The sequence below is a fragment of the Uliginosibacterium sp. sgz301328 genome (genome assembly GCF_041807905.1).
In the GTDB taxonomy this organism is placed as follows: Bacteria; Pseudomonadota; Gammaproteobacteria; order Burkholderiales; family Rhodocyclaceae; genus JBGVSA01.
On record NZ_JBGVSA010000006.1, the window covers coordinates 1 to 56,577 of the forward strand.

Annotated in this window: 53 protein-coding genes (1 of these 53 only partly in view); 33 read left to right on the forward strand and 20 right to left on the reverse strand. The window is 63.8% G+C overall.

The genetic code is table 11. The features are described from left to right. Both ACDA63_RS05925 and ACDA63_RS05930 read left to right on the forward strand, forming a co-directional pair. On the forward strand, window positions 1-621 hold a 621-nt coding region (locus ACDA63_RS05925), incomplete at its 5' end, for an OmpA family protein (protein WP_373662288.1). Beyond that, complete coding sequence (locus ACDA63_RS05930) at window positions 618-1,241, forward strand: LuxR C-terminal-related transcriptional regulator (RefSeq protein WP_373662289.1); 624 nt, start codon at window positions 618-620, stop codon at window positions 1,239-1,241. The genes ACDA63_RS05925 and ACDA63_RS05930, both read left to right, overlap by 4 nt. A 10-nt stretch (window positions 1,242-1,251) precedes the next feature. Here the strand turns inward: ACDA63_RS05930 and ACDA63_RS05935 are convergent, their stop codons facing one another. Genes ACDA63_RS05935 through ACDA63_RS05945 form a run of 3 tightly spaced genes read right to left on the reverse strand, consistent with a single transcriptional unit; the run spans window position 1,252 to window position 3,623 of the window. Continuing rightward, window positions 1,252-1,872 (reverse strand): DUF4125 family protein, encoded by a 621-nt coding sequence (locus ACDA63_RS05935; RefSeq protein WP_373662290.1) that lies wholly within the window; start codon window positions 1,870-1,872, stop codon window positions 1,252-1,254. After that, on the reverse strand, window positions 1,869-2,765 hold the full coding sequence (locus ACDA63_RS05940; protein ID WP_373662291.1) for a DUF4037 domain-containing protein: 897 nt from the start codon (window positions 2,763-2,765) through the stop codon (window positions 1,869-1,871). Before ACDA63_RS05940 ends, ACDA63_RS05935 begins: the two co-directional genes overlap by 4 nt. Before the next feature lie 3 nt (window positions 2,766-2,768). After that, window positions 2,769-3,623 carry a tetratricopeptide repeat protein gene (locus tag ACDA63_RS05945; protein WP_373662292.1) on the reverse strand — a complete coding sequence of 285 codons (855 nt, stop codon included), beginning with the start codon at window positions 3,621-3,623 and terminating at the stop codon, window positions 2,769-2,771. Between the two features lie 388 nt (window positions 3,624-4,011). Between ACDA63_RS05945 and ACDA63_RS05950 the strand changes: the two genes are divergently transcribed. From ACDA63_RS05950 to ACDA63_RS05960, 3 genes are all read left to right on the forward strand, one after another. Next, the gene (locus tag ACDA63_RS05950) at window positions 4,012-5,301 is read left to right on the forward strand and encodes an ATP-binding protein (RefSeq protein WP_373662293.1); all 1,290 of its coding nucleotides are present in this window, start codon (window positions 4,012-4,014) and stop codon (window positions 5,299-5,301) included. A 531-nt stretch (window positions 5,302-5,832) separates the two neighbouring features. Then, the gene (locus ACDA63_RS05955; protein WP_373662294.1) at window positions 5,833-7,227 is read left to right on the forward strand and encodes a DUF3300 domain-containing protein; all 1,395 of its coding nucleotides are present in this window, start codon (window positions 5,833-5,835) and stop codon (window positions 7,225-7,227) included. Window positions 7,228-7,268: 41 nt separating this feature from the next. Next, entirely contained in the window at window positions 7,269-8,207 is a 939-nt protein-coding gene (locus ACDA63_RS05960; RefSeq protein WP_373662295.1) for a DUF2950 domain-containing protein, read from the forward strand. A 49-nt stretch (window positions 8,208-8,256) separates the two neighbouring features. Here ACDA63_RS05960 and ACDA63_RS05965 read toward each other — a convergent pair whose 3' ends face one another. Together ACDA63_RS05965 and ACDA63_RS05970 are read right to left on the reverse strand one after the other, a co-directional pair. Beyond that, a complete protein-coding gene (locus ACDA63_RS05965) occupies window positions 8,257-8,916 on the reverse strand; it encodes a hypothetical protein (protein WP_373662296.1) in 660 nt (219 codons plus the stop codon). Between the two features lie 8 nt (window positions 8,917-8,924). Next, window positions 8,925-9,914 carry a 5'/3'-nucleotidase SurE gene (locus ACDA63_RS05970; protein ID WP_373662297.1) on the reverse strand — a complete coding sequence of 330 codons (990 nt, stop codon included), beginning with the start codon at window positions 9,912-9,914 and terminating at the stop codon, window positions 8,925-8,927. Between the two features lie 121 nt (window positions 9,915-10,035). Here ACDA63_RS05970 and ACDA63_RS05975 point away from each other — a divergent pair, with 121 nt between their 5' ends. Continuing rightward, window positions 10,036-10,644 carry a TetR/AcrR family transcriptional regulator gene (locus ACDA63_RS05975; RefSeq protein ID WP_373662298.1) on the forward strand — a complete coding sequence of 203 codons (609 nt, stop codon included), beginning with the start codon at window positions 10,036-10,038 and terminating at the stop codon, window positions 10,642-10,644. A gap of 41 nt (window positions 10,645-10,685) precedes the next feature. After that, the gene (locus ACDA63_RS05980; RefSeq protein ID WP_373662299.1) at window positions 10,686-11,477 is read left to right on the forward strand and encodes a phosphodiesterase; all 792 of its coding nucleotides are present in this window, start codon (window positions 10,686-10,688) and stop codon (window positions 11,475-11,477) included. Window positions 11,478-11,537: 60 nt separating this feature from the next. Here the strand turns inward: ACDA63_RS05980 and ACDA63_RS05985 are convergent, their stop codons facing one another. Beyond that, window positions 11,538-11,966, reverse strand: coding sequence for a molybdopterin-binding protein (locus ACDA63_RS05985; RefSeq protein WP_373662300.1), 429 nt, complete (start codon window positions 11,964-11,966; stop codon window positions 11,538-11,540). 172 nt (window positions 11,967-12,138) lie between these two features. Here ACDA63_RS05985 and ACDA63_RS05990 point away from each other — a divergent pair, with 172 nt between their 5' ends. Genes ACDA63_RS05990 through modC form a run of 4 tightly spaced genes read left to right on the forward strand, consistent with a single transcriptional unit; the run spans window position 12,139 to window position 15,491 of the window. Then, window positions 12,139-12,948 carry a TOBE domain-containing protein gene (locus tag ACDA63_RS05990; protein WP_373662301.1) on the forward strand — a complete coding sequence of 270 codons (810 nt, stop codon included), beginning with the start codon at window positions 12,139-12,141 and terminating at the stop codon, window positions 12,946-12,948. Window positions 12,949-12,977: 29 nt separating this feature from the next. After that, window positions 12,978-13,721, forward strand: coding sequence for a molybdate ABC transporter substrate-binding protein (gene modA / locus ACDA63_RS05995; RefSeq protein WP_373662302.1), 744 nt, complete (start codon window positions 12,978-12,980; stop codon window positions 13,719-13,721). A gap of 13 nt (window positions 13,722-13,734) precedes the next feature. After that, window positions 13,735-14,415: a molybdate ABC transporter permease subunit gene (gene modB / locus ACDA63_RS06000; RefSeq protein WP_373662303.1), complete on the forward strand. Its 681-nt coding sequence runs from the start codon at window positions 13,735-13,737 to the stop codon at window positions 14,413-14,415. Then, on the forward strand, window positions 14,412-15,491 hold the full coding sequence (modC, locus tag ACDA63_RS06005) for a molybdenum ABC transporter ATP-binding protein (RefSeq protein ID WP_373662304.1): 1,080 nt from the start codon (window positions 14,412-14,414) through the stop codon (window positions 15,489-15,491). Before modB ends, modC begins: the two co-directional genes overlap by 4 nt. Window positions 15,492-15,689: 198 nt before the next feature. On the opposite strand, the gene ACDA63_RS06010 is transcribed toward modC, so the two are convergent. The 3 genes from ACDA63_RS06010 to ACDA63_RS06020 all read right to left on the reverse strand — a co-directional run bounded on the left by ACDA63_RS06010 (window position 15,690) and on the right by ACDA63_RS06020 (window position 21,496). Then, window positions 15,690-16,460, reverse strand: coding sequence for an XDD4 family exosortase-dependent surface protein (locus ACDA63_RS06010; protein ID WP_373662305.1), 771 nt, complete (start codon window positions 16,458-16,460; stop codon window positions 15,690-15,692). Between the two features lie 279 nt (window positions 16,461-16,739). Beyond that, a complete protein-coding gene (locus tag ACDA63_RS06015; protein ID WP_373662306.1) occupies window positions 16,740-19,613 on the reverse strand; it encodes an adenosylcobalamin-dependent ribonucleoside-diphosphate reductase in 2,874 nt (957 codons plus the stop codon). A gap of 305 nt (window positions 19,614-19,918) precedes the next feature. Further along, the gene (locus ACDA63_RS06020; RefSeq protein WP_373662307.1) at window positions 19,919-21,496 is read right to left on the reverse strand and encodes a hypothetical protein; all 1,578 of its coding nucleotides are present in this window, start codon (window positions 21,494-21,496) and stop codon (window positions 19,919-19,921) included. A 239-nt stretch (window positions 21,497-21,735) separates the two neighbouring features. Here ACDA63_RS06020 and fumC point away from each other — a divergent pair, with 239 nt between their 5' ends. Genes fumC through ACDA63_RS06035 form a run of 3 tightly spaced genes read left to right on the forward strand, consistent with a single transcriptional unit; the run spans window position 21,736 to window position 24,043 of the window. Then, window positions 21,736-23,130, forward strand: a complete 1,395-nt coding sequence (fumC, locus tag ACDA63_RS06025; protein WP_373662308.1) for a class II fumarate hydratase — start codon at window positions 21,736-21,738, stop codon at window positions 23,128-23,130. 29 nt (window positions 23,131-23,159) lie between these two features. Further along, window positions 23,160-23,654, forward strand: coding sequence for a DUF1579 domain-containing protein (locus ACDA63_RS06030; RefSeq protein ID WP_373662309.1), 495 nt, complete (start codon window positions 23,160-23,162; stop codon window positions 23,652-23,654). Beyond that, on the forward strand, window positions 23,651-24,043 hold the full coding sequence (locus tag ACDA63_RS06035; protein ID WP_373662310.1) for a DUF488 domain-containing protein: 393 nt from the start codon (window positions 23,651-23,653) through the stop codon (window positions 24,041-24,043). Before ACDA63_RS06030 ends, ACDA63_RS06035 begins: the two co-directional genes overlap by 4 nt. 267 nt (window positions 24,044-24,310) lie before the next feature. Here ACDA63_RS06035 and msbA read toward each other — a convergent pair whose 3' ends face one another. Beyond that, window positions 24,311-26,083, reverse strand: coding sequence for a lipid A export permease/ATP-binding protein MsbA (gene msbA, locus ACDA63_RS06040; protein WP_373662311.1), 1,773 nt, complete (start codon window positions 26,081-26,083; stop codon window positions 24,311-24,313). A 25-nt stretch (window positions 26,084-26,108) separates the two neighbouring features. After that, complete coding sequence (locus ACDA63_RS06045) at window positions 26,109-26,774, reverse strand: tyrosine protein phosphatase (protein ID WP_373662312.1); 666 nt, start codon at window positions 26,772-26,774, stop codon at window positions 26,109-26,111. Between the two features lie 100 nt (window positions 26,775-26,874). Here ACDA63_RS06045 and ACDA63_RS06050 point away from each other — a divergent pair, with 100 nt between their 5' ends. After that, window positions 26,875-28,836 (forward strand): ATP-dependent DNA helicase, encoded by a 1,962-nt coding sequence (locus ACDA63_RS06050; RefSeq protein WP_373662313.1) that lies wholly within the window; start codon window positions 26,875-26,877, stop codon window positions 28,834-28,836. An 18-nt stretch (window positions 28,837-28,854) separates the two neighbouring features. On the opposite strand, the gene ACDA63_RS06055 is transcribed toward ACDA63_RS06050, so the two are convergent. Together ACDA63_RS06055 and ACDA63_RS06060 are read right to left on the reverse strand one after the other, a co-directional pair. Then, complete coding sequence (locus ACDA63_RS06055; protein ID WP_373662314.1) at window positions 28,855-29,661, reverse strand: class I SAM-dependent methyltransferase; 807 nt, start codon at window positions 29,659-29,661, stop codon at window positions 28,855-28,857. A 104-nt stretch (window positions 29,662-29,765) separates the two neighbouring features. Next, complete coding sequence (locus ACDA63_RS06060; RefSeq protein WP_373662315.1) at window positions 29,766-30,266, reverse strand: DUF1877 family protein; 501 nt, start codon at window positions 30,264-30,266, stop codon at window positions 29,766-29,768. Between the two features lie 210 nt (window positions 30,267-30,476). On the opposite strand from ACDA63_RS06060, the gene ACDA63_RS06065 reads away from it, so the two are divergent. The 4 genes from ACDA63_RS06065 to ACDA63_RS06080 all read left to right on the forward strand — a co-directional run bounded on the left by ACDA63_RS06065 (window position 30,477) and on the right by ACDA63_RS06080 (window position 33,978). Continuing rightward, a complete protein-coding gene (locus ACDA63_RS06065; RefSeq protein WP_373662316.1) occupies window positions 30,477-31,001 on the forward strand; it encodes a hypothetical protein in 525 nt (174 codons plus the stop codon). A 277-nt stretch (window positions 31,002-31,278) separates the two neighbouring features. Next, window positions 31,279-31,968 (forward strand): bifunctional 4-hydroxy-2-oxoglutarate aldolase/2-dehydro-3-deoxy-phosphogluconate aldolase, encoded by a 690-nt coding sequence (locus ACDA63_RS06070; RefSeq protein WP_373662317.1) that lies wholly within the window; start codon window positions 31,279-31,281, stop codon window positions 31,966-31,968. A gap of 12 nt (window positions 31,969-31,980) precedes the next feature. Next, window positions 31,981-33,081, forward strand: coding sequence for a sugar kinase (locus ACDA63_RS06075; protein ID WP_373662318.1), 1,101 nt, complete (start codon window positions 31,981-31,983; stop codon window positions 33,079-33,081). Window positions 33,082-33,273: 192 nt separating this feature from the next. Beyond that, window positions 33,274-33,978 (forward strand): SGNH/GDSL hydrolase family protein, encoded by a 705-nt coding sequence (locus tag ACDA63_RS06080; protein ID WP_373662319.1) that lies wholly within the window; start codon window positions 33,274-33,276, stop codon window positions 33,976-33,978. Here the strand turns inward: ACDA63_RS06080 and opgC are convergent. Together opgC and ACDA63_RS06090 are read right to left on the reverse strand one after the other, a co-directional pair. Further along, window positions 33,956-35,104 (reverse strand): OpgC domain-containing protein, encoded by a 1,149-nt coding sequence (gene opgC / locus ACDA63_RS06085; protein WP_373662320.1) that lies wholly within the window; start codon window positions 35,102-35,104, stop codon window positions 33,956-33,958. The genes ACDA63_RS06080 and opgC overlap by 23 nt on opposite strands. 87 nt (window positions 35,105-35,191) lie before the next feature. Next, entirely contained in the window at window positions 35,192-36,190 is a 999-nt protein-coding gene (locus ACDA63_RS06090) for a 2-hydroxyacid dehydrogenase (protein WP_373662321.1), read from the reverse strand. Window positions 36,191-36,383: 193 nt separating this feature from the next. Between ACDA63_RS06090 and ACDA63_RS06095 the strand changes: the two genes are divergently transcribed. From ACDA63_RS06095 to ACDA63_RS06120, 6 genes are read left to right on the forward strand one after another with little or no spacing between them, the layout of a single operon-like run. Continuing rightward, window positions 36,384-36,890, forward strand: a complete 507-nt coding sequence (locus tag ACDA63_RS06095) for a Tfp pilus assembly protein FimT/FimU (RefSeq protein WP_373662322.1) — start codon at window positions 36,384-36,386, stop codon at window positions 36,888-36,890. Further along, a complete protein-coding gene (gene pilV / locus ACDA63_RS06100; protein ID WP_373662323.1) occupies window positions 36,862-37,269 on the forward strand; it encodes a type IV pilus modification protein PilV in 408 nt (135 codons plus the stop codon). Before ACDA63_RS06095 ends, pilV begins: the two co-directional genes overlap by 29 nt. Beyond that, window positions 37,253-38,278 (forward strand): PilW family protein, encoded by a 1,026-nt coding sequence (locus ACDA63_RS06105; RefSeq protein WP_373662324.1) that lies wholly within the window; start codon window positions 37,253-37,255, stop codon window positions 38,276-38,278. The genes pilV and ACDA63_RS06105 overlap by 17 nt, the downstream gene beginning before the upstream one ends. After that, on the forward strand, window positions 38,275-38,808 hold the full coding sequence (locus tag ACDA63_RS06110; protein ID WP_373662325.1) for a PilX N-terminal domain-containing pilus assembly protein: 534 nt from the start codon (window positions 38,275-38,277) through the stop codon (window positions 38,806-38,808). Before ACDA63_RS06105 ends, ACDA63_RS06110 begins: the two co-directional genes overlap by 4 nt. Before the next feature lie 7 nt (window positions 38,809-38,815). Further along, window positions 38,816-41,317 carry a hypothetical protein gene (locus ACDA63_RS06115; protein WP_373662326.1) on the forward strand — a complete coding sequence of 834 codons (2,502 nt, stop codon included), beginning with the start codon at window positions 38,816-38,818 and terminating at the stop codon, window positions 41,315-41,317. Between the two features lie 13 nt (window positions 41,318-41,330). Then, window positions 41,331-41,738, forward strand: a complete 408-nt coding sequence (locus tag ACDA63_RS06120) for a type IV pilin protein (RefSeq protein WP_373662327.1) — start codon at window positions 41,331-41,333, stop codon at window positions 41,736-41,738. Window positions 41,739-41,815: 77 nt separating this feature from the next. Here ACDA63_RS06120 and ACDA63_RS06125 read toward each other — a convergent pair whose 3' ends face one another. Then, the gene (locus tag ACDA63_RS06125; protein WP_373662459.1) at window positions 41,816-42,652 is read right to left on the reverse strand and encodes a 23S rRNA (adenine(2030)-N(6))-methyltransferase RlmJ; all 837 of its coding nucleotides are present in this window, start codon (window positions 42,650-42,652) and stop codon (window positions 41,816-41,818) included. Window positions 42,653-42,776: 124 nt separating this feature from the next. On the opposite strand from ACDA63_RS06125, the gene ACDA63_RS06130 reads away from it, so the two are divergent. Continuing rightward, complete coding sequence (locus ACDA63_RS06130; RefSeq protein ID WP_373662328.1) at window positions 42,777-44,486, forward strand: ClcB-like voltage-gated chloride channel protein; 1,710 nt, start codon at window positions 42,777-42,779, stop codon at window positions 44,484-44,486. Window positions 44,487-44,522: 36 nt separating this feature from the next. Here the strand turns inward: ACDA63_RS06130 and ACDA63_RS06135 are convergent, their stop codons facing one another. From ACDA63_RS06135 to ACDA63_RS06145, 3 genes are all read right to left on the reverse strand, one after another. Further along, window positions 44,523-45,875, reverse strand: coding sequence for a DUF3999 family protein (locus ACDA63_RS06135; protein ID WP_373662329.1), 1,353 nt, complete (start codon window positions 45,873-45,875; stop codon window positions 44,523-44,525). Window positions 45,876-45,892: 17 nt separating this feature from the next. Further along, entirely contained in the window at window positions 45,893-48,601 is a 2,709-nt protein-coding gene (locus ACDA63_RS06140; RefSeq protein ID WP_373662330.1) for a DUF2339 domain-containing protein, read from the reverse strand. 130 nt (window positions 48,602-48,731) lie between these two features. After that, window positions 48,732-49,760 (reverse strand): Ldh family oxidoreductase, encoded by a 1,029-nt coding sequence (locus ACDA63_RS06145; protein WP_373662331.1) that lies wholly within the window; start codon window positions 49,758-49,760, stop codon window positions 48,732-48,734. A 151-nt stretch (window positions 49,761-49,911) separates the two neighbouring features. Here ACDA63_RS06145 and ACDA63_RS06150 point away from each other — a divergent pair, with 151 nt between their 5' ends. After that, complete coding sequence (locus ACDA63_RS06150; RefSeq protein ID WP_373662332.1) at window positions 49,912-50,106, forward strand: hypothetical protein; 195 nt, start codon at window positions 49,912-49,914, stop codon at window positions 50,104-50,106. A gap of 142 nt (window positions 50,107-50,248) precedes the next feature. Here ACDA63_RS06150 and ACDA63_RS06155 read toward each other — a convergent pair whose 3' ends face one another. Next, window positions 50,249-50,425 (reverse strand): hypothetical protein, encoded by a 177-nt coding sequence (locus ACDA63_RS06155; RefSeq protein WP_373662333.1) that lies wholly within the window; start codon window positions 50,423-50,425, stop codon window positions 50,249-50,251. A 250-nt stretch (window positions 50,426-50,675) separates the two neighbouring features. On the opposite strand from ACDA63_RS06155, the gene ACDA63_RS06160 reads away from it, so the two are divergent. The 6 genes from ACDA63_RS06160 to ACDA63_RS06185 form a co-directional block, all read left to right on the forward strand. Continuing rightward, the gene (locus tag ACDA63_RS06160) at window positions 50,676-51,422 is read left to right on the forward strand and encodes a GntR family transcriptional regulator (protein ID WP_373662334.1); all 747 of its coding nucleotides are present in this window, start codon (window positions 50,676-50,678) and stop codon (window positions 51,420-51,422) included. 102 nt (window positions 51,423-51,524) lie between these two features. After that, window positions 51,525-53,126: an ABC transporter substrate-binding protein gene (locus tag ACDA63_RS06165; protein WP_373662335.1), complete on the forward strand. Its 1,602-nt coding sequence runs from the start codon at window positions 51,525-51,527 to the stop codon at window positions 53,124-53,126. 86 nt (window positions 53,127-53,212) lie between these two features. Next, window positions 53,213-54,277, forward strand: a complete 1,065-nt coding sequence (locus tag ACDA63_RS06170; RefSeq protein WP_373662336.1) for an ABC transporter permease — start codon at window positions 53,213-53,215, stop codon at window positions 54,275-54,277. A 147-nt stretch (window positions 54,278-54,424) separates the two neighbouring features. Next, window positions 54,425-55,348: an ABC transporter permease gene (locus tag ACDA63_RS06175; protein ID WP_373662337.1), complete on the forward strand. Its 924-nt coding sequence runs from the start codon at window positions 54,425-54,427 to the stop codon at window positions 55,346-55,348. Window positions 55,349-55,379: 31 nt separating this feature from the next. Then, window positions 55,380-56,249 (forward strand): ABC transporter ATP-binding protein, encoded by an 870-nt coding sequence (locus ACDA63_RS06180; protein ID WP_373662338.1) that lies wholly within the window; start codon window positions 55,380-55,382, stop codon window positions 56,247-56,249. A gap of 4 nt (window positions 56,250-56,253) precedes the next feature. Then, window positions 56,254-56,577, forward strand: the start of a protein-coding gene (locus ACDA63_RS06185; protein WP_373662339.1) for an ABC transporter ATP-binding protein. Its footprint extends 495 nt past the window's final position; only the first 324 of its 819 coding nucleotides appear in the window; it begins with the start codon at window positions 56,254-56,256; its stop codon lies beyond the right edge, outside the window.

Genomic DNA, 56,577 nt, shown 5'->3' on the forward strand with positions numbered 1-56,577 from the left:
GCGAACCTCGACAGGATGAAGGCCGACCCGCGCTTCCAGAACTGCCCACCGGCACAGAAGCGCATCGCCTGCCAGGAAGTGAACCTCATGTGGGCGGGGCACAACGCCTGGGCGCGCGCATTCGAGACCGCGCAGAAGAAAGTGGCCGGCGTCGAAGGGCAGATGGCGCTCGCGCAAGCCGATCTGGAAAGCTGCAAGTCGCCCGACAAACCCGTCCCGCCCCCGCCGCCGCAAGTGCTGCCGCCGGTGATCAACCTCGGGGCGGATGCGCTCTTCAAGTTCGACAAGAGCGGCGCGGCCGACATGTTGCCGGAAGGGCGCGCCAAGCTCGACGCACTGGCCGACACCTTGCAGAAGGTGAAGACCGTCAAGGCGCTGAGCATCGTCGGCCACACCGACCGGCTGGGCACGGACGCCTACAACGCAGCTCTGTCGCAACGCCGCGCGGACACCGTGATGGCCTACCTGAAGGCGCACGGCGTGACGCAGCCGATGCGCGCACAAGGCGTGGGCAGTGGCGCGCCGCTGGTGCAATGCCCCGGGCCGGCGAGCAATGCCGTCAAGGCGTGCCTGCAACCGAACCGGCGCGTGGAGATCCGCGTGGAGCAAACCCGAGAATGACAGCCTCTACCATGCAACGCGTCGCGATCCTGGGAGCTTATCCGGTCGTCAATCTCGGCGTCGCTTCGCTGATTGCGAGTTTGCCGGGCTTCTGCGTTGCGGCGGCCGGAAGCTGGGCGCCGGATGCCGTTGCGTCGATGATGGCGCTGTCTCCCGACATCGTCCTGCTTCATCTGGATGCCGAAGGCATCTTCGTCCGGGGTGCGGTCTGCAGGTTGTTCCAGCGAGACTTTACGAGTGCGAACGTCATTGCCATCTCGGCGTCCTCGCGCGATCCGGCGCTCGGCCGTATCTGCGGCGGGGCGATAAGCGGTGTCGTGGAAGAAGATGCGTTGACCGAGAGCTTGCCGCTGCTGTTGCGGGCGGTTGCCGACGGCTACATATGCTGGCGGGTGGGCTCGCCGATACGCAGCCGTCATCTCGATTGCCTGACGGCGCGCGAGTACGAAATTTTTAAGGCCATCGCGTCCGGCGCACGTGGCAAGGAGCTTGCGCGCCGCCTGGCGATCAGTCACAAGACGGTGAGTACGCACAAGGGCCGGATTCTCGCCAAGCTGGGCCTGCAGAACGAGCTCGATATCGCCCGGCTGTCGCGCTCGCTGGATGCGCCTTCGTCGTAGATTCAGCCGATCAGCCCGCCCGTGATTCTTCGGCCAAGCGGTGTTCGGCGTCGGCCAGATCGCGATAGCCATAGAGCTGGGCAGTCTGGGTCATGCTGGCGGCGGTGAGGTTGCGGCCATTGCGGGCGTAGCCTTCGACCAAAGTCTGATAGCAGCGCAGCGTGTCTTCGGAATAGGTGCCCAGTTCGCCACGCAGGTAGGTCTCGAACGAGGTTTCGTAGGGCGTGTCTTCGGCGGTGTGGATGAGCCGCGCCTGATTCGACATGTGCGGGTATTGGCGCGCGAATTCCTCGCGCCATGCCAACTGGGTGCGGATGATGGCTTCGATGGTGTCGCGTTGCCATGCGCTCAGCGGCGGCAGCGTGTGGGCGAAGGCCGCATAGGCCTCCGGCGCGGTGGAGGCCATCATGCGCGCGTATTTCTCTTGCACCAGATTGCGGCCTACCCGATGTGCTTCGGTGAGGTCGGCCAGATAGCTGTCGAGCGTCATCGGGTCCCAGCACAGGAACTGGCTCTTGCGCATGATCTGGAAGGTGCCGAAGTCGTCCTGGCAGTTGGCGCGGCCGCCTTCGTTCTGCAATACGGTCATGAATCGCCACTCAAGGGCGACGATGTCGTCGACGATGCTCATGGGGTTTTCTCCTCTGGGGTGCGGCCAAGAATGGTGTCGACGTGGGCTTCGAGGAAGGCGTCTCCGCGTCGCGCAAAACCGAGCGAGACGAGTTCGGCCAGCGCCGTGGCGCAGATATCTTCGATCGGTGCGGATGCGTCCGTCGGCGCGGTGCGGGCGAGCTGATCGAGCTTTGCGTGCATGCCGTTCAGGCGCGGTAATCCGCGCAGGCCGCGATGCAGCCACTTGTAGAAAGGCGGGTAGCGCCGGTTGGCGGCATAGGTCAGGCGACAGGCATGCTGGATGAATTCCGCCTGGGCCAGCAGCGCGGTGACATGTTCGTTGCGCGCCAGCGCGCGCGGCAGGTTGTACTGGCCGCTCTGCGCCATCCTGGCGGCGGCGGTGGCCAGCCGGATGCGCCGCACGGATTCGGGGTAATACGCTTGCAGGCGATCGCGGATCGCCGAAAATTCGCCGAGCGGGTCTGCGAAGACTTCGCCGTTGACGGCGGCCGCCAGGCGCTCTTCGGGAATCTGGAGCCAGTCGGCGTCGCTGATCGGCAACTGCGGCGCGCCGAGGAATTCCGTGTAGAAGCCGGAAATCGAAAAAACGCCGACGCGCTTGCCGCTGCGTTCGTTCGTCACGCGCGCGGGTATATCGGCATGCGTTGCCGGTAGCGCGTCGTAGGCGGCCTGCAGCGGCTCGCCGATCCGGGCGTGGTCCTCATCGGTGAGCCACAGGCAGAAGCCGGCACCGAAATCATGATCGCGCGACAGTTCGTCGTCGAAGCCAAAGCACTCCGAGCCGTATCCGACGAGCCCTGCCGCGATGCGATGGCGCCACGGCGCAAAGGGGGCCAGCAGCGTGTCGCGCCAGGTGTCGTAGTAGCTGCGGGCGAGTTCGAGTCCCTGCATGGTTCAGTGCTTGAAAGAAGCCTGTATGCGCACGGCTTCGTCCTTGAGGTTGGCGCTGCGCGCGGCGTCGATGTCTTCGAGTACCACGGCCAGGCTCTCCAGCGTCACGGCGTAGTACATGTTCTTGCCGTAGTGCGCTTCGATGGCGGCGAGCGCTCTTTCGTAGTAGCCGATCGCGTGCTGCATGTCTTGCTGGCGGAAGGCGATTTCGCCCAGGGCGGCCAGCGCTGCGCCGTAGTGCGGGTTGATGTGCGACTGGCTTTCGAACAGACGCACGGCTTCGAGCAGGTCTTCGCGCGCGTCGGCCAGCCGGCCGCCCTTGATCTTGGAGTGCGCAAGATTGGTGTAGGTGACGGCCACGTCCGCTTCGCCGCCGGGAATCGTCTTGACCAGCGGCAGCGCGCGCTGCAGGTAATTGGTGGCACGCGCGTGGTCGCCCAGCTCCTGGTAGGCGATGCTCATGTTGTTGTAGAGGCTGGCGACGAGATAGGGGTCTTCGACCTTGTTGGCGGTGTAGATCGACATGACTTGGTCGTAGGCGTCGATGGCGCGCGAGGTCTGTCCGTCGGCGCGGTAGGCGGTGGCCGCGTTGAGCAGGGTGGTGGCGTAAGGCACGGAGCCCTGGTAGCCGAGCGTTTCGAGCAGGTTGAGGGCCCGCTGTGCCACGGCGACGGCTTCGGTGGTGCGGCTCATGCCGCGGTAGAAGCCCATCAGTTCGTTCAGGATCGTCAGCGTGGCTGGGTGGTCTTGCGCGGCGGTGGCCCGGTTCAGGTGGTTGAGCAGGAAGGGCTCGACCATGTCGACCTGGTTGTTGCGAAAGTAGCCGTCCAGCGTTTGCAGGAGTTCCTGTACGTTCATCGCGATTGTCCTTTTGTGTCGGGCGGCCGGCATCGTCGGCATGGCGCGATGCACTGCGTCGAGGTGTGGAGTGTGCGCGCCGCGTGCAGTGCAACCTTGTGAGCGCAACGTCCGCGGCGGCCGATGTGGCGTGGTGCTGCCAGAAATCGACGCAGAATTTTCTCATATCGCGCAAGGGGATGAGTCGAGTTAGCGCATAAGTCGATGGGGTTTTGCCTGCGTTTGCCCGCGATTCGTAGCGATTGCGAGTCGCCATATTCCCTCAAGAACGTCTTGACGTGATGGGTGGGCGTCCGCACAGTGCGTCTCGTACAAAGTGGTTTCACGACTGTTGGCAGTCACGGACGGGCGGCTCCAGGGGCGCTTGGTCGATCGATCGAAGGTGCCCATGGACGCTCAGTCCGATACCGATTTCCAGCCCGGCGAGGTTGCGCTCGACGATGTCATTGCGACCTCGATTCTGCGCACGCGCCCCATTCGCGCCCCGGACTATGCCGTTGAAAACGCAGCGTTGACGGCTCTGGCCGACACCCTGGCCGAGTCTCCTTCGCAAGTCGCCCAATGCCTGGTCGATAAGGCACGCGAACTCACCGGCGCGCATTCGGCCGGCTTGAGCCTGCTGGAGAACGACACCGCCGCGCCGCACTTTCGCTGGATCGCCATTGCCGGCGAGTACGCCCGCTATCTCAATGGCACCTTGCCGCGCAACTTCAGTCCTTGTGGCACTGTCCTCGATCGCGGCGAAGCGCTGCTGATGCGCTCGCCCGAGCGGCATTTCCCCTATGTCGGCCGTCTGCATGCGCCGGTGCGGGAGGTCCTGCTGGCGCCGTTCAGGCGCGGAGGGAGCCTGGCCGGGACGGTATGGGTGGTGAGTCATGTCGATGGCAAGGGTTTCGACATGGAAGACTTGCGCGTGCTCACGAGTCTTTCGCGCTTTGCCGCCGCAGCGGTGCAGACTGCGATGCTCATCGATGACCTGCGCGATGCCGACCGCCGCAAGGACGAATTCCTCGCCACGCTGGCGCATGAACTGCGCAATCCACTGATGCCCTTGCGGCTGGCGTCGCAGGTCCTGCGCCACATCGAACCGGGCGATCACGCGCGCATGTATTCGTCGCTGGACATCATCGATCGGCAGAACGCGTTGTTGTCTGCGCTGGTGAGCGACCTGATGGATGCCGCCAGCATCCGCAGCGGCAAATTGAGTCTGCATTGCCAGCCGGTCACCGTGCAGGAAGTCTTCGCGCGGGCCCTGGAGACATCGCAGCCGCAGATCGAAGCGCGCCGCCATCGACTGGAGGTGCAGATACCCGATCAACTCATCGTACTCAACGGCGACATCGTCCGGCTGACGCAGGCACTGAGCAATCTGCTCAACAACGCGGCACGCTACACGCCCGTCGGTGGCTGCATCACGCTGGCGGTCGCGGCGGAAGCCGACGGCGTGTCGATCACCGTGACCGACAATGGCGAAGGCATCACGCCCGAAGCCATGGCGACGATCTTCAACATGTTCGCGCAGGCGCCCGGCGCGGAAAAAAGACCGCACGGCGGCCTCGGCATCGGGCTCGCCCTGGTGCGGCGCATCGCCGAACTTCATGGCGGGCGCCTCGAGGCGTTCAGCGAAGGACCGGGGCAGGGCAGCACTTTCACCTTCTGGCTGCCGCGCGCCGACTGAAGCGCTGCGCGTCAGCGACACACCCGCGCGGGTCCCACGCCGTGCATGAGGAGCTTGTGCGTTTCGAGGCCCACCGCGTGCGGCTCGTCCGGTCTCATCCCTGCCGCGGGTCATCGGGAAGGTGGGTCAGGCAGATCAGGGGCGCAGTGGTGGTCGACGTATTCCTGGCGGCTTGTGGCTCGGCAGAAGACAACGCCAAGGGGATGCGAAATTCATCACGGAAGCGATTTTCCCCGATGCGGGCGTCATGGTTGCGGCCCCGAGGCGTCCATGCCGTGCGAGTGGATGACGCATTGCACGAACAATTGGTTTTGCATGCGATCACGCGGCAACGCGAGCCCGTCCGTGCCCTTTGGGCGGTGAGTCTTCGGGTGGAATCCCGGCTTTTCTGTTCCTAGAATGACAGCGCTGCCCCGGCGATTGCGGGCAGGTCCGGTGCGCCTGATCGAATGCGCCATGCGAAGATCAGCCACTCAGGTTGGCCTCAATACCGCTTCTCTGAACGCTCGCGCGACACAAGGAGGATTGGGCATGCCCTCGTGGCCTTCACGGCTTCTTTCGATCGTGGTCTCGGGCGCGGTGGCGCTGACCGGCGCCAATCCGCTGCTTTCCATTGCGCAGACGCAGGGGGCCGCGTCGTCGGCCGCTGGCAATGCGGCCCAGCCTTCGGGCAAAGTCTTTTCGCAGCAGGAACTCGATGAACTGCTCGCGCCCATCGCGCTGCATCCGGACGCGCTGCTTGCCCAGATTCTGATGGCGGCGACCTATCCGCTGGACGTGGTCGAAGCCGCCCGATGGCGCAAGGCGAACCCCAAGGTCGAAGACAAGGCGCTCGAGGATGCCATGGCCAAGCAGCCGTGGGACCCGAGTGTCAAATCGCTGACAGCATTCCCGACCGTGCTCGACATGATGAGCGAAAAGCTCGACTGGACGCAGAAGCTGGGCGACGCCTTCCTCGGCCAGCAGAAGCAGGTCATGGATACCGTGCAGCGCCTGCGCACCAAGGCGCAGGCGGCCGGCTCGCTCACCAGCAGCAAGGAGCAGACGGTGTCGACCGCCAACGAAGGCGGCACGACGGTCATCAAGATCGAGCAGGCCAACCCCGAGGTGGTGTACGTGCCCACCTACAACCCGGCGGTGGTGTACGGCACGTGGCCGTATCCGGCGCCGCCCCCCTACTATTACTACCCGCCAGGCTACGTGGCCGGCACGGCGTTCTTCTCGTTCGCCGTCGGCGTTGCGGTGGGCGGGTGGCTGTGGGGCGGCTGCAACTGGGGGCGCGGCGATGTGAATATCAACGTCAATCGCTACAACCAGGTCAATCACTTCGACCGCAACAACGTCAACAACATCCAGAACGGCGACTGGAAGCACAACACCGATCGGCGCCGGGGCGTGCCGTACGAGAACTCCGGTGCACAGCAGCGCTTTGGCAATTCGCAGACCCGCGACGCGCGCTCGAGAGACGAATTCCGGGGCCGCGCGGAATCGGGCCGGCAGGAACTCGGGCAGAACTTTGATCGCGGAGGCGCCGGCGACCGCGGCGGTGTTGGAGACCGCGGCGGTGTTGGAGACCGTGGCGGCGTCGGAGATCGCGGCGGTGTTGGAGATCGCGGCGGTGTCGGAGATCGCGGCGGTGTCGGAGATCGTGGCGGTGTCGGAGACCGAGGTGGCGTCGGAGACCGGGGTGGCGTCGGAGATCGAGGGGGCGTCGGAGACCGGGGCGGTGCTGGCAATCGTGCCACGACCTCCGATCTGAGCAGCCGCGCCGACCGCGGTGGCGGGGCGCGGGCCTCGCAGGCCGACCGTGGCTCTGCCTTCGGTGGCGTCAGTTCAGGCGCCCGGGCCCACGATTTCAGCAGTCGTGGCAGCGCCAGCCGTGGCGGCATGCGTGCCGGTGGTGGCGGCGGCGGACGCCGTCGCTGAGTGTGGGCGACATATCAAACGCATATCGAATGGATGAACCCATGACCCTCGATACTCTGTCCCGAAGCATTCGCCTTACGCGCGCGCTGTTGTGGGCCGCCTGCATCGCGCTCGCGCTGCCAGTTTCCGCCGCCAGCAACATGGGGCGCGCTTTTCCCACGCCCGAAGCCGCCGCCGAGGCCCTGGTCTCCAGCGTAAAGGCGGCGGACGTGAAAGCCGTGGTGGCCATTCTCGGCGCCGATTCGCGCAATTGGGTGCTCACCGGGGACGGCCCGACGGACCGTCGTCAGTGGGGGAACTTCGTGACTGCCTACGACGTGCAGCACACCATCCGCAAGGAAGACGAGAAGCGCGCCACGCTCATCGTCGGCAAAGAACAGTATCCGTTTTCGTTCCCCATCCTGCTCACTCCGGGCGGATGGCGCTTCGATGGCGCCGAGGGCAAGGAAGAACTCATCAATCGGCGTGTCGGCATGAACGAGTTGTCGACGATCGAAGTGTTGCGTGCCATCGTCGATGCGCAACGCGAATACGCGTTGATGAAGCGCGGCGACAACATGCGCGGCTATGCCACACGCTTTGCCAGCACGCCCGGCAAGCGCGACGGCCTCTATTGGCCCGCCGCGGAGGGCCAGCCGCCAAGCCCGCTCGGTCCGCTGGTGGCCGACGCGCAGGCCGAGGGCTATACCGCGCGCCACCAGGGACAGCCGTATCACGGGTATCGCTTCAGGATGCTCGGCGCCCAGGGGCCGCTCGCCATCGGTGGCGCAGAAAAATACGTGACGGGGAGCGATGTCGGCGGCTTTGCCGTCATCGCCTATCCGGCGCAGTACGGGCTGTCCGGCGTGAAGACGTTCATGGTGAACCAGGAAGGGGTCGTGCTCGAACGCGATCTCGGCGCCAAGACCGCCAGCATCGCCAGTCGCATGACCGTGTTCAATCCGGAACCGGGCTGGATGCCCGTCATCGACAAACGCTAGGGAATGCAGGCGACGGGCGCTGCCGCGCCCGTCCTCCATGGGCCTCTGCCTACTCGGCGTAAGCCCACAGTTCCGACAGCTTGCTGCCGTCGTCCAGCACCAGCCGCAGAACCGCCGGCGCATAGTCCGCGTCGCCGATGATCAGGCCGTCCAGGCTGGCCGGCAGTGCGCAGCCGCTGGTGCTCAGCGACAGCTTGCGGGCACCCTGTACGACTTCGGTGCCGATCGTGCCGCCGATGCGGCAGGCGCCGGTGCCGATGGCAGCGATCCTGCCATCCGCCGTAAGCGCAAAGGCCGCAGCCTTGCCATCCACCGACGCCACGTAGCTCCCCGCGAGCGCCGCCAGCTCCATCGTCTTGTTCGCAACCGCGCTGCTGCGCAGAAAGCTGACGCTGGTGTCGCTGGATGCTGCCGGCGTGCGCGACCACTTGCCATCGGTCGTGCGGCGATATATGGCCGTCGCGAGCGCGTTGGCGTCATCGACGATCAGCGTGCGCGAACCATCCGCCGCGCTGTAGTACTGGCCGAGGACCGGCGCGGATTCTTCACCCATGACGACGGCGTAGGTGCCCGGCGACAGGTCGGCGACCGATACCGACGGCGCAGAGGACGATTGCGCATTGCTCGCATCGCTGTCGTTGCCGTTGTCGTCGCAGGCAGCCAGTGCGAGGCACAGCATTGCGCTCGCGGCCAGAGAGGTCTTGTTCATGGCGAGCCTCACTTGATGAGGTCACGCAGACGCAGGCGCAGCCATGCCTGGCCTTGCGGCTTGTGTTCGAAGCCGATCTGCATGGCGGTCACCGAAATCCTGGTTTGCGAGACGACCGCTTCGTTATCAGCCTGGGTGGCATCCGGCGTGGCGGTAGCGTTGCTCATCGAGACGCCCGGGTAGGGGTAGCTGCCCAGACCGTAGGCCTTGGCGATGGGGTCGGTCGACAGATCAGCGACGAACTTCATCTGGTAGAGGTCGTAGGTGCCAAAGCGCGTGAAGGCCCACGACGGATTGCTCAGATCCTTGGGGAAGTTCACGTTCAGCGCTACGCCTGCCGGCAGCAGGGCGCTCGAACCGGCCTTGGCGCGCAGCGCGTCGAGCAGGGTCAGCGTGAGCCTGGCGACGGTGACGGACGCCGCATTCGCCAGACCGGTGTTGTCGGCGGTGGTGGCGTCGGCGCTCAGGGCGATCGAGGGCAGGCCGCGTGCGGCGGCGAACTGGGCGTTGCTGACGGTGCCCGAGCCATTGACGATGCTGCCTACGTTCTGGCCTTCGTTCGGGCCCGACAGGACCAGGTCGGGCGCCTTGTTCCAGCGCTTGATGGCGACCACGTCCAGACCGTACATGGTGGCCATGACCGGCGTGCCGTTCACGTAGTAATAGTCACCGTTGGTGAAGCCCGATCGGGTCATCGCCCCGGCGCCCGGGTCGCCGGCCGAAGCCGCGCCGTTCAGGCAGCCGCCGGTCTTGCTGTCGGCGTTGGACGTCGACAATGGGGTGAGCGGGGTGAAGTACTTGACCGCAGCCCCCATACCGCTCTGGCCGGTGCAGGGCACCGACACGATGACGTCGTGGCCCTGGGCCTTGAGTGCTTCGTACAACGCCTTGACGTTGCTCGTCAGGCCGTCGTCGTTGGTCAGCACGATGTTCAGGGCGAACGCGGGCGTGGCAAGGGCGCAGGCCGACATGGCCAGTGCGAGGTGTTTCAGTTTCACGGGGCTCTCTCCGCGGTGTTGGAAGGCCCGCATCAAAACATACGGAAATGTATCTTTTATGAAGGTGGGCTCAACCGTGACGGTGCGATCCGCCTGCGGCGCGTGACGCTAGAATCGCGTCATGGTGCCTCCCCAACCGCGCGCGGATTCAACCCGCCAGCTCCTGCTCGACGTCACCGCAAAGATCCTCGCCAGCGAAGGCTACGCCGCGCTCAGCGAGGAATACCTGTGCCAGCAGAGCGGACTGAGCCGGGGCGCGCTGCGTTATCACTTTCCGGCCGGGCGCTACGATTTGCTGCCCGCTTTTGCCGAGAACGTCGTGGCCGGACAGGCCGCGCGCCTGGCGCCTCTGGGCCCGTTGCCCGCGCGTGAGCGCCTGTACCTTGTATTGATGAGCATGCGAGACAAGCCGCCTTCGGCATCGACCGTTGCCCTGCTCGAACTGTGGATGGCCGCGCGTGGGGATCGCCGCTTGCTGCAATCGCTTGAACCCATCATGGATCGCGCGCTCGGCCAGATGCTTGGCAGCGATGGCGACGATGGGAGCGATGCCGAAGTCCTCGCGTTGCGCATCGTCGTGCACGGCGCGAGCCTGTATGCCTTCAGCGCCGGGTTTTCTCCCGAACGCCTGAACGCCGCGATCATCTGGCTGCTGTCGAAGCTGCCGCCGCCGCAATCGCTGCAAGACAGGCTGGCCGCACTCAACGCACTGCGGGCGGCCAACCACTAGGGCCGCGCACCGCGTGGCCCGCCGATCTCGAAGGGGGCACCATGCTGATTGCCCAGATCTCCGATTCACACGTCGTACCCGCCGGAGGCCTTGCCTCGGGCATCGTCGACACAGGGCGCATGCTGGCCGACTGCGTGCGCACGCTGGTTGCCTTTTCTCCACGCCCCGACTTGCTTGTGCTGACCGGAGATCTCGTCGATACGGGCGCCCCGGAGGAATACAGTCGTCTGCGCGAATTGCTCCAACCGCTCGGCATGCCGATGCTGGCGATTCCCGGTAACCACGACGAACGTGCCGCCATGCGCGCGGCATTCGCCGATCAAGGCTGGTTCGAGGACGAGGAGTTCCTGCATTACGTCGTGCAGCGCGGCGCATTGCGCGTCGTGGCGCTCGATACGGTGGTGCCGGGAGAAGGCCGCGGAGAGCTATGTCCGCGCCGGCTGGCGTGGCTGGCACGAACGCTCGCCGCGCAGCCTTCGATGCCGACGCTGGTGTTGATGCACCATCCGCCGTTCGAGACGGGCATCGGTTTCATGGATGCGCTCGGGCTGACGGGGCGCGATGCGTTCGAGGAAGTGGTGGCCAGGCATTCGCAGATTCGCCTGATCCTGTGCGGGCACCTGCATCGCAGCATCCAGACCACCGTCAGTGGGTGTCGCGTGCTGACCGCACCGAGCCCGGCGCATCAGGTCACGCTCGACCTGCGCGCCGACGGGCCGGAGACGTTCATCATGGAGCCGCCGGGCTTCATGCTTCATCGGTGGACCGGGCGGCAGTTCGTCTCGCACCTCGCCTTCACCGGCCCGTTTGCAGGGCCATATCCCTTTGCCTGAGTGAAATCCTGCCGGCGGGCGCTATGTAGCGAAAACAATAGCGTGGTGAAGGCCCCCGCGTCAGACAGGGACGCCGATGATGACCGACGAAGCCTTGATGACCGCCGTCGCCGGCGCGCCGACGGCGAGCCCCAGTTCGTTCGCCGCCTCGCGCGTGATGCTGGCCGAGACGATGTTGCCATCTGCCAGTTCGACGCCTACTTCCGCGCTGACGGGACCGAGCGTGAGCTTGGTGATGGTGCCGGCAAGGCAATTCCGGGCTGACAGTCTCACGCCGCTGCCTTCGGTCATGATCATCACGCTGGACGCCTTGACGAGCGCTACCACGGGCTTTCCGACGGCCAGGCCGAGCGAAGTGGCGCTGGCCTGCGTGATGGTGGCCACCAGCCTGCTGCCGCCGGCCGTGGTGATCTCGGCCTCGGCGCTGACAGGACCGAGGGCCAGCGCGCTGACGGTCCCTTCAAAGATGTTGCGGGCGCTGATTTTCATGCGGCGGCCTTTCACGTTGAGCTGCGACGAATGTCCATCAGCGTATTGGCTGGCCCCGGGATGACGCAACCATAGGGATTCAATGTGAACGGTATTTCGAATCGTGGACTTGGCTTGATATCGCTATTTACATGAGAATATAGCGGTTTTCGGCGCAGCATGGTGGCGAGGCATGACCCAGAAGATGATTGGCCGTTTCGGCGTGGACCTTGGTGGTGGCAGTTTCCTGGGCGACACGCGCATCCGCCTGCTCGAAGCGATCGAATTGCATGGCTCGATCTCGCAGGCGGCGCGGGCCGTACCGCTGTCATACAAGGCGGCCTGGGAGGCGGTCGATGCGATGAACAATCTCGCCGATTCGCCATTGGTCGAGCGTGCCGTGGGCGGCAAGCACGGCGGCGGCACCTCGCTGACCGCATATGGCAAGCGGGTGGTCGCGTTGTATCGCGCGATGGAAGCCGAGACCCAGCGTGCGCTCGATCGCGTGGTGGCTTCGCTCGACGATCCGGCCGCCGAAGATCCGCAGACGATGCGCCGCCTGTTGCGCAGCGTGGGTGTCACGCCCAGCGCCCGCAATCAGTTCGTCGGGCCGGTGACGACGCTGCGCGCCGGCGAGGTGACGGTGGAAGTCGGCATCCGTTTCGACGGCACGCACGAGATCGTCGCGCAGATCTCGCGCGAAGGCGCCGAGCAATTGCAGCTCGGACTGGGGCGCGAGTTGCACGCATGGGTGAATGCCTCGGCGGTGATCCTCATGACCGATGACAGCACGCGGATTTCCGCCCGCAACCAATTGTGGGGAGAGGTCGTGCGCGTGCACGAAGGCCCGGTGTCGGTCGACGTGGTGCTGGCCCTGCCAGCCGGCCGCACAGTGAGCGCGCTGATCACGCGCGAATCGCTCCACGAGCTTGCCTTGCGCGAAGGCACGCGAGCCTGTGCGGTGTTCAAGGCATCGAGCGTGATGCTGTGCGCATTCGATTGATGGTGTCCCTCTCAAGAAAGGTGTCCGTGATGAAGAAGCTGTATGTCGTGCTGGCCCTGACGGCCTGGACCGGTCTAGCCGCGGCCGCGGAAGTGAAGGTGGCCGTGGCGGCCAATTTCACCGCGCCGATGCAGAAGATCGCTGCCGATTTCGAAAAGGACACCGGGCACAAGGCCATCGTATCGACGGGCGCGACGGGCGCGTTCTATGCGCAGATCAAGAACGGTGCGCCGTTCGAGGTGTTCCTTTCCGCCGATGACGAAACGCCCGCCAGGCTCGAAGCCGAAGGCGCGGGCGTGAAGGGCTCGCGCTTCACCTATGCCATCGGCAAGCTCGTGTTGTGGAGCGCCAGGCCGGGCTATGTCGACGATAAAGGTGAGGTGCTCAAGCGCGGCGATTTCGCCAAGTTGTCGATCGCCAATCCGAAGACCGCGCCGTACGGTGCGGCTGGCGTGGAAGTGATGAAGAAGCTCGGCGTCTTCGACAGCCTGCAACCCAAGGTCGTGCAGGGCGAGAACATCTCGCAGGCATTCCAGTTCGTGAGCACGGGCAACGCGGAACTCGGTTTCGTCGCGCTGTCGCAGGTGTGGCAGGATGGCGCGCTCAAGTCGGGATCGGCCTGGGTGGTGCCGCAGGCTGACTATTCGCTGATCCGCCAGGACGCGATCCTGCTCTCCAACGGCGCAGGCAAGCCGGCGGCCGAGGCGCTGCTCAAGTATCTGAAGGGCGAGAAGGCGCAGGCCGTGATCAAGTCTTTCGGCTACGACTTCTGATCGGGGAGGACAGATGCTGGAGTCCCATGACTGGTCGGCGATCTGGCTGACCCTGCGGTTGGCGCTCACCGTCACTGCTCTGTTGCTGGTGATGGGAACGCCGCTGGCGTGGTGGCTGGCCAATACCCGGTCGCGTCTGCGCGGCGCGGTGAGCGCACTGGTGTCGATGCCATTGGTCTTGCCGCCGACCGTGCTGGGTTTCTATCTGTTGCTGCTGATGGGACCGCACGGCTTTATCGGCAGGCTGACGCAGGCAAGCGGGTTGGGGCTCCTGCCGTTCACGTTCTGGGGGCTGGTGGTGGCATCGACTTTCTATTCGATGCCCTTCGTGGTGCAGCCGATCCAGAACGCCATCGAAGCCGTCGGAACGCGTCCGCGCGAAGTCGCGGCGACCCTGCGCGCCTCGCCGTGGGACGCATTCTGGTCGGTGGTGGTGCCACTGGCGCGCCCAGGTTTCCTGACTGCCGCCATCCTGGGCTTTGCCCACACGGTGGGTGAGTTCGGCGTGGTGCTGATGATCGGCGGCAACATTCCCGGGCAGACGCGCGTGGTCTCGGTGCAGATCTTCGATCATGTCGAAGCGCTGGAATACGCGCAGGCGCATTGGCTGGCCGGCGGCATGGTCGCGTTTTCGTTCCTGGTGCTGCTGGCGCTGTATACGCTCAATCCGGATTCGCGCTGGAGAGGCGCATGAGCGAAGAACTTTCCATCGCTGTCCGCCACGCGTTTGCCGATTTTTCGCTCGACGTCGACCTGCGCCTGCCGGGCCGTGGCGTCACGGTGCTGTTCGGACATTCGGGCTCCGGCAAAACGACACTGCTGCGCTGCGTGGCCGGCCTCGAACGCGCGCCTCGCGCCCGCATCGCGCTCAACGGCGACTGTTGGCAGGACGACAACGGACATTTCGTGCCGACGTGGCAGCGCAGCGTCGGTTACGTGTTCCAGGAGGCAAGCCTGTTTGCCCACCTGGACGTGCGCGCCAATCTTGCATACGGCATGAAGCGCGCACTCGGTTCGGCGGGGCAGGACGACATCCTTCGCATGGCGCAGCGCTTTGGCATTGACCCTCTCCTGAGCCGACGTCCGGCAGGCTTGTCGGGCGGCGAGCGCCAGCGCGTTGCGATCGCGCGCGCCTTGCTCACGCGTCCGCGGCTGCTGCTGATGGATGAACCCCTGTCGGCGCTGGACGCTGCGCGCAAGGAAGAGATCCTTCCGTATCTCGAAGCGCTGCACGATGAACTGGACATCCCCGTGCTGTACGTGACGCACCAGATCGAAGAAGCCGCGCGATTGGCCGATCACCTGGTGTTGATGGAGCAGGGCCGGGTCACGAGCAGCGGCCCGCTCGACAGTACGCTGGCACGGCTCGACCTGCCCCTGGCGCGCAACCAGGACGCTGGTGTGGTGATCGAAACGCACGTGCTCGGCCACGATGCTGACTGGCACCTCACGCAACTGGGTTTTGCGGGAGGCGAACTGTGGGTGTCGGAACGTCCGTTCCCGATCGGCCGTGCGGTGCGGGTGCGCATTCTCGCGCGCGACGTAAGCGTGGCGCATTCGGCTGTGCATGACTCCAGCATCCAGAACCGCTTTGCATGTACGTTGGCCGGCATTGCACCAGCCGACGATCCGGCGCAATGCCTGCTCGCACTGGATGCCGGTGGCGTGCCGTTAGTGGCGCGCATCACGCGTCGCGCAGCGGATCAACTGGGCCTGACCGTGGGCGCGCAGGTGTGGGCACAGGTCAAGGCGGTCGCACTGCTCGAATAGTCGGCTAGAAGGGCGGGAGACGGCGCGGTCGGGGGACGCAATGAAAGGGATGTCGACAGCGCGCCGGCGCTGAGCGGAGGCGGCGCGATGCCGGCGGACATGACGGCTCGATACGCTGCTGGGCGCGATCGCACCTGTCCCGCCTGTGCACGGCGGGCAAGGTGCGGAGTGCGGCTCGCCGCATCGCGATCGGCCGGTTCAGGTGCGCGCGCCGCGGCGGCGCAGCATTCCAACAGCGGCTGCCGCGGCCAGTCCCAGTCCGAGCAATGCGGGCGATGCCGGCTCAGGCAACTGCGTGGTGCGGGGGCAGTTGGGCGTGCAGTTTGCGACGATATTGGGTTCTGTCAGGCTGGTGCCGTACTGGAACGACACATTGCTGATCATGCCCAGTGTGAATCCCTGCGGCAGCCCGGTCAGGACGAAGTCCACCGCGTTCTTGATGAGGCCGGCGGTGTCGATGCCGCCGTTGTCGTTGGCGGTCGTATCGCTGAGCGTCGTGATGCCGTACTGGATACCGTCCACGCTGTCCGGCCCTTGCAGGTTGGTGCCGCCGAACAGGTTGTTGCCACTGAAATACCCTGACGAATAAACCGACTGTTTGCCGGCAAAGCCGCCACCGAGCTGATTGTCATAGGCCCATTCGCCGCCGACGGCTCCGCCCGGATCGGTAGGAACGGCCGGACCGTGGATGACTGAACTGCCCGGCGCAAGGATGGCCGATACGGCGGTCAGCGTCGGATTGCCGACGATATTGAAGATGACGCCAGTCAGTATCTGCGACGGCGAGGACGGGTCGCCCGTCCCGGTGTTGGTCAGCCGGATGAGCAATTGATTGCCGGAGACATCGAAACTGACGGAGGCAGCGACCGCGCCGGGCGCCGTACTGAACACAACCGGCACTGCTTGCGCCTGAATGGCCATACCCGATAAAGCGAGCGCCACGGCCAACGGTATGGATCTTGGGCTCATGTTCTTACTCCTATGGATGCAAGCGGGTATGAGCCCCTAAGCAAGGCGCGTGCTGATTTTCGCAATGTATTGTTTTATCGCGCGATTCGCGTGACTGGCATTTTCGTTTTTGCCCGATCTGTCAAAATCGCCGACAGAGTTGTTTATTAATCAATTGCTTGCTGGTATTTGATGAGACCGGTTTCGTCAAATTGATCGTTGCCGAACGATCAAGAAGCAGGCCCAAACAAAAAGCCCCGCGTTGGCGGGGCTTTTTAGTGTGCGATTAACGCTACCGCGTCAGCCACAAGTGCCTACGGCACCGCAGGCCGTGCAGAAATCGCAGCCGTCCTTGCGGATCACGGCGTGATTGCCGCATTCGTTGCACAGGCCGCCTTGCATGAGCTGCGCCTCTTCGCTCTTGCGCGGCACTTCGAGAATGCCCATTTCGCGCACCGGCAGGCCTTCTTCGTCCAGCACGCCGAGCATGGCGTAGCGATGGATGATGAGGCGCGCCAGGTAGGCCACCGTCGACGGCCAGTTCTGCTGGCGGCGCGTGCCCGGTACGAAAGCCATGAAGTCGCCCAGCGGTTCCGGATAGTTGAGCAACTTGCGCAGTTTCATGCCGATCCAGCCCGGATCGACCACGCGCATGTCGAGCGACAGCAAGGATGCAAGTCCGTCGAGCGCACGCGGGTAATTGCCGGACAGCCACATCGAGTACGGACGCGTGACGCCATCGGGCAGAGTGATTTCCTTCAGCCCCAGCACGAACTCTTCGCCGCTGGCCGGATTGCTGATATCGACCGTCCACGACAGGGTGCCGTCGGTGCCGGTGCGCGGTTCCTGCGCGCTGAATGCGGCATCCAGCACCGGCGTGGGGCCTTCGTGGTCGAAGGCGCCGAGCTTCTCGCAGCGATAACGCACGATCTGTGCGAAAGCCGACACCACGCCCGGCACGCGCTTGTGTTCGCCATGCGGCGGGAAGGGCAGGTCGAACGACGATTCGCCCACCGTGCGGGCCAGCGTTTCGAGCTTGAGCTTGAGCCATGCACGATCGTTGGCACGCATGTCCATCGACAAGGTCTTGGCGACCGCCCCGAGGCCGCGCGGCTGGTCCGCGCCATTGACCCACACCTCGAACGGGAAGGCGCCGCCATTCCGATGTACGCCGCCATCGGCGCTGGCCGCCTGGCCGACGAAGATGGCGAACTGGCCGTAGGGGCTCTCCAGCATGTACGTCCAGGCCGTGTTGCCATCGGGCAGAGCCGGGCGCCCCGGCCAGCGCAGGCTTGCCAGCACGGGGGCGGGCAGGGCGGGGATGGTGAGCCGGCGGTTAGCCGAAAGCTCCACGTCGTGCGGGGACCTTTTCTCGGCCGACTTGTTGGTGTCGACCGACAGCACCGAGCCCAGCACGTTGTTCGGGCGATACGTCGCAAGACCCTTGAGGCCTGCTTTCCACGCGGCCAGATAGAGGTCTTCGAAATCAGCGTACGGATAGTCCTCCGGCACGTTCACGGTCTTGGAAATCGACGTGTCGATGTACGGGGCGACCGCCGCCACCATGTCCTTGTGGGCTTGCGCGGAGATTTCCAGCGCGGTGACGAACGCCGGCGGCAGGGCGTCGACGTTGCCGCCGAGATGGCGGTACAGGCGCCACGCGTAGTCTTCGACTGCGTATTCCTTGTGCGTGCCGTCGGCCATGCGCTTCTTGCGCGTATAGGTCCACGAGAACGGCGGTTCGATGCCGTTGGAAGCATTGTCGGCAAAGGCCAGCGAAATCGTGCCGGTGGGGGCGATCGACAGCAGATGCGAATTGCGGATGCCGTGCTTGCGGATCTGGTCCTTCACTTCGGCCGGCAAGCGCGAAGCGAAATTGCCGCCCGACAGATACATGTCGGCGTTGAAGAGCGGGAAGGCGCCACGTTCGCGCGCCAGATCGACCGACGCCAGATAGGCCTTGTCACGCATCAGCGCGCTGATCTCGGAGGCCTTGGCGCGCGCTTCCGTCGTGTCGTAGCGCAGGCCGAGCATGATGAGCGCATCGCCCAGACCCGTGAAGCCCAGCCCGACGCGACGCTTGTTCATCGCCTCCTGATGCTGCTGCGGCAGCGGCCAGTGCGTGGCTTCCAGCACGTTGTCGAGCATGCGGACCGAGGTGGCGACGACTTGTCCGAAGGCCTCCGCGTCGAACTTTGCGCGCGCGGTGAAAGGCTCGTTGACGAAATGCGTGAGATTGATCGAGCCCAGGCAGCAGCAACCGTACGGCGGCAGCGGTTGTTCCGCGCACGGGTTGGTCGCTTCGATGGTTTCGCAGTAGTACAGGTTGTTGTCGCGATTGATGCGATCGAGAAACAGGATGCCCGGCTCGGCGTGGTCGTAGGTCGAACGCATGACCTGGTCCCACAGCTCGCGCGCGCGAACCTTGCGATACACCCATTGACCGTCTTCGCGCTGGTAGGCGCCATTGGCGCGCAGGTCGGCGGACGGTTCGGCGCGGTGCGCGAGTTCCACTTCGGCGTCCGCTTCCACGGCGCTCATGAAAGCATCGGTCACACCGACCGAAATGTTGAAGTTCGACAGATCGCCCTGGTCCTTGGCGTGGATGAAGGCCTCGATGTCCGGGTGGTCGCAGCGCAGCACGCCCATCTGCGCACCACGCCGCGCGCCGGCCGATTCGACCGTTTCGCACGAGCGGTCGAATACGCGCATGTACGACACCGGCCCGGATGCACGCGATTGCGTGCCGCGAACCAGGGCGCCCACCGGACGGATGCTGGAAAAGTCGTAGCCGACGCCACCACCGCGCCGCATCGTTTCGGCAGCCTGTGAGAGCGCCGTGTAGATGCCGGGACGGCCATCGGATTCTTCGGTGATCGAATCACCCACAGGTTGCACGAAGCAGTTGATCAGCGTGGCGGCCAGCGTGGTGCCGGCGGCCGAGTTGATGCGACCGGCGGGGACGAAACCAGCTTCCTGTGCGGCGAGGAATTTGGCCTCCCACTTGGCGCGCTGGTCTTCCGGTTCGACCGCCGCCAGCGCGCGTGCGATGCGCCCGCGCACGTCGGCGAGCGTCTGTTCGGTGCCCTTGGCGTATTTTTCGAGAAGCACTTCGCCTGAGATTTCCTGGTCCTGCAGGGTCTGGGCGGTCTGGCTGCTGGTCTTGGTCGTCATCGTGTCCCCGGTCGTTGATAAGCGCTGATGGCAGCCCGTGCGGACGGCCAGTCGTCGGCAAACCCGACGAGTCTACTGACTGGGTCAGCGTGCTGCGTTGATGTGGCCCGCTTGACTTTGACCAGTCTTTTCGAGGTGTTGTCGGATGCTTCTGACTTCGGTGCAAAGGGAGCATCGTACCCCCATGGAGACGCCAGGAAAACGCCTGCGGGAGTAGGGACAAGCGTTGCGGATGAGCGCCATGCGCAAATGAAAACGGGCCGCAAGTGCGGCCCGTCGCGGGGGCGTGCGCGCTGCCCGGTAGCTCAGCCGTCCCCTTCGGGCAGCGTCTTCTTGAGCAGCGGAATCAGCTCGCAACTGGACAGGCGCTCCACGGCTGCCTGCGCCTCGAGTTGCACCGGCTTGCCGCGATGCGGCACCTCCAGCGTCATGCCGGGCGCCACGTCGCTCATCGGCGCGATCAGGCCCGGCATGCCGTCGAGCCGTGCGACCTTGGGCATGAGCAGGACAGGAATGCTGACCGTCTTCTTGCCCATCGGGCGGGCCATGGAGGCGGGCGCGGCCTGGTCGCTGAGGATTTCCAGCCCGATTTCGATTTCGCCGCTGCCACTGTTGCGGACGCGGCGCGTGGCGCACACGAATACCGTACTGCTGCCGGCGGGGCGCAGTGCGATGAGTTCGCCGATGCTGATCGGCGCGAGGTGCCCGCCCGCGAAGCGCAGACCGAAACCCGAACTGCTGTGATCGACGACGGACCATTGGCTCGCCAGCGGCATGCCGTCGGTGATGCCGTCGAAGCTCTCCGAACGGCTGCGCTTGAAGGCGGCCGTGGCAAGGATGTGGCGCACCGAATCGAAGCCCGTGACGAGGTCGGCGACCTGGGCCGACTTATTGCGGGCATCCTTGCGCGAACGGGGCTCGCTCCATTGCTCCATGCAGCGGGACAGCATGAAGCCGTAGGCCGGATCGCGCGCATCCATCGGCAGGCTCAGGCGCGCCGGCTCCATGCCCTTGCGCAGCCCGGCCAGATGCTTGGCGGTTTTGGCGATGAGCGGGCGGCAATCGAGGATGAGTTCGCCTTCCTGCAACGCGTGGTCGGCCTTGAGGCGGCGCGGGCCGCGCGACGAATCCGACAGGATGAACAGGCCTTCGATGCGTTCGCGCGGCGAAGGGCTCTCATCGAGGATGCGCGCGTGGTGGCCGAAGCGCTCCACGTAGAAGCGCGCGCGCCCAAGCTCGGTACCGCCGAGGCTGGCGGCGTCGAGCAATGCGATGAGCGCGGTATGGATGTAGACGTTGGCGACGGTGTCGTGGCTGGACGAATCCAGGCGTTGATCGGCGAAGCCGTTCTGCCGGGCGATCTTGAGCAGCGCGTGCAGTTGCGCCCAGCGGCGCGTGGAGCCCGACGCGTGCGCGCGGTGGGCCACCATGGCGCGGCGATAGCACAACTGCGTCGCGCGCAGCATGGCCAGCATGTGGGCGTGGCGGTGCATGACGCGCAGCCACTTGTCGGCGAGCGAACGCGCCAGCGCGATGTAGGCTTCGGTGAAGTTCTTCAGCAGCCGGTCACATTGCAGCGCCGATGCCTTGGTGTTCGCATCCAGCGGCAGTGTGCATTGATCCAGCGTGCGTTCGATGCGACGCAGCACCGGGTCGGCGTGGCCGAGCAGTTGCTCGAGTTGCTTGAGCTGGCTGCGTGGGTTGTCGCCCTGCTTGCGAATGCTCTTGACGCGCTGGATCAGGTTCTCGATGAGCAGCACCGGTTGATCCTGCGGCTGCGCTTCGAGCCATTGGGTGGCGCCGCTCGGTGTGATGGTTTGCGGATCGGACGAGAAACTGCGCGGCAGGAAGCGGCGCATCGGATTCGCAAGACGTTTTGGCAAGTGCATTTCCACCGATCGGGCTCCCGGGGCAAACAACGCTATGAATTATTTGAGTGGTGGTCGATTATCGCTGTTGGGACATGGGCGACAGCGCCGCGTTGCGCCGCGGCGACGAGCGGGCGGCGCGGCGCGACTGATGAGGGTGGGCGGTCGCCCAGGAACGACGAACGGCACGGGTTAGGAACGTTGCTGCAATGATCGGGTCGGAACTTTTCCGCAACGCTGTGGAGGAGCAGGCAATGAACCAGGGCGATGTACGCAAGGAGCGCGATACCTTCGGCGAGATTGAGGTGCCTGCTGTGTCCTTGTGGGGCGCGCAGACGCAGCGCTCACTCGAGCACTTCGATATTTCCACCGAGAAAATGCCGCCGCGCCTCATCCGGGCCATGGTGGAAATCAAGCGCGCGGCGGCCCGCGTCAATCGCCAGCTGGCCGGATTGGACGAAGCCAAGACCCGCGCCATCGTGGCGGCGGCCGATGCGGTGCTGGCTGGCGAGCATGAAGGCGAATTCCCGCTGGCGATCTGGCAGACCGGGTCGGGCACGCAGACCAACATGAACGTCAATGAGGTGCTGGCCAACCTTGCCAGCGAGATCATGGGCGGCGTGCGTGGCGAAGGGCGCCTGGTCCATCCCAATGACGACGTCAATCGCAGTCAGTCGTCCAACGATGTGTTCCCCGCCGCGATGAACGTGGCGGCCGTGCTGGCCTTGCGCGAAACCCTGCTGCCTGCGCTGCGTGCGCTGGCGGCGACCCTGCGCGACAAGTCTCGGAGCTTCGATGACATCGTCAAGACGGGGCGCACCCATCTGCAGGACGCCACGCCACTCACCCTGGGGCAGGAAATCTCCGCCTGGGTGGCGCAACTCGAACATGCCAGCGTGCACATCGAGGCCGCGCTGCCGCATCTGTCCGAACTGGCTCTGGGCGGCACAGCGGTGGGAACCGGCCTGAATGCCCCGCGCGGGTTTGCCGAGGCGGTGGCGGGCGAGCTGGCTGCGCGCACCGGACAGCCCTTCGTGACAGCGCCCAACAAATTCGAAGCGCTGTCGGCCAGCGACGCCATCGTCCATGCGCACGGTGCGCTCAAGGGGCTGGCGGCGTCGCTCATGAAAATCGCCAACGACGTGCGCTGGCTTGCCAGCGGCCCGCGCTGCGGTATCGGCGAGATCACCATCCCCGAGAACGAACCCGGCAGTTCGATCATGCCCGGCAAGGTGAATCCGACGCAGTGCGAGGCGCTCACCATGCTGTGCTGCCAGGTGATGGGCAATGACGTCGCCATCAATGCGGGCGGGGCGATGGGCAACTTTCAGCTCAATGTGTTCCGCCCGATGATCGTCCATAACTTCCTGCAGAGCGTGCGCCTGCTGGCCGACGGCATGAACAGCTTCGACATGCACTGCGCGCAGGGGATCGAGCCGAACCGCGCGCGCATCGGCGAACTGCTCGACCGCTCGCTGATGCTGGTGACGGCGCTCAACCGCCACATCGGCTACGACCGCGCCGCCGCCATCGCCAAGAAGGCTCATCACGAGGGCACCACGCTGAGGGATGCCGCGCTCGCGCTGGGCTATGTGTCGGCGGAGGATTTCGACCGTTGGGTCAGACCGGAGGACATGCTGGGCCGTTAGCACCCGATACGACAGAGAGGAGACACATCATGCAAGTAGAAGCGACCACCGAGCATCAGTGGCTGGCTCAGCACCTGATCGGAGAATGGACTTTTGTGAGCCGTGCGATGACCGAGCTCGGTACGCTCTCCGAAGAGCGCTATCACGGCAACGAAACGGTCCGCGCGCTGGGCAAGATATGGGTTCTGTGCGAAGGGCAGGGCGACATGCCGGGCGGCGGTATCGGCCACATGCTGATGACGCTCGGCTACGACCCGGCCACCGGCCGCTATGTCGGCAGCTGGATCGGTTCGATGATGACCCACATGTGGCACTACGACGGCGAACTGGACCCGGCCCGTCGGGTGCTGACGCTGTCGTCGGTCGGACCGGACTTCGGCGCGCCCGGCAAGACGCGCAATTATCGCGACGTGATCGAAATCCACTCGCTCGATCATCGGACGCTGCGCTCGTTTATGCAGACGGACGAAGGAGGCTGGCAGCAATTGATGGAAGCCCACTATCACCGTGCGAGGCCCGAATGAGCCTTGCGATCGTAAGACTTGGCTCTCCGCGCCTGTCGGACGAAGGGCTGCGCATCGGTACGGTGCGCCGGCCGCCGCGCGGTGTGTCCAAGGAGGATTTCGCACGCCAGGACTGGTATGACGTCTGGTTGCCCGAACTCTCGCCCAGCGCGGAACTGGTGAAGACCGCACAGGCCGCAAGCACGGACGCCGAGTGGGCCGCATTTGCCCGGCATTACCGTAGCGAAATGAAGGCGCCGGCGGCAGAGCATCTGCTCTCGCTGCTGGCGGCCATGTCCCACCAGACCCATATTGCCGTCGGGTGCTATTGCGAGAACGAGGCGCACTGCCATCGATCGGTACTGCGCGAACTGCTGGTCGAACATGGTGCCGCGCTACGGATCGATTGAGGCATCGACGTTCTGCACCGCGATGGGGCGATGTGCGGTTTGTCGTGGTCCCAGGCTTCGAGGGTGCCGCTTGTCCCGGCCCTAAGCCATTGATCCGTATGCGGATCGAAAACTGGTACAAATGCTGCTATGACGAGTGTGAGTCGTCGGCAAGCGTGTTTTGCAGCGACATTGTTCTCCTCACACGGCGATCCCCCTACGGATTCGACCGGATTCCAGGCGCTTCGGCGCCTGTTTTTTTGTCGCGCGCGGCGGCCCGGACCGGGCTCAGCGCGAGAGGTCGACCGCCGGGATCGAAGTGGTGTCTTCGATGATCTCTTCGCCGCTTTGCAGCAGCTTGGCGTAGGCACCGCCGGCCGCGACCAGTTCGGCGTGACTTCCGATCTCGACGATGTGCCCGTGCTCCATGACGACGATGCGGTGCGCGTCGCGAATGGTCGACAGGCGGTGTGCGATGACAATCACGGTACGGTTGCGGCGCAGCTCGACGAGGGCTTCGCGTACGACGCGTTCGGATTCGTTGTCGAGTGCCGACGTGGCTTCATCGAGCAGCAGTATCGGCGCGTTCTTGAGGAAAGCGCGAGCGATCGCCACGCGCTGACGCTGGCCGCCGGAGAGCAGGTTGCCGTTGGTGCCGATGCGCGTCTGCAAACCTTGCGGCAGATTCTGGATGAACTCCCAGGCGTGCGATTGCCGCGCAGCGCGGATGATGTCCTCTTCGTCCGCGTCCGCGTTGCCGTAGGCGATGTTGGCCGCCACGGTGTCGTCGAACAATGCGGCGTGCTGGCCGACGACGGCCAGTTGCGCGCGGAGATTGGCAAGCTTGAGCTCGCTGGCCGGGACGCCGTCGAACAGGATGCGGCCTTCCTGCACGTCGAAAAAGCGGGCGAGGAGCGCGATCAACGTGGTCTTGCCGCTGCCTGATGCCCCCACCAGCGCCACCGTTTCGCCGGGTCGCACGTCGAGGTTGAAGTCGCGTACGGCCCAGTGTTCCTGGCGCGGGTAGCGGAAGCTCACATGTTCCAGCGCGATGGCGCCATGGGCGCGATCGAACGTACGGGTGCCGGTGTCGACTTCCGGTTCGGCATCGAGCAGTTCAAAGATGCTCTGCGCGCCGGCCAGCCCGCGCTGGATGGTGGCGTTGATGTTGGTGAGGCGACGGATCGGTTCGAACAGCATCGCCATCATGGCGACGTAGGCGACGAACTCGCCCGGCGTGAGCATGTTGTTGCGCGTGAGATTCGACGCGATGTAGATCACCAGCGCGACGGCGGTCGAGGCCAGCACCTGCACCAGCGGCACGTTGGCGGCCGACAGGCGCACCACGCGCATGGTTTCCTTACGGAGGCGCACGGCGATGTGCTCGAAACGCGAGGATTCGTGCTGCTGCGTGCCGAACACCTTGATTTCTCGCAGGCCGGCCAGCGACTCCTCGACCGAATTGGTCATCTCGGCCATGCGGTCCTGCATCTGGCGGTTGGATGTACGCATGCCCCGGCTTGCCTTGCGGATCACCCATGCCACGATCGGGCCGATGGCGAGCATCACCAGCGTCAGATGCCAGGCTTGCCACAGCAGGGCCACCGACAGCGCCACGATGGTGAGCGAATCCTGGATCACGACGATCCATGCCGTGGACAGGGCCGAGCCCACCTGCGGAATGTCGTAGGTGATGCGCGAGAGCATGCGACCGGAAGTCTGTTCCTGGTGCGCCGCGATGGGCAGGCGCATCTGGTGGTCGAACACCTTGCGGCGCAGATCCTCGATCGCCTTGTTGGCCACCCACTGGCTGGCAACGTTGGCGCAGTATTCGGCGAGGCCCTTGACGATGGCGACGAGGACGATGAGCAGCGGAATCTGCCACATCGAGGTGGTGTTCTTGGCGATCAGGCTCTGGTCGAGCAGCGGCTTGACGAGCCCCGGCAGCACCGGGTTCATGCCGGCGGCCACCGCCATCGCCACCATCGACAGGAGCGACACCCGCCAGTACGGCTTGATGTAGACGATCAGGCGACGGTAGAGCTGCAGGGAGTCTTTCATGCGTGGGATTCCGTGGCGGGCGACGTCATTCGCGGTCGAGGACCCGGTCTACGACGAAATCGGCCCAGCCCTTGGCGTGGAAGCGTGCGCGCAGCGCTTCGCGGTCGTAGACCGTCTCGACCCAGGTCATGAAGTCGATCGGCGTCCGGGCGTTGTAGGCAAGATAATCGTAGAAGAACGCGTCGAGAATGCCGGTCTTGGATGATTTGATATGGCCGTAGATCCAGCCCAGTTCGCTCAGGGCTTTTTCGATGGGGTCTCCCAGCCGGAAGTGGCGGTACAGCACCGAGGCGAAGCCGGCGCGGTCCGCGCCCGACTTGCAATGCAGCATCGCCGGGTATTCGAGGCGCTCGAACAAGGCCTTGGTGGCCTGGATGACCTTCACCTCGGGCGCGCTGCGCGACAGGATGCCCTTGTGGTTGATCAGTTCGATGCCGAGTTCGCGGCAGGCGGCTTCTTCCAGCGCGTAGCGACCGCTGTCGTCCGCGCCGCGCAGGTTGATGATGCTGCGGATGCCGTATTTGCGGTGGTATTTGCGAATCTGGCGCGGCGAAGGCTGGCTGCACCGATACATCCCTCCCGGCAGGGCGTGGACGTTGTTGTAGATTTCGCGGAAGAAGCCATGGTCGACGAAGAACATGTCGAGCCATGCCAGCATGCGCTCTTTGAAGGAGTCGAGTTTCCGCGTCACAAAAGGGGTCCGGGTGGGCAAACAGGCGATTATCCCGGTCAGGAGCGTCCGCCACAAGCCGCGTGCTAACATCGGCGGCTGATCCGCGCCACATATTCACATGCAGGACATTGCCAGCCATTTCGCCGACGACGGCTCGCTCGCGCGAGTGATTCCCGGATTCCGACCGCGTCCGCAACAGCTTGAAATGGCGCAGACCATCGCCGCTGCCGTCAAGGGCAACCGCGTACTCGTGGCCGAGGCGGGCACCGGCACCGGCAAGACCTTCGCGTACCTCGTGCCGGCGCTGCTGTCCGGCGGCAAGGTCATCATCTCGACCGGCACCAAGACCCTGCAGGACCAGCTCTTCCACCGCGACCTGCCCGCCGTGCGCAACGCGCTGCGCGTGCCGGTGACCGTCGCGCTGCTCAAGGGGCGCGCCAACTACGTCTGCCACTACCACCTGGAGCGGGCCCAGCTCGAAGGGCGTTTCTTTTCGCGCGAAGACGGCGAGCATGTTCGCACCATCGCGCGCTTCGCCAAGGTCAGCAAGACCGGTGACAAGGCCCTGTGCGCCGAGGTGCCGGAGGATTCCACCGCGTGGTTGCAGGTGACGTCCACGCGCGAGAACTGCCTTGGCCAGGAATGCCCCAACGCCAAGGAATGTTTCGTCATGGCCGCCCGCCGCGCCGCGCAGGAAGCCGACGTGGTGGTGGTCAATCACCATCTGTTCTTTGCCGACGTCATGCTGCGCGACGAAGGCATGGCCGAGCTGCTGCCGGCCTGCAACACGGTGATCTTCGACGAAGCGCATCAATTGCCGGAAACGGCCTCGCTGTTCTTCGGCGAATCGGTTTCAACGGGGCAGATGCTCGACTTGGCCCGCGACACCCGAAACGAAGCGCTGGCTTCTGCGCGCGATTTCGTGCCCCTGCAGGACGCCACGCGCTCGCTCGAAAAGGCTGCCCGCGATCTGCGGCTGGCGATCCCCGGCGAAAACGCGCGCTACGGCTACGCTCAGATGGCCGACAACGCGGATTTCCACAAGGCGGTGGATGAGGTCGAAGCCCAGCTCGAGAACTTCGTCGCGTTGGCGGAAACGCAGGCCGAGCGTTCCGAGGGACTGGAAAAATGCTGGCAGCGCGCCACCGACATGAGCGAGCGCCTGCAACGCTGGCGGCGCGTCGACCAGCCGGACATCATCCGTTGGGTGGAAGTCTTCAGCCAGTCGGGCGCGCTCAACAGCACGCCGCTCAAGGTCGCCGATATCTTTGCCAAACAGATCGAAGGCAATGCCAAGAGCTGGATTTTCACCAGCGCGACGCTGGCAGTCGGCAAGAGTTTCGGCCACTACAACGATGAACTCGGCCTGAGTCAGCTCGAACAGCCGCCGGAAACCGCCATGTGGGGAAGCCCCTTCGAGTACGGCGAACAGGCGGTGCTGTATGCACCCACCGGCATGCCCGATCCGAACAGCTTCAACTACGCCGAGGCGGTGGTCGAGGCTGCCGTGCCGGTAATCCGCGCCGCACAGGGCAGGGCATTCGTGTTGTGCACTTCGCTGCGCGCCATGCAGCGCATTCATGAAGGCTTGCTCGAACGCTTCACGCGCGAAGGGCTGGAATTCCCGCTGCTGATGCAGGGGCAGGGCTCGCGTTCCGAACTGCTCGACCGTTTCCGTCGCCGCGGCAATGCGGTGCTGGTAGCGAGCCAGAGCTTCTGGGAAGGCGTCGACGTGCCGGGCGATGCGCTGTCGGTGGTGATCATCGACAAGCTGCCGTTCGCGCCGCCCGACGATCCGGTCCTCAAGGCGCGCGTCGAGTGGATGGAAAAGCAGGGCCGCAACCCGTTCATGGAATACCAACTGCCGCGCGCGGTGATCAGCATGAAGCAGGGCGCCGGGCGGCTGATCCGCACTGAGCGGGATCGCGGCGTGCTGATGATCTGCGACCCGCGCATGATCAGCAAACCCTACGGCCGCCGCGTGTGGCAAAGCCTGCCGCCGATGCGCCGTTCCCGGGCCGAAGAAGAAGTGGTGGAGTTTCTCCGCCAGTTGCCCGCGCCGGCCACCTCGCGCGACTGAAGCGGGCGCGTGGAAGATTCAGGCCGGGATCAGTTCATCGAGCCAGAAAGGCTTCGGTCCGGGCGGAAAGAATGCGTGCCACCAGGATTCGCCGAAATGGTGGTATTGCAGGCCGACGCTCTGCCCGAGCAGTTTCATCGATCTTTCGGTCTGAAATGAGATGTGCCCATTGCGGGGCACGCAGTACCACCATTTGTCCAGACCGGCGCTCACGATTTCGGGGCGACATAGCTCGGTGGTGAGCAGAATGCCGCCACCTTCTTCCAGGAGTCCGGCGAGGTTCGACATCAGCAACAATGGGTTGGTCACGTGTTCGAATACTTCAAAGCACGTCACCATGTTGAATTTCCTGGAAGGCGGCGTGCTGTCGGCCGTGAAGGGGTCGAAGCTCGCCACGTCGGCGAAACCCGCCTCGCGCAGCCTGTACTCGAGGATGCCCGATCCGGACCCATAGTCCAGGATCGCCAGATCGCGGCTCCATTTCTGGAAGTGGAAAGTCAGCGTCCTGGCGAATTCGCTCGCGCGCTTTCCGGAATAGTCGGGGTCATGGACGAGATATTCGTCGTTGTAGATGTGCTCGGCGAAATCTGCCTCATCCCAGGCATCAAAATAGCGGGTGAATGTGAAACCGCATTCGGAGCACTGGTAGAAGTAGACCGGTCTTCCGCTGTATTCCCCGACTTTTCTGCCTGCGCGGAAATCCGTTCCGCTGAATGACGCGTCGAACAGGCCGACGATTCTCGATTCGGCGCGACATATCTTGCAGTCGCACGTCTTCGGTGTACGCGGGATTTCAAAAGAATTATGTTGCTCGCGCTCGTGCATGATTTTGTCTGGCCGTCCCAGTGTTTATAGGAAAAAACGGAGCCGGCCGCGCGGAGCTTGCACCGGCGCCGTTCATGCAAAGTCGTTTTACGGGGCGGAGTGCCTCAGGCGTCCACGGTGAAGATCACGGCGCGGTCGGCTGCCGCTGCGCGCTCGAACAGATCCACCACGTTGCCGAACAACGCCCACACGTAGGCGAAATCCTCGTCGCTCAGTTCCGAGCCGTAGCTTTCGCGATCGATCTCGTCGTAGCGCTCGTGCAGTGAGTCGCGCGACATGCGCCGCGCGGCGACGGCGACTTCCTTGACCTGGGCAGCCGTGACATACGAGACGGTGTACTCGGTCTCTTCCCAGGCCACGAGCTGGCGCCCCCCGCAGATGAGGTGGTTGAGCGGATACTCGCCGCCCTCGTAGAGCAATTCTCCATTGCAGAAGCAGCGATGGATGGCGTCCCAGGCAGTGTCGGATTCGGCCAGCCAGTTCTTGTCCCAGGCCTCTTCGATGTCGGCGATGACATCGAGCAATGCGTCGTCGTCGCCTTCGGCGGCCAGCAAGCGCGCTTCCTGCTCGGCGTCGAGGGCGAAATGGATTCCCTGGTAGGTCATGGAGCGGCCTCCTGCGAAAAAGGTCTGCATTGTCTCGCGACGCGCGTGGGCGGCCAAGCCCGACGCTCGTCGTGTTTTTCGTGCCGCATATCACGCCGGCATGTCTCGATACGGGAAACCCCCGTCGCCCCATCGCCGGCCTTTGGCTAGCCTGCGAGCACGCGCAGTGCATGTGTGCTGCATGCTGCGTGCCCCCGGAGGCGTACAACGATGCTCAACGACATTCTCGTCAAGACAGAGGCGGGACAGCAGGAAATCCAGGATCGCAAGCTCAGGCTCACGCCGCGTCAACGCACCTTGCTGGTGACCGTGGACGGCAAACAGACCGGCACTCGACTGCTCGAAACGCTGGCGCCGGCCGGCGTGACCGAAGATATGTTGATGTCCCTGATCGAGCAGGGACTGGTGGTCCCGGGTGGCGGTGTCGACGGTGGCGGCTCGCCGGCGACGGTGGCGACGACGTTGGCTGCATCGCCGACAGCAGGCCACGTGGCGGTTGCTGAACCGGCCACCGACAGCCAGCGTCTGCAGGCCTTGTACGGTGTGTTCGACGTAACGATCCGCGCCTTCGGCATGCGCGGCTTCATGCTGCAATTGCAGTTGGAGAAAGCCGCCTCGATCGACGATTACCGGAGCCTCGCCGGTAATGTGCTCAGCGTGCTGGACAAATCGAAAGGCGAACGCGCGGTGTCGGACTTCATGAGCCAGGTAAAGCCTTTGCTGGGCACCTTATAGGCATCAAGCGCGTCATCGCCCGACGCCGCGAGCCTTTGCGCCTTTGAATACCGCTATCCAACGCGGGGCGGTCGTTGCCCGCGCCATCACTTATCGCCGGACCGCTTTCGCGACAATCATCATCTATTGCGCCGCAGCATTGGAGCAGGGCTGCCAGAGGTCTCCTATGCTTTGACCATGGTCAGTGTTTTCCCTTGATCGGCAATGCCCGATGCGGGAAAATGCCGGGTTGATGCGCCGCACCCCCTGTGGCGCTTTCTTACTTTGGAGATATGCGATGGCTGCTAAGGACCGTATGGCCGTTCTGTCCGCGATGATGGAACAGGCTGTGATCCCCGTGTTCTATCATTCGGACGTTGAAGTTTGCATCAACGTTATCCAAGCCTGCGCCAACGGTGGCGCCAAGTGCATCGAGTTCACCAACCGCGGCGACTTCGCCTCGCATGTTTTCTACGACGTGACCCGCCACTTCACCAAGGCTGACCCGTCGGTCATCATGGGTGTGGGTTCCATCGTCGATGCCCCGACCGCCGGCATCTACATCGCCAACGGCGCCAAGTTCATCGTCGGCCCGCTGCTGAACGCCGACGTGGCCAAGGTCTGCAACCGTCGCGGCATTCCTTACAGCCCGGGTTGCGGTTCGGCCACCGAAATCGGTGACGCACAAGAATTGGGCTGCGAAATCGTCAAGGTCTTCCCGGGTTCGTCGGTTGGCGGCCCCGAATTCGTCAAGAGCGTCATGGGCCCGATGCCCTGGACGCGCATCATGCCCACCGGCGGCGTCGAGCCGACCGAAGAGTCGCTGCGCAAGTGGTACGGCGCTGGCATCGTTGCCTGCGGTATCGGCAGCAACCTGATCACCAAGGAACTGCTCGCTGCCAAGGATTACAAGGGCATCGAGAACAAGGTTCGCGAAACCGTTCAACTCATCAAGACCATCAAGGCCGACCTGGCTGCGAAAAAGTAAGGACCAATAGAAATGGCTGAACTGAAGATCAAAACGGCGGCGGAGACCAAGTGGGACTGCGTGTCCTTCGGCGAAGTGATGCTGCGCTTCGACCCGGGCTTCGGCCGCGTGCGCAACACCCGCACCTTCCAGGTGTGGGAAGGCGGCGGTGAATACAACGTCGCCCGCGCCATGCGCAAGTGCTGGGGCAAGCGCGCCGCCGTCGTGACGGCACTGCCCAAGAACGACCTGGGCTGGCTGGTGGAAGACTTCATCATGCAGGGCGGCGTTGACATGTCCCACGTCATCTGGCGTGACTTCGACGGCCTGGGCCGCAACACCCGCGTCGGCCTGAACTTCACGGAAAAGGGCTTTGGCCCGCGTCCGGCCCTGGGTTGCTCCGACCGTGGCCACTCGGCCGCCTCGCAGATCCGCCCGGGTGAAGTGAACTGGGAAAAGCTGTTCGGCGAAGAAGGCGTGCGCTGGTTCCAGACCGGCGGCATCTTCGCGGCGCTGGCCTCGAACACGGCCGAAGCCGTGCTGGAAGCCGTTGAAGTCGCCCAGAAGTACGGCACGGTCGTGGCCTATGACCTGAACTACCGCGCTTCGCTGTGGAAGAGCCAGGGTGGCAAGGAAGGCGCTCAGAAGATCAACCGCGAGATCGCCAAGTTCGTCGACGTGATGATCGGCAACGAAGAAGACTTCACGGCCTGCCTGGGCTTCGAAGTGGAAGGCGCCGACGAGCACCTGACCAACATCGAGACCGAAGGCTTCAAGAAGATGATCGAAACCGCGGTCAAGGCATTCCCCAACTTCAAGGTGGCTGCCACGACCCTGCGTAACGCCAAGACGGCGTCGATCAACGACTGGTCGGCCATCGTCTGGTACGACGGCCAGATCTACGAGTCGATGAAGCGCGACAACCTGGAAATCTACGACCGCGTCGGCGGCGGCGACGGCTTCGCCTCCGGCCTGGCCTACGGTTTCCTGGAAGGCAAGGGCCCGCAACTGGCTGTCGAGTACGGCGCAGCCCACGGCGCGCTGGCCATGTCGACCCCGGGCGACACCTCGATGGTGCGCGTGGAAGAAGTCGAAGCAGCCATGAAGGGCAAGGGCGCTCGCGTCATCCGCTAAGCGTTTCTTCCGCTTCATGAGAAAGCCCGGTTGGCGAAAGCCTCCGGGCTTTTTTCTTGCACACTGTTTGATGCATGGCAATGTTGCAACTTGTCACACCTGTCCTACACGGAGTGCCTAGCCAGAATTCAAAAGCAGGAATAGTCTGCGTCGGGTTCCGCCCTGTTGCTTTTTGTCCCCCGTGTAGGTTCCATGCAACGCCATCTCTCTCGCCTCGTTCTTGCCCTGTCCGTGCTCGTTGGCGCACTGCCCAGCCACGCCCAGCAGGCCGTCGCCACGATTGCCGCACCCGCGGCGGCCACCGCCGATGTGCGCTGGGAAGACAGCATCGAAGCCTTCGAGGCCGCCGATCGTGTCCATCGGCCCGAAACCGGCGGCGTCTTGTTCGTTGGCAGTTCGTCGATCCGTCTGTGGAACGACCTGGAGCAGCAGTTCAGCAACGTCCCCGGTGTCATCAAGCGAGGGTTTGGCGGCTCGACCTTGTCGGCGTGCTCGCACTACGTGCAACGACTGGTGACGCCGTACAAGCCGAGGTTGGTGCTGGTGTACGCCGGCGACAATGATCTGGCGGAAGGCCGCACGCCCGAGCAAGTGGCCTACAGCTTCACACGCTTCGTGAATGGCGTGCGGGCCGAACTACCCGACACACGCATCGCTTACATCTCGATCAAGCCGAGCCCGGCACGGATCGGGCTGGCCGAGCCGATCCGCGAGACCAATCGCCTGATCCGTGAGTACATCTCGCACGGCCAGAACCTCGACTACGTCGACATCTACACGCCGATGCTTACGGCCGATGGTTCTCCGCGCGCCGAACTGTTCCGTTCGGACATGCTGCACCTGAACGACACCGGCTACGCGCTGTGGAAGCGCGTCATCTCGGCCCACCTGCCGTAACCATCGGACCTTGCCCGGGGCCCCGGTCCGGGGCCGCAGGGTGGGTGTCGTCCATGCGCGCCGATATCCACGCGACCCCATAGAGCAGGGTCAGGCATCCGATCAGCAGCAGCGCGTCGATCATCGGACCGTGGTCGAACTGCGGGCCGACCAGGGCCAGCGCGAACAGGACGATGACCAGATGCACGCAATAGACCGGCAACGAGGCCGCCCCCAATGTCTGCAGGTATCCGATGCGCGGCAGACGCCGCAGCGCGGCACCGTAGTGCGTCACCAGAATCAGCAGGGCGCAGAAATTCAGCAGACGCATCGGCCCCAGATGCCATTTGTCGAACAGCACGTTGATCATGTCGTCCGGCAGCACCTGGCCGAACGTATGCCGCCCGATGAAGCCCGCTACCGCGATGACGCCGCTGGCGATGACCATCCAGCGCGGGATGCCCTCCAGCGCACTCGGCGTCGTGACGGTCGTGGTGCCCATCCATAGCCCCATCATCCACAGGAACTGCCAGCCGAAGGTCTCGAATGCGCCGGTTTCCTGGAACGGCACGGACAGGCCCGTGAGCGCCACGACGCCACTGTAGAGCAGGCGGCTGATGTCGAACTGGGCGACCAGCCAGAGCAAAAGACTGCACGTCAGCAGGCCGCGCCATCCATGTTTGAGGGCATGGCTGAGCAGCAACGGACTGACCAGCATGAACAGTACGTAGAGCGGCAGGATGTCGAGCAAGGGCGGGTTGTAGATCATCCCCAGGCCGGCCCAAAGCGCAGTGTTCGGCGCCTTCAGGAAGAACGATATGAGATTGGTGATCGCCGGTTGTTCCACGGCCACACCGATGGCAGCGATCGCCGTGAACAGAAAGATCAACAGCGCCGCCTGGCACAGATAGATTTTGATCGCGCGGCGCAGGAAGGCACTCTGCATCGCCGGCAGGCCGGCCTTGATGGCACGACGGCTATACACCATGCCGGCCATGAAGGCCGACAGGAAGACGAATCCCTCGGCGGCGGACACAAAACCTATTGGCTGGCCGAGCGGATCGGCAAGGCGGGTCGGCAGGTGCGTGACGGTCATCAGCACCAGCATCAGCCCTCTGAGCGCATCCAGTTCCAGTCGCCGCGCCATCGCTGCCTCCTTGCCAACCGGCCATGCCTCGATGGTGCGCGGGCGGGGCGTGGCCGCGTATCGGCCAAACGCTCACAGGGCTGTCGGTCAGGCTGAGATCACCTCGTTGGCCAGCGGTTCCTTGCGTTCGAAGGCCGTAACGTTGCCCAGCGTCGTCTGGGCGATGGCGTGCAGCGCTTCGCGCGTCAGGAAGCCTTGGTGCGACGTGATCAGAGCATTTGGGAAGATCATCAGGCGAGCCAGCAGATCGTCCTGCAAGGGGCGGTCGGACAGATCATGGAAGAACACGCCTTCTTCCATTTCATAGACGTCCAGGCCAACGCCGCCAACTTGCCCGCTCTTCAGGGCGTCGATCAGCGCCACGGTGTCGATTAGGCCACCGCGGCTGGTATTGGCGATTACCACGCCGCGCTTGGTGCGCGCCAGCGATTCGCGGCTGATGATGTGGTGGCTCTGGTCGGTCAGGGGCAGGTGCAGCGAGATCACGTCGGCCTGGGCCAGCACGTCGTTCAGCGGTGCGTACTGGAAGCCGACTTCTTCGGCGATCTTGGGGTTTTCGTACGGGTCGTAGGCCAGCAGCTTCATGCCCAGGCCCTTTGCGATGCGCATGGAACACTGGCCGATGCGTCCGGCGCCCAGCGAGCCGAAGGTCTTGCCATGCAGCGTGAAGCCTTCGAGCCCGTCGAGCGAGAAGTTCTGTTCGCGCACGCGGTTGTAGGCCCGATGAGTCTTGCGCACCAGCGTCAGGATCAGCGCAAAGGTGTGTTCGGCCACGGCCTCCGGAGAATAGGCCGGCACGCGCGCCACTTTGATGCCTTCGCGCTGTGCGGCGACGATATCGATGCCGTTGAAGCCGGCCGCGCGCAGCGCCACCAGCCCGACGCCCAGTTCGGCCAGGCGATGGAGCACTTCGGCAGGCAGTCGGCAATTCACAAACGGACACACAACGTCGAAGCCTTTAGCCAGCTCCACGGTCTTATCGTGGAGACGTTCCTCGAAGAACACGAGTTCGTGGCCAAAGCCGGCGTTGGCGGCCGTCAGGGCCTGTTCGTCATAGGGGTGGGTATCGAAAACGGCGATTCGCATGCTGAACTCCGGGCGCAGGTTCGGGGAAGGTCGAATGAAATTGTGGGCTAATTCCTACCGACGGCCAACAGTACGCATGCATAACCTCCGAAAGACCGATAATGCCCGCCCGTCAGACGTTTCCGTCGAGTCTATTCACGCAAAATAACAAAATCGGTAAAAATACCTATATCTGCACGGTTACACTCAAAGCATGAGGAAAGTCGGGACACCACGCTGCTGTGCCCTGGAGGTCCGCGTCACGCGGGCCGGCGGTTTTACGCTCGTCGAAATGCTCGTTGCGGTGGCGATCCTGGCAATCGTGCTCATGGTGGCTGTGCCAGACATGTCGCGCAACGTATCCCAGACGCAGGGCGCTTCGGCTTCCGACGGGCTGGTGCGCGCCGCGGCCAATGCACGGGCCCTTGCCGTGCAGTCGGGCCGGCGTACGAGCCTGCAGGTCAATACGAACAGCGCGAGCTGCGGCGGGCAGGTCGCCTGGGCGATCGTCCAGGGCAGCACCGCCGTCGGGTGTCTGACGCAGGCCGACTTCAACAAGCGCTATCGCGGCGCGACGATCAGCGGCACCGGAACGGAAATCGTCTACTCGCCGACCGGCATCGCCAATCAATTGACCTCCGATCTCGTGTACGAGATCGCCGCGGGTTCCATCACGACACAGGTGCGCATTAATGCGGGCGGCACGACGCAGGTTCTCTGAGCGCGGCTCGACGCTCATCGAAGTATTGGTGGCCATTCTCGTCCTGGCCGTCGGATTGGTGGGCGGACTCAAGTTGCAGACCGAAAGCCTTCGCCAATCGGCCGATTCCCGCTATGTCGTCGTCGCCGCCACCTATGCACAGGATCTGATGGACCAGATTGCCTACGCACGGGCCGGCTCGTCCGTGACCTATTCGCTGGCGCTCGACGCCGCCACGCCCACCAGCGGCCCGCTGCAAAGCTGGGTCACCAATCTCAAGCGCGACCTGCCCAAGGCGCGCGCATCCGTCTCCTGCACGGCGCCGATCTGCACCATCGAGATCCGCTGGACGCCGCCCGGTCATGACGAAGTGAGTGCCAAGTATGCCGTTCGCACCTGAGCGCCGCGCTTCGCAATCGGGCTTCACCATCGTCGAACTGATGATCGCGATGGTGCTCGGGATGATCGTCATCGGCAGCGCCGTGGCGCTGTTCGTGAACCAGCGCTCGACGTCGCGGCTGGCATCGCAGATGTCCGACATCCAGAACGAAGGGCGCATCGCCATCGACGCGTTGGCGCGCGACCTGCGCGCGGCGGGGGACTTTGGTTGTTCGTTGGCCGAGCCGCCGATCAATACGCTGGTCACGACGACGGCATTCGATTCGTCCGCGGGCGGGGTCCGCGGCTATGACAAAGGTGCCAGCATGACGACGCCGCCGGCGGGGCAGGCGGCGGCCTCGGCCGCGAACCCGGCGTCGGACATCATCGCGCTGACCGGCATCAACGGCGTGCTGACGACACTGGCTGCGGCAACCACGTCCTCGACGGCGGATCTCAAAGTCGCGCTGAATACGCCCGCTCCGAAATCAGGCGATGTCGCCATCATCACGGACTGCATCAACCTGTCCAAATTCCAGGTCACCGGTTACTCCACCGACTCCGACGGCAATGGCGTGGTGGCGCATGCGATCACCAGCGCCAGCGGCACCCTGGGCGGCGGCAACAGCAAGAACGATCTCGGCGCGCTGTATCCGGCCGGCGCCACCGTCGCCACGCTGGACACGCGGTGGTGGTTCGTCGGCCAGCCGACCAACAAACCGAAAGGCCTGTATCGGGTCGATGCCAGCAGTGGCGCCAAAATCCTCATTTCGCCAAAGATCGCCGATATGCGGGTGCGCTATGAAGTCGACTCCGATGGCGACGGCATCGCCGATCTGTTCGGGCAGACTGCCTCGCAGGTCTCCAACTGGAAAAACGTCACCGCCGTCAGCGTCGAACTGCTCGCGCGCTCCGACCAGAACGTGCAGAACGTGACCACCTCGTATGTCTTCGGCGGACAGACAGTGACGGCGCCCGACCGCGCGGCCTACCTGCCGCTGCGCCTCAATCTGGGATTGCGTAATCGATGAGAGTCATTGTCTCGCGCCGACAGTCGCAGCGCGGAGTCGCGCTGATCATGGCGCTCGTCCTGCTGATCATGGTGGCCTTGCTGGCCGCCGTGGGCTTCGGCACCGCGTCGGTCGAGTCGCGCGGCGCCGCCGGCTGGGGCGACCGCCAGCGCGCGTTCTTCCTGGCCGAGAGCGCGGCAAAAGAGGCTGAGTCCGTCGTCGCCGCGCTGACCACGTCGGCGGATCTCGCCACTGCCGTTCGCGCCAAGGGCACGGGCTTTTACGTGCGTGCCGATGGCGGCGTTCCGGCCTACAACCCGTGGCCGACCTCGTCGAGCGTCAAGGCGAGCAAGCTCGTCACCGGCACGACCGACGCCTACTACATGGTCGTATTCGAAGGCTTCGCGCCCGCATTGGGCAGTCAGCTCGTGGGCAACAACGGCGCGGTCAATCTATCGATGAGCGGGCGGCCGCGCTTCACCATCTATGCCAGCGCAGGGGGCCTGCGCGGCGAAACCAACGTCGTACTGTCGATGTCGCGGGAATACTGAGGTCCTTATGTCCTACGGATTTGCACGTCGCTTCGCCGCAGCCTTGCTGGCCGCTCTTCATCTCGGGGCGGCCGTCGCCCAGACCTGTTCGAGCGCGAGCAGCAGCAGCGGGTCGAACGGACTGGGTGCGGTCTTTTCGGTCTTTTCCGGCGGCAGCATCAGCGTCGGCAATAACGACGCGAACGGTCAGTGCAACGTCGCCTTCCTCGGCGGCAACCAAGTGAACGTAACCAGCTCGAATCTGGCGATGCCGGGGACGGTGGCCAACGGCAAGACTTGCCAGAACTATTCGACCACTCCAACCACCGCCGTGCAGGCCTCCGGCACGACGCTGGAGCGCCGCACGCTGACTCCGTTCCCGACATTTTCGGCCAGTACCAATTCGACGACCGAAAGCACGACGACCGTCAATCTGGCGAAGGGCGACTACAACACCGTGCTGTTGCGCAATGCGGACGGCGCAGTGGTGAACCTCGTCGACGGCACTCGCATCAAGACGCTGCAGATCTACAAGGGGACAGTCGTCTTTGCCCCGGGCACGTACTACATCGAGACCATCGACACGCAGGCGGGCTTCAACATCAAGGTCAGCGGCAGCGTCGGCCTGGTGACCCTGAACGTCAAGAACGGCCTGACGCTCAATGGCGGCGTCAGTTGCGTCAACATGACCACGTGCAGCAAGCCCAACAGCGTGACGGAAGCCGCCACTTTGGGCGCGGCTCAGTCGCCCGAGCGCCTGCAGATCAACATCTACAACGGCGACTTCTCGCCGCAGAACAACATCTCGATTGCCGCCGGCATCTACGTCGACAAGGGCGTCGCCAATCTGTCGAACGGCTCAACCTTCGTGGTGGGCGAAATCCTCGCGCCCAGTATTACGGCCCTGAACAACAGCAATACCTACTACTACTCAAAGGCCAGCGCGATGGGGGGGAACTCGGGAACGACGACCGAGGACCCGACCAATGGCTATTACGATCTCGCGCCGCCGGCAGTGCCGCCGCGCGCCAATGTGGGTGACTACGCCTTCTTCGCCGTGCAACGGGACATGACCGCCAGCGGCACCGCTGGCACCTCCGGCCACCTGTTCGCCTATGCAGAGCAGGCTGACGGATCGCTGGCGGGAGCGGCTGCCTGGGATGCCGCAACGGTCATGACGGCGACGGACCGGAGCAACAGCATTCAAACCGTCGACAGCGCCGGTGCGTTGGTCAAACTGAAGAATGTAGACGCGGCTGCGTTCGGTGCGTCGAGCGCCAAGTCCGCCACGCTGATCGCGACGATCTTCGACCCCAACTACGGTGGCGGCGCAATGCTCGCCGGTCGCGACCCGGCTTCGCTCGTTGGACGCCCATGGCGAACGGCGCCCATCATCGTGGGCGACGCCGTGCTGTTTGCTGCCGATGACGGCATTCTGTATTCGGTCGACCGCAAGACAGGCGCGCTGAAGTGGGGCTGGATTCCGCGCGAACTGCTACCGCAGACTGCGGACCCCAAGGCCATGGCGGATGCTCACCCCTGGGGGCAGATCAATGCGGTGACTTCGGGCGGCGTGACGTACATCACCGGCACGGCCATGCAGGGTGCGCTGCACATGTCGCTCAAACTGAATAGCGCCGGCAATCTGGAATCGGTCGCCTGGGTCGATTACGTGGCCGCCGCGACATCGCCCTCGTACACGTACGGTACATTCGGCGGCGCCGCGCCGTCGGGGCCGGTGCGCGAGACTTCGGCGGTCGCCCGGGTCGCGTACATCCGCAACAATCAACTGATCGTCCGTAACGTGGATAGCAGTGGGGCCACCAACCCGAGCACGGCGACATTGCCGACGACGGCGACGAGCAATCTGCTCTATATCGACAACTCGACCATCTACTACGGTGACAACAACGGCAACGTCCAAGTGGTGAATTCCGCCGGATCGCGGGGCACCAGCCCGGGCAACATGGGGCAGTCGCCGGCACAGCCGATCATCAGCCTGAACGCCGGTTGGCATAAGAACGACAGCGGCACTTTCCTGATCGTGCTCGGACACACGACAAGCCGTATCGCAGCATTCCAGCAGAGCGCATCGGGCTGGGTGCGCGCATGGTACGTCGGCGTCCAGGAGTCGTCCGCCTTGGGTATCGAAAAGCTGCCCGCAGGTTCGGTCATTACCGCACCGCCAACCTTCGGCGACGAAAAGCTCACTTTCCCCTATACGATCACGACCAGTTGCGGCCAGGACGGCTACATCTATGGGCCGATCGGGCTTGACGACGGGCTGCCGAAACTCAGTGGCGTGACTTTCCGCGGTGCCTCGGTCGGCTCGGCTGTCACGCACTATCTTGGCAAGGGCGAGTCGGTACGCGTATCGCTCGGTGTCGTCGGTTCGCGCAGCTTTGCGTTCGGCTACGCCAATGGCGGCAAGAGCAACGCTTCGCCCACTGCGGGCTGGGGGCAGCTCGAAGACACCAAGGCCAATCCGCCGGGCCGCGTGAACTGGCGCGAACTGACCAACTACTACTGAGGCACGCATGCGCATGGCATCGAAAGGCTTCACCCTGATCGAGCTGATGATCACCGTGGCGATCATTGGGGTGCTTGCGGCGATCGCGTACCCGTCGTACCAGGATCACGTCCGCAGCACACACCTTGCACAGGTGAAAGAGGCGATCATGAACACGGGCAACTCGCTAGAACGCACGATGGTGGCGAGCAATACATACGCCACGAGCGCGTCGCCCTCGTACAGCAACCTGTACACGTACAGCTATTCGGTGGACAGCACCTCGGCGCCGCAGGCCTACTCACTGAGCGGCACCGATAGCAAACTCAAGGTGTGGGCGGGGGTCAATTCAAAGGGCGTGCGCTGCGCGTGCAAGAAGTGCAACGCGCCGACCTTCAGTTACAGCACGACGAGCTGCCCGACGGGCACCGACGCCTTCTGATCGCTCGAACACGCGAGCCTTGCTCGCCGGCCCCGTCGTGCGTTGTCGCGACGGGGCCTTTTTTGTTTCTGGCCGGTTTACTTCGATTCGCCTTCCAGCACGAAGCTCGCGCCTTCGCCCTGTGCCAGCACCCCGGTCAGCCAGGGCATCACGCTGCGCAGGGTCTCCATCAGTTTCCACGGCGGATTGATGACGAACATGCCGCTGCCGAACATCCCCATGGCCTCGGGCTCACGGACCGACAGGCTCACGTGCAGCCAGTTGTCGACTTCGATTTCCTTCAGCTTTTGCGGAAAACGCCGCGATTCCGGCTTCGACAGCATCGGATACCACACGGCATAGGTGCCGGTGGCAAAGCGCTGCAGGCTGTCGCGCAGCGCGGTGACGACACGCGTGTAGTCCTCGGCCAGTTCGTAGGACGGATCGATCAGCGTCACCGCCCGCCGCGGCGGAGGCGGGAGCAGGGCCTTGAGGCCGGCAAAACCGTCGCCCTGCGTGACGATGGTCTGCTGCGCCATGTGGCGCAGGTTGTCGGCAAGCAGGCGCGCGTCGGACGAGTGCAGTTCGAACAGGCGCAGACGATCCTGCTCGCGCAGATAGTGTTGGGCGATCCACGGCGAGCCGGGGTAGGCCGACAGTCTGTCGCCGTTGATCGAGCGGACTGCTTCGAGATATTCCGCCACGGCCGGCGGCAGGTCGTTGCGCGACCACAGGCGGCTTACGCCGTCGACATGTTCCGCGAGCTTGGTGGCATAGCCCTCGTCGAGCGCGTAGAGCCCGGCGCCGGCATGGGTGTCGATCACCCAGAACGCTTTGTCCTTCTGGCGCATGTGCTCCAGGATCTGCACGAAGACGATGTGCTTGAGCACGTCGGCATGGTTGCCGGCATGGAAGGCGTGGCGATAGCTGAGCATGGTGATTCCGGTGGTCGCGTCATCCGCGCGCAATGCGCGGACCGAAGGCGGCGATTTTACGCCGGGCATGCAGGTTTTCGGCGCATGGACCAGAATGCGGGCTGACCTTTGTCCCGAGGAACGCATGCCCTGGCCCCGCACCGGACTCAAACTGTGGTTGCTCGAACGGCTCATGCCGGGAGAGATGCAACGCACGCTATGGATCGCCGCGCTCATCGGTTTCTTCGGGGCGCTGGCGACGGTCGCGTTTCGCGAGGTGGTGGCGTTGCTCGAACACCTGCTCTACGGCCAGCAATCGGGGCTGGTGGAGGCGGCCATGTCGCTGCCACCCTTGGTGCGCCTGATGGTGCCGACGATCGGCGGGCTGGTGGCAGGGTTCCTCCTACTATGGTCGCGCCGCTATGGCGCGGCCTTGGCCAGCGACTACATGGAAGCCATTTCACTCAAGGACGGGGCGCTGTCCACGCGGCAGTCGCTGCTGCGCGCGGCCTCATCGATCGTCACCATCGCTTCGGGCGCCTCGATCGGGCGCGAAGGCTCGATGGTGCAACTCTCGGCACTGGTCGGTTCGTGGATCGGCCAATGGCGCAACATGCCGGCGCCGCGCCGGCGCCTGCTGGTTGCCTGCGGCGGGGCTGCGGGGATCACGGCGGCCTATAACGCGCCGATCGCGGGCGCACTGTTCATTGCCGAAATCGTGCTGCGTTCCATCGCGGTCGAAAGCCTGGGGCCCCTGGTGGTGGCCTCGGTCGTTGCCAACATCACCGTGCATGGTTTTCTCGATTACGGCCCGGTCTATCACATGCCGGTCTTCGAGCAGATCAGCCGGGGCGAAATCGCCTTGCATGGATTGCTGGGCGTGGTGGCCGGATTGCTGTCGCCGTGGTTCCTGTGGCTGCTCGAATCGACGCGCGCGGCATTCCGCCGCTTGCCATGGCCCTTACCGGCGCGCCTGGCGCTGGGCGGCGTGATCGTCGGCCTCATCTCGGTGTGGCGGCCGGAGGTCTGGGGTAACGGCTACAGCGTGGTCAACGGCATTCTGGCCAACCAGTGGATGTGGCAGGCCGTGCTCCTGATCCTGGTGAGCAAAGTGTTCGCCACGGCGGCGACCACCGGCTCCGGCGCCGTCGGCGGTGTATTCACGCCAACCCTGTTCGTCGGCGCGGCGCTGGGTTTTCTGTTCGGCGAGGCCGCGCACGGGCTGTGGCCAGAACTCGCGCCGTCGCCCGTGTTCGCCGCCATCGGCATGGCGGCCTTCCTGTCCGGCACCACGCATGCGCCGCTGACGGCGATCCTGATGATCTTCGAGATGACGGGCAGCTACGGAATCATGCTGCCCTTGATGCTGGCTTCGGTGCTCGCGTATTTCGTGTCGCGCCTGCAACGCGAACGTTCGGTGTATTCCGACGCACTCAAGCCCGACCGCGCCAGCGCCTTTGCCTATCAGCAGGCAGCCAGCGTGTTGCGCCACGACCCGCCGACGGTGGGCGTCGACGCCACGCTGGCCGAATGCGAGCAGGCTTTTGTCGCGAGCCGCTGGCAGCACGTGTACGTGACCGATGGAGAAGGGCGCTTCGTCGGCGCCGTATCGCTGCATGACCTCGGGCCGCTGCTGCGAGCCGGCAGCGATCCGCAGCAGGCCATTCCTGTGAACCTGCTCTTGCGCGGCTACCCGCGCGTTCGCCCCGACATGAGCCTGGGGAGCGCGCTCGGCGTCTTCGCCAGCCACCCCGGCGAGCGCCTGCCGGTGGTCGATGCGCTCGGCATGCTGCAAGGCTATGTCTCGAAGACCGACCTCCTGCTCATGCTCCAGGAAGGCGTGGCGCAGGGGTAGGACGGTGTCTCGCGGGACGGAGGTCCCGCGACGACGTCATTGCGGCTTGTTGCGAGCTTCGCGCAGCAGGCTGATCGCGAGCCAGGCCAGCGCAAGGGCGCCAGCGACCAATACTCCCCACAGCGTGAACTTCTGCCAGGCGGCGGCACGCTCGGCCGGGCTTTCGGCCGTGAGCCGCTCGGGTCCGCCCAGCGTCACGGCAGCGCCCAGGCTGGCCATCATCGGTTCGGCAAGCCCTGCGAAAGCGCGCTCTTGCTCCGGCAGGCTGGCGTCTGTCGCGGCACGCGCCCCCCAGGCGAGAATGAACGGGCCGCTGCCGCGCGCGTTGAAGACCAGTTCGCGCGGCTCGAACACGGCATACACCATCGGCGCGCCATCCCAGCCGGCGCCGCGCGCAACCAGCCGTATGGCCTGCGTCGTCTGGTTGAGCGGCACATCGGGCGATACCTGTTCGGCGCCGCCCGAATTCAACCGATAGATCACCGATGACGATACCGTCCGCCATGGCGTGGCGCTGTCGGGCCGCACGCTGATTTCCATCGGGGCGACCGAGTTGGGCTGCAGCAAGCGCACGCGCAACGCAACGGGCATGGCGGGGCGCGGCATGATGTATTCCATTTCGGTGGGCGAGACGATGCGCGACTGCAACAGCAGGGCAGGGCGTTCGATCTGCGCTGCCTGCGAGTGAATGCCGGTGGCTTCGACCAGTTCCGGGGCCGCCGCATCGAGGCGCAACATCCAGTAGCGCCAGTCGCATTGGCAATTCAGGTCGACATCATCCACGCGCAGACTGTCATTGCCAGCCTTGAGGTCGGCCAGCGGCGACGACGCCACGCGATCCCAATCGCGCAGATCGTTGCTGCCGAACACCGTCACGTGCCCGCGCCAGTTTTCTTTTGCCGCGCGCCATGCGAGGTGGATACGCGTCAATTGCGGTCGCGTCCCGCTCTCGGGCAATTCGAGCAGGTAAGTCTGGCCGTCGACCTTGCTGCCCGTGCTGCCGTCGGGGAGCGTGACTTCCACGCGGCGCTGGCCGGTCTGCACGACGATGGTGTCCTCCTGGCCCGGTCGCGCAGTCGTTGGTACGGCAAAGAGGCGGAGCGCGACGCGACTCTCCTGCGCGGGTTGCGCTGCCGGCTTGTCGAGCCAGAAAGGCACTGCCTGCCCCTGGCTGTTGAACACGCGCACATCACGCAGGTCCGGCCACGCGGTGCTGCCATAGAGTTGCTGCGGCAGTTCCAGCCGATACAGCGCGGAGCCAGCATCCACGCCTTCGATGCGCAGACCATTGGCAAAGTCCTGGGGCGCCAGCGGCACGTCGGCCGCGCCAGCCGCCGTCGACAGGGCGCACATTGCCAGCAGCACCGGGGAGAGGAGTCGTTTCAACATGAGGTTTCTCATCTGATTCAGGTAGAGGTTTCCGCTTCCATCGGCTTGCGCGGCGGCAGCGGCGCGACGTAGCCGATCAGCAGGATCAAGAGCGCGACGCCGATGAACGCCACGGCGCGGGCCAGCCCGCCGCCGCGTGCGCTGTCGACCAGAAAGAGCTTCACGACGACCACGGCCAGCACGCCGGCTCCCGCCATCCATGCAGGGCGGCTGGCGCGGCGTTTGGCCAGCAGCATCAGGGCCAGCGCGGCGATGGTCCACACCAGGGCCAGCGTGGTCTGGATCAGGCGCGAATCCCACAGCGCCTCGCCGTCCCACTCGACGCCGCCGTAATACGCCAGCGCACGCACCAGTGCACCGTTCAGCCACCACACGGCCAGCACGCTGATGAGCGCCGCCGTCGGCACACGCCAGCGCGCATCCCAATGGCGCAGCACATGAACGCGCCACAGCGCGAGCATCAGCAGGCTGAACGCGGCGGATTCTTCCAGCGGATTGAGGAGGGGCACGTACTGCCAGTTCGGCAGTTGCCCGTCGAAGAAATTGCCGATGACCAGCAGCAGGACCGCCACCGGCAGTGTCGGCGCCAGGCCCACCAGCCACCATGCCGCCCGTTGCTCACGCACCGGCCACGCAAAGTGTTCGAGGCCCGCGACGACCATCACCGGCAGGGCCACGGCGATGAACTGGATCGCCATGCGCCATTCGTCCCAGCCCCAGGGCAGGCGCGCGGCGCGCCACATCAGTTCGACGGCGAAGAAGGCAATTGCGATCCAGCACAAGGCCGCGTGCATGCCGAGGCGCGCCAGTGGATGCGGCAGATCACCCTCCACGCGACGCAATACGACGGCTGCGCAGGCCAATGCGACCAGCCAGTACGCGAGCGACAGGATCTGCGCATTGCCGACCAGCGGATGCCCCCGGTCAGAGATCGCCCATGCGAGCACGCCGGCAGCCACCAGCCACAACGACCAGCCGGCATGGCGCAGCAGCGGCCAGCCCAGCCTGTGGCCGACGCGTTCCCAGAGCAGGGCGGATATCCCGCTCAGCGCCAGCGCCGCGAGTGGCGCGATGTCGGCGTAGTGCCCGACGCGCCAGGCCCCCTCGAACACCCACCACAGCCAGCACAGCACGCCGGCCGTACCCGCCACGGCAGCGATGACACGACCTTCGATCCATTCGCGCTCGTCGCGCCACACCCAGCCGAGCGTGAGCAGACTCAGCGCCAGTACGCCGAAGACCAGCAGCAGGGTGGTGGTATCCATCGGCCACGCGAACGCCGCCGATGCCGCAGCCAACGCAACGAGCAGACTACCGCTCCACGCCATGCGGCGATGACGTTGACCGACGCCGACCCAGGCCACACCTACGCCCTCCAGCGCCCAGGCCAACGAAGTCCAGCGCGCCGACAATGCCAGCGGGATCGCCAGCGTGACGAAGCCGCCGCCCAGGGCGATGAAGGAAATCGCCAGCCGGCGGCCGGCTTCGGGCCAGCGGCGCATCAGCGTGCGCGCCAGCGGCAGGTAGATCGCGCCAAGGATGAGCGCCGAGAAGGCGGCACCCATCATCCAGCCTTGCTGGCGCATCAGCGCGTACTGGAAGCCAAACGCCACCAGCGGCGTGCCGAACACCAGCGTGCCATCGACAAAACGCAGCGAGCGCGTGTCATGGCGCAGCGCCGCAAGCGGGGCGAGGATGCCGAAGATCACCAGATTGAGGATCAGGAACAACTGGCAGCTCAGGTAGAACGCCGGTACGTACGATTTATCGGCCCAAAGCGCGGCCACGCCGAAGGTGAAGACGAAGCCGACGAGGTTCAGCGGTCGCCAGATCTGCCACACACTCACCGTCAGAATGCCGGCTGACAGCATGCCGTAATAGCTGAAGAGGCCAATGTGACTGCCGCCGCCCGTGCTCAGCAAGACCGGCGCGAGGTATCCGCCGAGTGCCGCGACGACCGCGAGACTCTGTGCGCGCTGCACCACCGCCAGCGCCACGCTCGCCGCGCAGATGACGATCATCAACGCGAAAGCTGCCGACGAGGGCAGCAGGTGGTACAGCCGGAATGAAGCGAACGCGGTGAGATAGAAGGCGCCGACCGCGCCACCTTGCAGGATCAGCGCATACAGCGGCTGTCTGTGCCGCAGGCGCCAGCCGATGCCGAGCAGGCCGAGGCTCAACAGCCCCGCGCCGGCCAGGCGCAGCTCGATCGGCAGCATGTCGTGATCGACCGAATACTTGAACAGGTATGCAAGCCCGAAGAACAGCAACAGCACGCCGATCTTGGCAAGTGGGTTGCCCCTGAACAACCAGCCGAAGAGCCCGCTCATGGGGCTCGCGTCGCGGTGTCCGCCTGCAGCGGGCTCCGCGACCTCGGCGGTCTCGACGGTTTCGATCGCGGCGGGCGCAGCCTCGATGGTCGCCATCGGAGCCTCGGCGGCCACCGGTTGCGCCGGGATGGGTTCCGGTGCGACGACAGGTGGCGCGGGGACGTCTGCTTCGGGGATGGGCTCGAGCGGCTCGGCGGCGAATTCCGCTTGCGCCGCCTCGGCTTCGGCCTGATCCACGATGGCCGGCGCCACGGTGCCGCTGGCGATCTGACGCTGCAGCGCGTCGAGCTGGCGGCGAGCCTCGTTGGCGCGCGACAGCGCCATGATGGCAAGGACGGGTACGACGAAGACGTAAAAGATCGCCAGTATCGCGCCCAGAGTGAAGAGGCTATCCACGTGGAACCACTCCGTGAGGTCGGAGCGCGCAGTGTAGCGAGCCCCGCCCGGCATGGCATTCACCCATGCGGGCGGGGACGGTCAGGTGTTTCTGCTTATGCAGCGGAAATTGGCGTGATGGTCGTGGGAATTAGCCGAGATCGACGCCGACGCCCTTGAGCTGCTCGACGATTTCCGGGTGCAGCGGCACCCCCGCCTGCAGGTTGTGTCGCGCCGCCTGCCAGCCGCGCTCGCCCGGGGCGAAGAACGGCTCGGTCACGCCACCATTGGCCCGCAGATAGTCCATGTAAGCCGTGACGCGTGCCTCGAAATGCTCCGTGCCACCGAAAGCCGCCGGGTCGATAGCGATGAAGATCTTGCTGGTATCGATCTCGACACTGTTACGGCCCCCCTCAAGTTCGTAGCCGAACAGGCCATTGCCGAGCGCGGCGGTGAGCAATTCCATCATCAGCGCCAGCCCGGCGCCCTTGTGACCGCCCATGGGCGACACCGCGCCGGAGAGGATCGCCTTTGGGTCCGTCGTCGGCTTGCCCGTGGCGTCCACGCCCCACCCGGCAGGCAGTTCGCGGCCTTCGCGCAGCCAGGTGGTGACCTTGCCCACGGCCGCCTGGCTCATGGCGATGTCGAGCACCATCGGGTCGCTGGCTGCGCGCGGAATGCCGATGGCAATCGGGTTGTTGCCGATGACAGGCCCCTTCGAGCCCCACGCCACCATGCTGTTGACGGCGTTGGTCGAGCAGATGCCGATCATGCCGGCCTGCGCCGCGCGCAGCGCGTAGGCGTGGGCACGGCCCCAGTGCGTGGTGCGCACGGCCACACAGGCGCCGATGCCGAATTTGCGGGCGCGGTCGATGGCCGCCTGCATGCCCATCATGGCGACCTGTCGGCCGGGGCCGTTGTCGCCGTCGAGCAGGCAGATCGCACCCAGGTCGCGCACCCACTTGGTGTCGGGCACAGCCTTGGCGCGGCCTTCGTCGAACGCGCGGACGAGGTTGGGCAGCATGCGTACGCCGTGCGAGGGCGTCTCATGCAGATCGGCCTCGGCCATGATTTCGGCTTCTTGTCGGGCCAGGTCGGCGGGCATGCCGTGGGCCGCCAGCACGGTGGCGAGTCGTTCACACAATACGGGGTAGGGGATGCGCAAATCCTGGTCGCTCATGGCGGCATGCCTTTCACTTCTGTAACGGTCGAGCTGCTAAGTCTACTGCCGCCGGGTGGACGCTGACAGTGCGGATATCGCCTGTAGCAGACTCAAGTTCGCGCTTGCGTTGCCGATAAGACGATTGTCGACTTGCCGTGAGTGTGCCGCCGTGAGCCATCCCCAACCGCTGCAGGACATCCACTTCACGCAATTGCTGGCGTTGAACGCCGCCTTCGAGTGCGCGCGCGCTGCGCAGCCGATTGCCGGTACACCGCTGGAAACCGCTCTGCGTCAGGACACCGGCGAGCCGTTCGAGGTCGACATGCTGACCTTGCTGCAGCACATGCTCGATCAGCGTCGCTAGCGGCGAAGAGTCCAGCCCTTGTCTCCGTTTGCCAAGAGACGGGACGAGGGCGCGTGACCGCCGGTGCCATGATGCGGGTGCTGCCTCTTGTAATAGTGATTCCAATGCGCCAGGGTCGCGCCGTCTTCCTCTGAGTTCCGGATCAATAGCCCGAGAGCACTTGAGCCGCGAGGGCCTGCCCAGTGGCGCCGCCATGCAAGCCGCCAGACAGCAGTCCAGTCACGTGCTCGCGGTCACCCTCGCTCGTGCCGTGGCGAACAGTCGCTTGCGAGGCGGATACCGTGCGCCCGGCGAACTCCCGAAGCAGCCTGGTCTTCATAACTGTCCAGTTCCATCACGCCACTGCGCGTAGCTCCCGTCTCGGAACTTGGCCCGTTCAGGCCCGGTTGCTTGATCATCCTCATCCTTGTCCACTTTTCTGGCTCCATCAGCGGCGAGCCGTCTGCAACGCGATTGCCTCGAATTTTCACAACTGATATATTACAAACATGATTGATATACTAGAGCAGCGCAGAGATATGCCACTTAGGGCTTTGCTGAACTCAGCAGAGTTGAGTGGGGAGGGGGCATTGCCTCAACAGATTTACGGCCTGCTCAGTGACTTGATCGTCCGTTTGCAGCTGGTACCCAACCGCAGCCTGCCCGAGCAGGAAGTCGCAGAGTGCCTGAATCTGAGCAAGACCCCGGTTCGAGAGGCCTTTATCAAGTTGGCAGAGGACGGACTGGTGCGTGTAGTGCCGCAAAGCGGGACGTATGTCTCGCCGATCAGCCTGAATCGCGCTTACGAGGGGTATTTCATCTGTCATGCGCTGGAAACGGCATGCGTTGCGCGCGTCGCGACCAAACGCAGTTTTGAAGAGTTATGCCGCTTGAAGGCGATTCTGGCGCAACAGGAAGACGCGCTGCGCGAGCGGCGTTACGAGGATTTCTATTATCTGGATGAAGTGTTCCACGAATTCCTTTTTCGTATTGCCGATGTCCCGTTGGCAATGCGTTTTGTCACAGTGGCCAGGTTGGAGGTTGATCGGATCCGCAGCCTGAGACTGCAAATGGCAATAAGGCGTGTGGAAGGCGTATTTGAAGAGCATATGGCAGTCCTTGCCGCAATCGACGCCAAGGATTCCGAAGCTGCCCGCTCTGCGATGGCTTTACATATCGACACCATCAAAAATTCGATTGAAGAGATCGCGACAAACCAGGAATTCTGGGATTTGTGCCATGTCGTCAATCGCGATATCCCTCGGCGGCGCTCGCGCAGGGTTGCTGCCGCGGCGAGGCAGGCGGACCAGGAGGAGACGGAATCCAGGTCTTCATGAGGTACGCCTGCAAGAACAAAAGACATCCGAGCAGAGTACTCGGCAACATTCATGACAAAAAAATATTTATAGAAGAAGGACGTCGTCCTTAAGGAGGAGAAAGTGAAGTCGCAAGCTTTCAAAGCCACGCTGTTGGCTGCGCTCGTTGCTTTAACGATAGGGAGTGTTCCGACTGCCACGGCAGCCACGCCAAAGAATCAGTTGATTGTGGGCTTCAATATGGCCAACCTGACCAGTATTGACCCCCATAACACCAATTCCATCGAGTCGCACCATGTCATCGCCAATGTCTATGACAATCTGGTACGTCTTGATCCACAAAATCGCGGCAAGTTGATTCCTGGTGTAGCCGAGTCATGGTCAACGCTCGATGATGGCACGATCATTTTCAAGCTGCGCAAGAATGTGACATTCCATACCGGCCGCAAGATGACGGCGGAGGACGTTGCTTATTCGCTGCGCCGCTCCATCAAGCTGGGTTTGCTCGGAGCGTCCTACCTCAAGCAGTGGGGATATACCCCGCAAAATGTTGACGAGAAATTCTATGCCAAGGACGAATATACGTTTGTCCTGGCTCCGGCTGATCCGTTGTCTCCCAACCTGAAACTGATGGCGCTGACCCGCACGGTGGGGGCCATTGTGGACAAGGAAGTCATCGCAAAAAACGAGAAGGACGGCGACATGGGCCGCGCTTGGCTGGCCTCGCACGAGGCCGGATCGGGGCCCTATACCCTGGTGCAATGGAACCCGAACGATGTTTTGCTGATGACCCGCGCCAAAGATTACTGGGGCGGCAATGCCAAGCTGGACCGCGTCGTGATTCGTCATTTGCCCGAGTCGCAGGTCGAACGACTGCAGCTTGAAAAAGGCGATCTCGACGTAGCCATGCAGCTGGTTTCTGCAGACATCGACGGTCTGGCGAAGAACCCCAAGATCACGATCGAACGCGTGCTGGGTTCAGGTTATTACTATCTTGCATTCAGCATGAAAGACCCTGACTTCGCCAAGCCGGAAGTGCGCCGCGCATTGCGCTATTGCATTGACTATGAGGGGATTAATTCAGGAATCCTGAAGAACTATGGCCAGGTTGGAAATTCCATTGTACCCAAGGATATTCCAGGCTACGTACCGAATATCGGCAACAAATATGACCCGGCAAAATGCAAAAAGGATCTGGTGGCGGCGGGTTATCCCAACGGCCTGAAAAAGCAGTTGCTGGCACTCAGCTCCGTACCTTATTCCGATATCGCTACCGCAGTACAGCAAAACCTCTCCAAAGCAGGCGTTACGGCTGAAATCCGTACGGGCAACGGAGACCAGGTTTATGGGCCGATGCGCAATCGTCAATTTGAAATGATAATCGGACGAACGGGTTCGTCGGCACCTACCGATCCCGATGGCTGGGTACGTACCGTGGCATATAACCCGGATAATTCGGATGCTTCAAAATTGAGCAATCTGCAGGCCTGGCGCGAGTCTTACTTCTCGCCTGAAGTCAATAAACTGATAGACGAAGCGGGCAGTATCAACGACGAAAAGAAACGAGCCGAGTTGTATGCCAAGGCGGTGACACTGTATGAAGAATCCGCTCCGCCTTTCATTCCTATTTCGCGTTTCATCGATCCTTTCGCACGCAGTTCTGCGCTGAAGAATTACCACCCCAGTCTGGTTGGTATGACGCGCTGGAATGAAGTGGAAAAGTAAAAAAGCACAGATGGGTTTGCCTCGGGCAAACCCATGCCTCTCTGCCATCCGTCTATTGGGATGGCAGGACTGGTGAAAGGATAATCATGACATCGGCGATGTCTGCTGCAACTCCATTGCCCGTTGCACGCTCTCGCACACGACGGCGCATCACTCGGCTGCTGTCCGGTGTGGGCAGTGCTGTAACAACCCTGTTCATGCTGGTGATGCTGACTTTTGTCATTGGTCGCCTGATGCCTGTCGATCCGGTGATCGCCGTGATCGGAGCCGATGCAGACGGGGCGACTTATGCCAAGGTGACAAAAGAGCTCGGACTGGACAAGCCTGTTTTCGAGCAATTCTGGATATTCCTGAAACATCTTTTGCATGGGGATTTTGGCCAGACGCTGCTGACCGGGCGTCCGGTCGCAGAGGATATCGCACGTGTATTCCCCGCCACGTTGGAACTGGCGACGGTTACCATCATCCTTGGCGCCTGCGTTGGAATTCCCCTTGGAATTTATGCTGCTGTCAATCGCGGACGGTTCAGCGATCATGCTGTGCGTCTGATTTCGCTGATGGGAAACTCTGTGCCGATTTTCTGGACGGGACTGATCGGCCTGATCATTTTCTACGCCAAACTCGGCTGGGTAGGGGGTTCCGGACGCATCGATACGGAGTTCTTCGGCATGGTACCGGATGTGACCGGACTGATGCTGATCGACTCGGTGCTGGCCGGCGAGTGGGAAGTCTTCGGCAATGTCGTCCAGCACATTGCATTGCCTGCACTGGTGTTGGCTTACTGCTCGGTTGCGTATATCAGCCGCATGACACGCAGTTTCATGCTGGAACAGTTGCGGCAGGAATACATCATTGCGGCCCGCGCCAAAGGTGTGCCGCGTCGTGACGTCATCTGGCGGCACGCATTCAGAAATATCCGTGTGCAGCTCATCACGATGGTGGCCTTGTCATACGGCGGCATGCTGGAAGGGGCGGTCGTCATCGAAACCGTTTTTGCCTGGCCGGGTTTTGGCCAGTACCTGGTGAATGCGCTGATGATTGGCGATATGAATGTGGTGGTCGCCTGCACCTTGCTGATCGGCTGCGTCTTTATCGCACTCAACCTTCTCTGCGACATCCTCTACCGGATCTTTGACCCGCGAATTAGCTAGGACGGAAATGAGACTGAACATTCCGTTCTTCAATTCACCGTTATCCGCGTTGAGTATACGTACTCAATATAGTGAATGCCAAAAATCAATAGCGTTTTACAGGGCGATGTTTGTGAGTCGCTACATCAGGCTGAGAAGGGCTGATCAATGAATACTCCTGTTGCAGTACAACCTACAGGCCTGCGCGCCTGGCTGACCGCACCAGACACCACCAGCGCGCGTCAGGCCACCCTGCAAAGCCTTTGGCGCGGCTGGCAGCGTTTTGCTTTGAACCGGCTGGGGTTGATCGGGCTGGCGATTGTCTGCGTGCTGATACTGGTGGCCATTCTTGCGCCATGGCTGGCGCCGTTTTCCCCGATTGAACAGGACTTGGCGAAGGTGCTGACACCTCCGGGCAGCGTGCATTGGCTTGGCACGGACGAGTTGGGGCGTGACATTCTCAGTCGCATTGTCTGGGGAAGCCGTTTGACATTGATGACGATTGGCATCGTCAGCATTGTCGTGGCACCTATCGGCCTGACCGTAGGTTGCGTCGCCGGTTACTTCGGCGGATGGGTCGAGACTGTATTGATGCGGGTGACTGAACTGTTCCTGGCGTTTCCCAGCCTGATCCTGGCGATGGCATTCGTGGCCGCGCTGGGCCCCAGTCTGCAGAACGCCATCCTCGCCATTGCACTGACCGCCTGGCCGCCGATCGCGCGTCTGGCGAGGGCTGAATCGCTCAGCCTGCGCAAGAAAGACCATATCGCCGCTGTGCGCTTGATGGGCGCCTCCCGCGCACGCATCGTGCTGCAACACATCATGCCGTTGTGCCTGTCTTCCGTGGTCGTGCGAGTCACGCTCAATATGGCCACCATCGTACTTACCGCTGCCAGCCTGGGTTTTCTCGGTTTGGGTGCGCAACCGCCGTCACCGGAATGGGGGGCGATGATCTCCACGGGCCGTCGCGTCATGCTCGATAGCTGGTGGGTTGTCACCATGCCGGGGTTGGCCATCCTGATGGTCAGCCTGGCGTTCAACCTGTTGGGGGACGCTTTGCGTGATGCACTGGACCCGCGGCAGGAGGGGTAAGTCCCTGATGCGTGGTCAAGAGACATTGAGTATGAGTATGAAACTTCATATGGATAAACCCATTGATCGTGCCAAGGCCCTTGTCACGCTACGTAATTTGAATATCAGCTTTCCTTCGCCCCAAGGGGGGAGGGTGAGTGCCGTGCGCGGCGTATCGTTTGACCTGGGCCGGGAAAAACTGGGGATCGTTGGCGAATCGGGTTCAGGGAAAAGCCTGACTGCACGCGCCATCATGCGCCTGACGCCTGCTGCTGCACGGATCGAAGCCGAGCAGATATGGCTGGGCGAAACCAATCTGCTTGACACATCTGAAGAAGAGATGGATCGCATCCGCGGTCGGCGCATCGGCATGATCATGCAGGACCCGAAATACTCGCTCAATCCAGTCATTTGTGTGGGCGAGCAGATTGCCGAGGCTTATCGCATCCATGTACGCAGCACTCGGCAGGAAGCCCGCGTACGCGCCACCGATATGTTGCGCGCCGTGCAGATACGCGACCCGGAGCGCGTCTACAACATGTATCCGCATGAGATGTCTGGCGGCATGGGCCAGCGCATCATGATTGCCATGATGCTCGTGTCCGAGCCCGGCGTGCTGATCGCCGATGAAGCGACCTCGGCGCTGGACGTGACCGTGCGTCTGGAAATTCTCTCCTTGCTGGATGACCTCGTGAAAACCCGTGGTCTTGGGCTGATCTTCATCAGCCACGACCTGAACCTGGTGCGCCGCTTTTGCGACCGCGTACTCATCATGTATAGCGGACGGGTGGTCGAGACTTTGCTGGCCGCAGATCTGGATCGTGCCCAGCATCCCTATACGCAAGGCTTGCTGGCATCCATGCCACGCATTCACGCACCGCAAAAGCGTCTGCAAGTACTGACGCGCGATCCGGCATGGTGATGACATGAGCGCGATGATAGAAATCGAAAATCTGAGTGTCATTTTCGGCGAGGACGAAAATGCACGCTATGCCGTTGATGATGTCAGCCTCTGCATCGAACAAGGACAGACTTTTGGTCTGGTGGGAGAGTCCGGCTCGGGCAAGTCCACCATCCTGCGTGCGCTGACGGGCCTGGTGCCATCGATCTGCAAATCCATCCGCATGGCTGGACAGATTGTTAAAACCCCTCGCGAAGCCGGTTTTTACCGTCGTGTGCAAATGGTTTTCCAGGACCCCTACGATTCCTTGCACCCGCGCCAGACCGTGTGGGCGCAACTGATGGAGCCC

Coding starts and splice junctions, on each gene's coding strand:
- ACDA63_RS06125 (WP_373662459.1), bottom strand. CDS start 42,652: ATGCTCAGCTATCGCCACGCCTTCCATGCCGGCAACCATGCCGACGTG.
- ACDA63_RS06070 (WP_373662317.1), top strand. CDS start 31,279: ATGGCTGCTAAGGACCGTATGGCCGTTCTGTCCGCGATGATGGAACAG.
- ACDA63_RS06030 (WP_373662309.1), top strand. CDS start 23,160: ATGCAAGTAGAAGCGACCACCGAGCATCAGTGGCTGGCTCAGCACCTG.
- ACDA63_RS05935 (WP_373662290.1), bottom strand. CDS start 1,872: ATGAGCATCGTCGACGACATCGTCGCCCTTGAGTGGCGATTCATGACC.
- modC (WP_373662304.1), top strand. CDS start 14,412: ATGAGCGAAGAACTTTCCATCGCTGTCCGCCACGCGTTTGCCGATTTT.
- ACDA63_RS05945 (WP_373662292.1), bottom strand. CDS start 3,623: ATGAACGTACAGGAACTCCTGCAAACGCTGGACGGCTACTTTCGCAAC.
- ACDA63_RS06060 (WP_373662315.1), bottom strand. CDS start 30,266: ATGACCTACCAGGGAATCCATTTCGCCCTCGACGCCGAGCAGGAAGCG.
- ACDA63_RS06115 (WP_373662326.1), top strand. CDS start 38,816: ATGTCCTACGGATTTGCACGTCGCTTCGCCGCAGCCTTGCTGGCCGCT.
- ACDA63_RS05965 (WP_373662296.1), bottom strand. CDS start 8,916: ATGAACAAGACCTCTCTGGCCGCGAGCGCAATGCTGTGCCTCGCACTG.
- ACDA63_RS06050 (WP_373662313.1), top strand. CDS start 26,875: ATGCAGGACATTGCCAGCCATTTCGCCGACGACGGCTCGCTCGCGCGA.
- ACDA63_RS06175 (WP_373662337.1), top strand. CDS start 54,425: ATGAATACTCCTGTTGCAGTACAACCTACAGGCCTGCGCGCCTGGCTG.
- ACDA63_RS06010 (WP_373662305.1), bottom strand. CDS start 16,460: ATGAGCCCAAGATCCATACCGTTGGCCGTGGCGCTCGCTTTATCGGGT.
- msbA (WP_373662311.1), bottom strand. CDS start 26,083: ATGAAAGACTCCCTGCAGCTCTACCGTCGCCTGATCGTCTACATCAAG.
- fumC (WP_373662308.1), top strand. CDS start 21,736: ATGAACCAGGGCGATGTACGCAAGGAGCGCGATACCTTCGGCGAGATT.
- ACDA63_RS05930 (WP_373662289.1), top strand. CDS start 618: ATGACAGCCTCTACCATGCAACGCGTCGCGATCCTGGGAGCTTATCCG.
- ACDA63_RS06130 (WP_373662328.1), top strand. CDS start 42,777: ATGCCCTGGCCCCGCACCGGACTCAAACTGTGGTTGCTCGAACGGCTC.
- ACDA63_RS06015 (WP_373662306.1), bottom strand. CDS start 19,613: ATGACGACCAAGACCAGCAGCCAGACCGCCCAGACCCTGCAGGACCAG.
- ACDA63_RS05940 (WP_373662291.1), bottom strand. CDS start 2,765: ATGCAGGGACTCGAACTCGCCCGCAGCTACTACGACACCTGGCGCGAC.
- ACDA63_RS06105 (WP_373662324.1), top strand. CDS start 37,253: ATGCCGTTCGCACCTGAGCGCCGCGCTTCGCAATCGGGCTTCACCATC.
- opgC (WP_373662320.1), bottom strand. CDS start 35,104: ATGGCGCGGCGACTGGAACTGGATGCGCTCAGAGGGCTGATGCTGGTG.
- ACDA63_RS06170 (WP_373662336.1), top strand. CDS start 53,213: ATGACATCGGCGATGTCTGCTGCAACTCCATTGCCCGTTGCACGCTCT.
- modB (WP_373662303.1), top strand. CDS start 13,735: ATGCTGGAGTCCCATGACTGGTCGGCGATCTGGCTGACCCTGCGGTTG.
- ACDA63_RS05950 (WP_373662293.1), top strand. CDS start 4,012: ATGGACGCTCAGTCCGATACCGATTTCCAGCCCGGCGAGGTTGCGCTC.
- ACDA63_RS06095 (WP_373662322.1), top strand. CDS start 36,384: ATGAGGAAAGTCGGGACACCACGCTGCTGTGCCCTGGAGGTCCGCGTC.
- ACDA63_RS06090 (WP_373662321.1), bottom strand. CDS start 36,190: ATGCGAATCGCCGTTTTCGATACCCACCCCTATGACGAACAGGCCCTG.
- ACDA63_RS06065 (WP_373662316.1), top strand. CDS start 30,477: ATGCTCAACGACATTCTCGTCAAGACAGAGGCGGGACAGCAGGAAATC.
- ACDA63_RS06110 (WP_373662325.1), top strand. CDS start 38,275: ATGAGAGTCATTGTCTCGCGCCGACAGTCGCAGCGCGGAGTCGCGCTG.
- ACDA63_RS06135 (WP_373662329.1), bottom strand. CDS start 45,875: ATGTTGAAACGACTCCTCTCCCCGGTGCTGCTGGCAATGTGCGCCCTG.
- pilV (WP_373662323.1), top strand. CDS start 36,862: ATGCGGGCGGCACGACGCAGGTTCTCTGAGCGCGGCTCGACGCTCATC.
- ACDA63_RS05990 (WP_373662301.1), top strand. CDS start 12,139: ATGACCCAGAAGATGATTGGCCGTTTCGGCGTGGACCTTGGTGGTGGC.
- ACDA63_RS06120 (WP_373662327.1), top strand. CDS start 41,331: ATGGCATCGAAAGGCTTCACCCTGATCGAGCTGATGATCACCGTGGCG.
- ACDA63_RS06145 (WP_373662331.1), bottom strand. CDS start 49,760: ATGAGCGACCAGGATTTGCGCATCCCCTACCCCGTATTGTGTGAACGA.
- ACDA63_RS06075 (WP_373662318.1), top strand. CDS start 31,981: ATGGCTGAACTGAAGATCAAAACGGCGGCGGAGACCAAGTGGGACTGC.
- ACDA63_RS05980 (WP_373662299.1), top strand. CDS start 10,686: ATGCTGATTGCCCAGATCTCCGATTCACACGTCGTACCCGCCGGAGGC.
- ACDA63_RS05960 (WP_373662295.1), top strand. CDS start 7,269: ATGACCCTCGATACTCTGTCCCGAAGCATTCGCCTTACGCGCGCGCTG.
- ACDA63_RS05985 (WP_373662300.1), bottom strand. CDS start 11,966: ATGAAAATCAGCGCCCGCAACATCTTTGAAGGGACCGTCAGCGCGCTG.
- ACDA63_RS05975 (WP_373662298.1), top strand. CDS start 10,036: ATGGTGCCTCCCCAACCGCGCGCGGATTCAACCCGCCAGCTCCTGCTC.
- ACDA63_RS05955 (WP_373662294.1), top strand. CDS start 5,833: ATGCCCTCGTGGCCTTCACGGCTTCTTTCGATCGTGGTCTCGGGCGCG.
- ACDA63_RS06080 (WP_373662319.1), top strand. CDS start 33,274: ATGCAACGCCATCTCTCTCGCCTCGTTCTTGCCCTGTCCGTGCTCGTT.
- modA (WP_373662302.1), top strand. CDS start 12,978: ATGAAGAAGCTGTATGTCGTGCTGGCCCTGACGGCCTGGACCGGTCTA.
- ACDA63_RS06155 (WP_373662333.1), bottom strand. CDS start 50,425: ATGAAGACCAGGCTGCTTCGGGAGTTCGCCGGGCGCACGGTATCCGCC.
- ACDA63_RS06055 (WP_373662314.1), bottom strand. CDS start 29,661: ATGCACGAGCGCGAGCAACATAATTCTTTTGAAATCCCGCGTACACCG.
- ACDA63_RS06035 (WP_373662310.1), top strand. CDS start 23,651: ATGAGCCTTGCGATCGTAAGACTTGGCTCTCCGCGCCTGTCGGACGAA.
- ACDA63_RS06180 (WP_373662338.1), top strand. CDS start 55,380: ATGAGTATGAAACTTCATATGGATAAACCCATTGATCGTGCCAAGGCC.